The following is a 52,769-nucleotide window of genomic DNA, read 5'->3' as shown; positions in this document are numbered from 1 at the left end:
CGGCTTCCTCCACCGCTACAACTACCATCGCTGCCACACCGCACTCGGAGGCCAAACCCCCATCAGCCGAGTCAACAACGCTGCGGATCAATACAGCTAGGGCGAAGCCGCGCTCTGCAGCTCCCGAACTTTCCGATCTCGCCCGGCTCGCGGAGGGGCTGAGCAGGCTCGCCCTCACCGACACCTACCCCGCCTCCGGCGAGGCGATCACCCAGACCAGCGCCACCGGCGGCGACAACAACCAGGTCTGGACCCTGGTCCCGCACGGCAACCAGTACCTGATCAAGAACGTCGCCACCGGCCGCTTCGTCAGCATCGCCCAGGGCTTCTCCAACGACCTTGCCAAGGCCGTCTCCTGGACCGAACTCGACACCTCCGACCAGCTCTGGACGGTACGTCGCGTCGACTGACTTGCCGTGGGTGACTGCGCAGCGGGCTGTGGCGGGAACAAGGCGCGGCGGTCCAGTCCGGCTGAGCCCTACCGCGCCGGAAGGAACCCACCCCCGACCGCCACCGGGGAGTTGGCCGGGGTCCGTGCGTCGACCCGGTAGCTGTCGCCGCCTGCGTCGCGCACGCCCATGGAGTGGTTGAACTGGGCCGCGAACTCGTACTGTCCGGCCGGCACGGTCAGGCCGGGCTTGAGGACCCAGCGGTAGACCAGCGCGCCGCCGACCTCCCGCACGGTGGCGGTGAAGTCGTCGACCGGCAGGGTGCGCCAACTGCCCGTGCTCTGCACGCCGCCGGTCTGCGCGACGCGCAGCTCCAGGGTGAGCGAGGTGAGCGGTTGAGCGGTCCTCAGGACGAGGTCGCTCTGCGACCAGTAGACGGTGCTGTGCGGGTCCACCGAGCCTGCCGACCACAGCGGCCCGGCCTGAGGCCGTACGCCGGTGGGCGGAGCCGAGTGTGGGCTGCCCGTGGCGGCGGTCGGCGACGAGCCGGGGGCGGTGGCGGAATCCGACGGTGTCGGACGGGGAGTGGCCGACGGTGATGTGGTGGGCGTGGTGACGGTGGTCGACGGCGACGGGCCGCGCACGATGTCGGCGACCGCGAAGCCGCCGGTCGCCAGGAGGCCGGCCGTGGCAAGACCGGCGAGGACAGTTCTGGGGCCTGACCTCGTGAACGAGCGGGTGCGGTGACGGACGGGCGGACCGGCCAGGCCACGTTCCGCGCGGGCGAGCATCCTCGCGCGGTCGGGCTGGTAGGCCTGGGCGGACTCGCGCAGCCGCCGGGTGATCTCCTCGCTCACTGAATCCTCCTTCCTGCCACCAAGACCTCGGCGGATCGTACGCCGAGTACGCGTTCCAGCTCGGCCAGGCCCCTCGAGGTCTGGCTCTTCACCGTACCGACCGATATGCCCAGGGCCACCGCTGTGTCCTTCTCCGACAGGTCGAAGGCATGGCGCAGCACCACGCACGCCCGTCTGCGGAACGGCAGCCGGGTCAGTGCGGTGCGCACGTCCAGCACGGCGGCCACGTCGGGTCCTTCCGTCCGCTCCGGGACGCGGGACCAGAACAGCGTGATCCGGCGGCGCTCCCGGACCGTGCTCCGGAGTCGTTCGCGTGCCATGTTGGCCACCACGCCGCGCGCATAGGCACGCGGGTGCTCGGCCGCGCGGAGCCGCTCCCAGCTCTGCCAGAGCGCGACCAGGGCATCGGCGGCCAGGTCGTCGGCCGCGTCCGCCTCCCCGGTCAGGAGGTGGGCGAAGCGCGCCAGTTCGGCGTAGTGGCGTTCGAAGAAGTCGTGGAACTCTACGGACGCGTCGTCGGGGAGCATCTCCCTCGGTCGCCCTTTCTTGCCTGTGCGCGTTAACAACGCATGAGGGTAACAGCGGTCGTCAACGGGTCCAGGCGGCTGGATGGCCGCACGGTTAATGCCGGGCGAACTGGACACCGGTCGGTTGGGCGACGTTCGGCCGTAGCGCGATCCCGCCGACGGTCAGCTGCTGACCGTAGATGTCGGTGATCCTGATCGGCCCGCCGCAGCCGCTGCCGTCGCTGGAGACGAAGTAGTTGTAGTCGGTGCGCGGGAGCCGGCGCCAGCCGCCCGCCGTCCGGACCTCCAGCAGCGCGACCGGATTCCGGTGTCCGATCACCTGGATCCCGCACCACCAGCGGGTGGAGCCGGTCTGGTACCGGAGGGAGAGCGGCCCGAGGGAGGCGGGGCTCAGCAGCGTCCAGGTGATCGGAAGGCGGCCGACCGAGAGGTTGGCGAGCCGTGCGAAAGCCTGCTGACTCAGGTCGAGTTGGCCGGGCGCGCAGGGCAGGGGGCACTCGTTGACGATCCGCACCGTCAGGGAGGCGCCGTTGGCGGCGCGCACGAGCACGTAGTCGCCGCACGCCTTGGACGACTCGTAGTCGGTGTAGTTCATCGCCGCGACCATGAGGTCACTGGACGGTCCGAACAGGCACGCGCCGTTGCCGTCCGCGGCGGCGTACGCGGTCGCGACGCCGTGGTAGGTGACGGAGGGCTTGATCCGTCCGGCCAGCGGCGCCACCGCTGAGCCGGAAGGCGCCGCGCCGCCGGTCGGCGCCGACCGCGACGCGGACGCGGACGCCGTGCCGGCGCGGGACGGCCGCGCCGCCGCGCTCGCGGACCCGGCGGTGCCGGACGCGGTCACCGGTCCGGCGCCGGGCGCGGCGCCTGCCTGGGCCGCCGCGACGGCCCGCCCGGCAGCCGGGCCTGCGCCCGGCAGGAACGCGACCGCCAGGCACGCCAGCACCCCGACGGCAAGCAGCGCCGCCGGAATGCCTGTGATCAACCCGCGTCCCCGCTCGCGCCTGCGCCGTGACTGCGGCGCTGCGCGCCTCGTTCCCCTCATGCCCATCCGTTCGGTCGGTCCGGTCGAGTCGGTGTTCCACCTCTCTGTTGCCGCCGCGGGCGGAAAGGTTGCCGACCCGCGCGGACCTTTCGACGGGCGGAACGGCGGGCAGGAGGCAGCCGGTCGTCGGCCCGGGGATCAGCCCTCGACGCCTCGCTCCGGGTCGTACGTACCGGCTCACCTTCCCGGGGGGCTGGCGCCGGGAACTGAACAGCCGCATGTCCGCCGGCCCTGTGCGTCGCCGCGCACAGGGCCGGCGGTGCGTCAGGACGCGGTGCCGGTGATGGAGGTGCCCCACGCCGTCAGGTGGTAGGTGACGGCCGCGCCGCTCCAGAACCGGACCGTGAGCGTGACCTGCGAGCCCTGCTTGATCCCCTTGAAGAAGTCGGGGGTGAGGGTGAGGGTGTTGTGCGCGTAGTCGGGGACGAAGTCGGTGTCGAAGGCCTGGAACGCCGTCCAGCTGTTCGGCCCGGCGTTGCTGCCGTCGCCGTAACGGGCCTCCACCGTCGCCAGCACGTCACCGCGGAACTGCGCCGGGATGGTGAGGCCGCTCGTGCTTCCGGTCGCGCCGAACGCGAGCGGGGTCGCGGAGGAGACGACGCTGATCGGCCACGGCGCCCCCGCCGAGAACCGGGCCGACAGCGTCGCGGCGACGCCGTAGCCGTGGTGTGCCGTCAGCCGGGTGAGCAGGGCCGGGGTGAGGGTGAGGCGGTTGCCGGAGAGCGTGTAGTCCCGGCCCCGGACCAGCGCGCTGCGGCCCTGGAACAGGCCGCGGAAGGTCGTGCCGTTCGGGTTGAGGACCAGGGAGCGGGCGGTGACCGGCCCCGACGTCGGGACGAAGACCTGGTCGCTGGAGGCGGTGCCCGAGCGGGTCGTCCAGCCGGCCTTGATCTCCGCGAACAGACCCGGGTCCCGCCACCGCAGGGTGGCGCGGTCCAGGTAGGCGCCGTTGTCCCACAGGAAGCCGGTGATCCCGTTGATCCGCTCCTGGTGGCCGATCTCCTCGAAGTACTTCACCGCCTCGCCGCGCTCGACGGTGCCCGGGTGGTTGAAGTCCGGGTAGCTGAGCAGCCCGTACTCGCCGAGGATGACGGGGATGCCCTTGGCGACGAACGTGTTGTGCATGCGTCCGAAGACGGTGGTCATGTCCCGCAGGCTCGCGGTGTCGAACGTGACCACGCCGGCGTTGTCGGAGCTGAACGGCCAGTAGCCGTAGTAGTGCAGGCTGGCGATGATCCGGTTGTCGTGCAGCGACGCGATGGTGGCCGCCAGGTCGTTCATCAGCGACTGGTCCGGCGTGTCGCCGATGGTGGGCAGGACCAGGAAGCGCGTCGCGTTCGCGCCGCCCGACCCGCGCACGATCCGGTGGAAGGAGGTGTTCAGCTCGCCCAGCAGAGCGGCCTTCTGGGCGTCCGTCGCACCGGTGAAGGTGGGCTCGTTGACGCTCTCGAAGACCAGGTGGTCGGACTCGTCGCGGAACGCGTGGGCGAGCTGCGTCCAGGTGGCGTCGTAGCGGGCCAGGACCCCGTCGTGGTCGGCGGGCATGCCGGCGATCCACTGCCAGGAGTCGTGGTGGACGTTGAGCACCACGTAGAAGCCGTCCGCCAGCGCCCAGTTCACCACCTGCTTGATCCGGGCGACGTAGGCCGGGTCGATCGTGTAGCCGGGACCGGAGCCCTGGTGGCCGCTCCAGGTGACCGGGATGCGGATGCTGCGGAAGCCCTGCGCGCGTATCGCGTCCAGCTGGGCCTTGGCGACCACCGGATTGCCCCACGAGGTCTCGGCCGGGATGGCGTCGAGGCTGTTCCCCAGGTTCCAGCCGGGCTGCATGGCGGCCACCGCCGGCACGACGCTCGACGGCGCGTGGGGGACCGCCGCGGGCGCCTGGACGGGCGCGCCGCCGTTGGTCGCGCCGGACGCGGTGCCGTAGACGAGCCCGCCGGCGGCGATGAGCGCCACCGGCGTCCCCACCATGAGCCCGAGCCTGCTGCGACGGTGCCGTGCGGCCTGGCGAGTTGCCTTCATTTCTCAGTCCTTCGTGACGAACGAACCTGATCCGCTCCCTTGTTGCCGCAGGTGGACCGAAAGGTTGCCCGTGGGGAGGAAGAAATGGAGAGGCGACGATGCGCTTGACGCCCGCGCCCCGAAGGGCTGCGTCCCGGTAAAGAGGGGACGAGCGCGAGGGTGGACAGGGTGGTGGCCGCCACTGTGCGGAGCGGGCGCGTATGACGGGGCCGCATGGGTCTCCAGTGCTGCTGAGGGTCGGCTGCCGCGAGCGGCGCCGCAGATGAATGTCAGTCAGCAGCCTGCCGGAGACCGTGCGCGCGTCGGTCGATGCCCTCGGGGCCCGCCCGGGATTCACCGCATCAGGTCGCAACGGGTCCGCCGTCGGGCGCAAAAGTCTGACGAACCAGGGACTTGAAGCCCGCCCGCATGCTGCTGTCTCCGACCCGCGAGGACGGTACGCGCTGGGCCGATCGGTTCCGATTGTTCCCGTGTGGAGCAATCCAGGGATGACGCAGACCATGGTCGACGGATGAATCCCCATACCGTTGATCCGTGAGCCATGAGGCCGCCCATGGAGGAACAGGGTCATGACCGGGACCGACACCGATACCGACAGCGGCGCGGGCGTCAAGGCACCCGATTCCGCAGCGGCGGCCATCCCTGCGGCCGCCTGGATCAACCTCGCTCTCGCCACGGTCGGTATGGCTGTCAACTTCTGGGCCTGGGGACTGATCAGCCCTCTCGGGCCGACCTACAAGCAGCAGTTGGGTCTGAACTCGTTCCAGCAGTCGTTCCTGGTCGCGGTCCCGGTCCTGGTCGGGTCGCTCGGGCGGATCCCGGTGGGGGCGCTGACCGACAAGTACGGGGCCAGGCTGATGGTCCCGGCGATCAGCTTCGCCACCGTCCTGCCGGTGCTGGGCCTCAGCGTGGTCCACGGCTTCGGGCTGCTGCTCCTGGTGGGGTTCTTCCTCGGCGTTGCCGGCAGCTTCTTCGCCGCGGGCGTGCCGTACGTCAACTCCTGGTTCCCGCCCGCGCGGCGCGGCATGGCGATCGGAATCTTCGGCATCGGCACCGGCGGCACCGCCATCGCCTCCTTCTTCACCGCCCGGTTCCTGCGCTGGTACGACAACACCAACACCATGTTCTACGTGGTGGCGGTCGTCCTGGCGGTCTACGGGGTGGTGGCGCTGCTGCTCGCCCGGGACGCGCCGGGGCGGCAGATTCCCGAGCACCTGTTCGGCGCGCGCTTCAAGCAGGCGCTGAAGGATCCGTCGACGCTGCCCATGGCGCTGCTCTACGCGGTCTGCTTCGGCGCGTTCGTCGCGATGGGCGTCTACCTCCCGACGTACCTCAAGGAGGCCTATCACCTCTCCCAGGACGGCGCTTCGACCCGCGCTGCGGGCTTCACCCTGGTCGCCGTGCTGTTCCGGCCGCTCGGCGGAACCCTCTCGGACCGGATCGGACCGGCGAAGGTACTGGTGGGCTCGTTCGGAACGGTTGGCTTCACCGCTGTCTGGCAGGCCTTTCAGCCCCCGTTGAACCCCTGGTCGACCGTCGCTTTCCTGGTCATGGCCGCGAGCATCGGCCTGGCCTGCGGAGCGGTGTTCGCCCTGGTCGCGATCGTCACCCCGAAGGAGAGGGTGGGCACCGTCACCGGCCTGGTCGGTGCCGCCGGCGGCCTTGGGGGCTACTTCCCCCCGCTGGTGATGGGCGCCGTCTACGGCATCACCAGCTCCTTCGCGATCGGCCTGATGCTGTTGTCCGACGCGGCGTTCGCTGCGCTGATCTACTGCGCCGCGAAGCTGCTGGGACGCGATCGCCGGGACAGCCCCGACCGCTTCGGCAGTTGACGCTGCCCGTGGGACCCGGCTGCCCGGCCCACCGCCAGCGGTGGCCGAGCTCCTGGCCTCCCGCCGACTGGCCTGATGACCAGGCGGAGGCAGGCGGCGAGGAAGAGACCGGGGCCGTGCCTAAGGCCCCTCCGGGCCCTCAAGTCGCCGTCAGAACGCCGCGGGCTCACCTCGCGGGCGCGCCGAGATCCGTCGACGCGGTTGGTGCAGCGTCAGTCGGCGGCAGCGCCCGAGCGCGGGTGCGGTGCTCCAGGAGGCCCGAGGAGACCGCGATGGACAGCCCGGCGAGGGCGAGGCAGGTGGCGACGGCGTTGGGTGCGGTGTAGCCGAGGCCGGCGGAGAGTGCGAGGCCGCCGAGCCATGCGCCGAGGGCGTTGGCGATGTTGAACGCGGCCTGGTTGGCGCCCGAAGCGACATTCGGGGCGTTGCCGGCCTCGGCCACGATGCGGCTCTGCAGGGCCGGGACGACGGCGAAACTCGCGGCGGCGAACAGGAAGACGGTGACTGCCGCGGCCACCTTGCCATGTGCGGTGATGATGAACAGTGCGGCGGCGCCCGCCTGGAGCGCGAGCGCTCCGTAGAGGGTCGGCATGAGCGCTCTGTCGGCCAGGCGTGCGCCGAGGAGGTTGCCTGCGGTCATGCCCAGTCCGAACAGGACAAGGATCAAGGTGACGCTGGAGGGCGCGTACCCGGCCACGTTCGTCATCATCGGGGCGATGTAGCTGAAGGTGGCGAACAGGCCGCCGCCGCCGAGCATCGCCACGCCCAGCGCGAGCCAGACCTGAGTGCTGCGGAACGCGCGCAGCTCGCCGCGCAGTCGAATCGCCTCGGTCGACGCCTTCGCCTGGGCGGGAACCGCGAGCGACACGCTGATCGCGGCGAGCGCGCCGAGGCTCCCGTCGACCGCGAACACCGGGCGCCAGCCCAGGTGCTGGCCGAGCAGTGTGGCGAGCGGGACGCCCACGACGTTGGAGAGGGTCAGCCCGGTGAACATGGTGGCGATGGCCTTGGTGCGGCGGGATGGCTCGACCAGTCCGCCGGCGACGACGGCCCCGACGCCGAAGAACGCGCCGTGCGGAAGCCCGGCTATGAATCGGGCTGCCATCAGCCAGCCGTAGCCGGGGGCCAGGGCGGAGAGGATGTTGCCCACGGCGAAGGCGGCCATCAGCGCGATCAGCACGGTCTTGCGTCGCAGTCGGACGGAGAGCGCGATCAGCAGCGGCGCTCCGACGACGACCCCGAGGGCGTAGGCGGAGATCAGGTGGCCGGCCTGCGGGATGGTCACGCCGAGGTCGGTCGCGACGTTGGGCAGCAGGCCCATGATGACGAACTCGCCGGTTCCGATTGCGAAGGCGCCCAGGGCAAGGGCGAGCAGGGGTGTGGTCATGAAGGGTCCTTCATCGGGAAGCGCCGGTGGAGCGAGGCGCGTTTCTAAACCGAGAGTACAGTATTGTTTCCGAACCAAGAGTTCAGTATTGTGGAGCGGTGAGCACCCCAGGGCAGACCCCCAGCACGCCAGCAGCATCCGAAGCGGCACCGGAGGCGACGGAGCAGGCGGCGCCGCGCCGCCCCGGCAGGCCCCGCAGTGAGCGCGCGCGTCAGGCGGTGCTGCAGGCCGCTTCGGAGCTGCTGGGCGAGGTCGGTTTGCGGGCGGCGACGGCGGACCGGATCGCGGCGCGCAGCGGTGTCAGCAAGGCGACGATCTACAAGTGGTGGCCGAGCAAGTACGCGGTCGCGGTGGACGCGTTCCTGTCCGAGATGGCGGCCATGGCGCCCGCGCCGGACACCGGCTCGGCGCGCGAGGATTTCCGGCAGACGCTGCGCGGACTGATGCGTTTCTACTCCGGTGCCAGCGGACGCGTCTTCGCGCAACTGGTGGCGGAGGCGCAGAGCGATCCGGCGGTCGCCGCCGAGCTGCGTGACCACCTGGTCGCCGAGCGTCGGACCCTGGTCGCGCCGATCTGGAAGCGCGGGGTCGCCCGCGGCGAACTGCCGGCGGACGTGGATCCCGAGGTGGGCCTGGACCTGATCTTCGGCCCGGCGATGTACCGCCTGATGGCCGGACATGCCCCGCTGGCCGACGAGGCGGCGGACGCGATCGTGGACGCGGCGATGCGCGGCCTCGCTCGCTAGGTGACGGTTGACCACGGGGAGGGGACGGGCGGCGGAACGAACGCACCCGAGCATCGGCTCGGAGCTGGAGATGAGTGGAGAAGAACATGGCTGGTGAATCCGACACCGATCGGCGCCGCCACTGGCGGGACCTGCTCGCGAGCGAGCGGGACGCCGAGGCGCTGTACTCGCGGCTCGCCGCGGCCGACTCGGGCGAGCGGCGCAGGATATTCGAGGAGCTCGCCGCCATCGAGCACCGGCACGCGGCCCACTGGGAGACCAAGCTCCGCGACGCCGGGGCCGAGGTGCCGCCGCCCGGGCGGCCAAGCCTGCGCACCAGACTCCTGAGCGCGGTCGCGCGGCGGCTGTCGACGCAGACGGTCCTGCCGATGATCGAGCGCGCCGAGCGCTCCGACGCCGGTGTCTACGACCGCGACCCGGACGCCGCGCCGGGCATGGCCGCGGACGAGCGCGGGCACGCCCGCACCCTGGCCAAGCTCACGGAGGGCGGTAAACCCGATCCGCGCGAGCAGATCGCCCACCGCGAAGGCTGGCACCGCGGCGACCGCTCCGGGGCGCTGCGGGCCGGGGTGTTCGGGGTCAGCGACGGCCTGGTCTCCAACACCGCCCTGGTCATGGGCTTCGCCGGGTCCGGCGCCTCGCACGCTGCGGTCCTGCTGGCCGGCATCGCGGGACTACTCGCCGGTTCGTTCTCGATGGCGGCGGGCGAGTTCGTGTCGATGTCGAGCCAGCGCGAGATGTACGAGCGGGAGATCTCGCTCGAGGCCCGGGAGCTCGAGGAGAACCCGGAGGAGGAGCAGGCCGAACTCGTGCTGCTGTACCGGGCCAAGGGCCTCGGGCGGGCCGAGGCGGTAGGCGTCGCACAACGGGTGATGGCCGACCGGACCGTGGCGCTGGACACGCTCGCGCGGGAGGAACTCGGCCTCGACCCGGACGCGCTGGGATCACCGTGGTCGGCGGCGGGCTCCAGCCTGCTGGCGTTCGCGCTCGGCGCCTTCGTCGTGGTGCTGCCGTACCTGCTCGGCGCAGGCACCGCGGCCCTGCTGACCGCCATGGGCCTGGCCGTGCTCGCGATGTTCGCCGTGGGCGCCGGGATCGGCGCGCTCAACGGGCGTTCCGTGTGGCGCTCGGGCTTCCGGCAGGTGCTGGTCGGCGTGCTGGCCGCCGGCGTCACCTACGGGGTGGGCCGCCTGATCGGAACCTCTGTCGCCTGATCGGGTTCGGTGCCTTCCACGACATCCTCATGTCTGCGAGCCCACTGAGTCGGCCGATCACTGGTGGAGGCTCTGCTCGGTCCAGATCGTCTTGCCGGCCGGAGTGTGGCGGGTGCCCCAGCGGGTGGTGAGCTGGGCCACCAGGAGCAGGCCGCGGCCGCCCTCGTCGAACATCCGGGCGCGGCGCATGTGCGGGGAGGTGGGGTTGCCGTCCGACACCTCGCAGATGAGCGCGTGGTCGTGGATGAGCCGGAGCTGGATCGGCTCGGCGCCGTAGCGAATCGCGTTGGTGACCAGCTCGCTGACGACCAGTTCGGTCACGAAGCCGATCTCGGCCAGGCCCCAGGCGTCCAGCTGGGCGAGTGCCTGCCGACGGGCCGCCGCGACGCCTGCGAAGTCGGCGGCCAGGTCCCAGGTGCGGACGTGATCGGCGTCCAGCGCCGTGGTGCGCGCCAGTACCAGGGCGACGTCGTCCGCGGGGTGCGCCGGCAACAAGGCGGTGAGTATCTGATCGCAATGGGTCTCGAGGGAGGCCTGCGGATCGGCGAGTACGCGGCGCAGCCGGGCGTAGCCGAGGTCCGGGTCGTGATCCGTGGCCTCGACCAGACCGTCCGAGAAGAGCGCGATGAGACTGCCCTCGGGCACCTCGAGCTCGGTGGCCTCGAACGGCAGGCCTCCCACGCCCAGTACTGGTCCGGGCGTGACCTCGATGACGCTGGTGGTGCCGTCCGGCAGTACCAGGACGGGTGGCGGATGCCCGGCACTCGAGACCGTCAGCTTCCGGGACACCGGGTCGTAGACCGCGTACAAGCAGCTCGCGCTCGTCTCGCCGCTGCCGGCCTGCTCACCGTTGTCCGCGTCTGCGCCGAGCCGCAGCACGAGGTCGTCCAGGTGGGCCAGGAGTTCGTCCGGCGGCAGGTCCACGTCGGCGAGCGTCTGGACAGCGGTGCGGAGTCTGCCCATGTGGGCGGAGGCGTGAATGCCGTGGCCGACGACGTCGCCGACGACGAGGGCGACCCGGGCACCGGAGAGCGGGATGATGTCGAACCAGTCCCCGCCGATGCCGGCTTGCGAGTCCGTCGGCAGGTAGCGGCAGGCGACGTCCACCGCGGACTGCTGGGAGGGGCCGTGCGGCAGGAGGCTCTCCTGGAGCGTGAGTGCCGTGATGCGCTCGCGGCTGTACCGCCGGGCGTTGTCGACGCAGAGGGCGGCGCGGCCGGCGAGCTCCTTGGCCAGGTTGAAGTCGTCCTCGTTGAAGGGATCCGGCCGCAGACGCAGCAATATGGCGACGCCGAGCGTGGTGCCGCGGGCGATCAGCGGCACCGCGAGCAGAGAGGTCACCGTGAAACCGAGGATCTTCTCCGCCCTGGCGGGGGCGCTCGCGATCCATCGGTCGAAGTCCGGGTCGCCGCTTGCGCTGAGCACCGCCTGCCGTGAGCTCAAGGCCCGGGCGGGCGGCGAATAGGCGGGGTAGGTGTCGCTGGCACCGAGTTCGATGACGGCCTCCGGCGTTCCCCGCACGGTGGAGCAGTGCGCCATCCGGCGCAGCACGACCGGCGTGTCCGGCTGGTCGGTCGTGGGCTCCTCGCCGCGCATGACCGCCTCCAGCAGGTCGACGCTGGCGAAGTCGGCGAAACGCGGAACGACCAGATCGGCGAGCTGCTGTGCGGTACGGCCGAGGTCCAGGGTCGTGCCGATCGATACCGCCGCCTCGTCCAGAACGGCCAGCCGCTGCCTCGCCCAGTGCTGCTCACTGCTGTCGAAGGCGGCCATCCCGACCGCACGGACCTCCCCGGCCGGGCCTCGGATCGGCCACATCTCCAGATTCCACGCGTGCTCACGGATTCCGGAAGGCGCCCGGGTGTAGCTCTCGTAGTGCACCGGCTTCCCCGTCGCGGCCACGTCACGCAGCGCCTCGAGCGTGCCCGTCTGGTCGACGTCCTCGGGTACGCCTGCGGGGAAGAACCGTCCGCGCAGGACCTCCTCGCCGACTCCCATCACCCCGGAGGCCGTGTCGTTGAGCCGCACGTACCGCTGCTCGGCGTCGAAGACCGACATCGAGAACGACGCCTGGCGGAACGCCCACTCCACCAGCACGCGATCGTCCTCGCCGCCCGCGCTACCCGGGTCCATAGACCCAGCTTGGCCCGGGTGCTGCCGACCAACAACTCGGCGTCCAGGCCTTGCCGACGGCGGTCGGCTACTCAGGTAGTGGGCGGTTGTTGACGACGTGCTTCATGACCAGGGTGGAGGTCAGGCGTTGGACGCCGGGAAGGCGGGCCAGCTGCTGGTCGTAGAGCTGTTGGAAGGCTTCGAGGTCTGCGGTGGCGACGCGGAGGAGGTAGTCGGGTTCGCCGAACAGGCGCTCGGCCTGCATCACATGTGGGACCGCTGCCACGGCTTCCTCGAACTCGGCGACGGTGTCAGGGGCTTGCCAGCGCAGGGTGGCGAACACCAGGGCTTCGAAGTTCAGGCCGATGGCGGCCGGGTCGACGACGGCGCGGTAGCCGCGGATCGCGCCTGAGCGCTCCAGGTCGCGCACGCGCCGGTGGCACGGCGAGACGCTGAGCTGCACGCGGGCGGCCAGCTCGGTGACGGTGAGACGGCCGTCCTGCTGCAGCTCGGCAAGAATCTTCCGGTCCATGGCATCCATGAAGGAGATTCTCCCCCGAGCAGCCGAGATATGGGGGAAGTATGGAAGCACTTTTCGACAGAATGCGCCTAATCTTCCCTCCCATAAGCGGTGTACGGGTGTAGGGAAGAGGGTCGACTCATGGGCATGGGGACACTGGCGGCATTCCTGGCCGTGGACCTTCTGCTGGTGTTCACGCCAGGTGCGGACTGGGCCTATGCGATCGCGGCGGGGCTGCGGGGCCGGTCGGTGCTTCCCGCGGTCGTCGGGCTGGTGGCCGGGTACGCCGGATACACGGTGCTCGCCGTGGCGGGCCTGGTGGTGATCGTGGCGAGTTCGGCGAGCGTGCTCACCGCGCTGACCGCACTGGGGGCCTGCCACCTGATCTGGCTGGGCTGGACCGCCCTCGCCCGACCGGCCGCCCCCCACACCTCCACCAACCTGATCGCCGCCTCCCGCCGGCAGGTCATGCTGAAGGGCGCCGGGGTCAGCGGCCTGAACCCGAAGGCGTTGCTCCTGTACTTCTCGCTCTTCCCGCAGTTCATCCACCCGGGAGCGGGCTGGCCGGTCGCCGCGCAGACGGCGGTGTTCGGCACGCTGCACATGGCGCTCTGCGCGGCCGTCTATCTCGCGGTGGGCGTACTGGCCCGTACCTTGCTGAAAGCCCGGCCGACGGCTGCTCGCGCGGTGACCCGCGCCAGCGGGGTGATGATGATCGCCATCGGTGGGTTCCTGCTCGTGCAGCGCCTGGCCGGATGACCGGCCCACCTGCAACCAGACCGGACCCTGACAGGCCGACTCAGAACTGACGGAGGAACACGGACGACCAGACGCAGCAGGAGCAGGCGAGTCCCGAGTTGCTCAAGCGGATCCAGGCGAGCTTCGACAGCCAGGGGCTAATGCGCCACCTCGGTGCGCGCCTCGCGCACGTCGCCCCCGGACGCGTGCGCATCGAGCTTCCGCACCGGCCCGAGGTGACCCAGCAGCACGGCTACTGTTCCGCGTGAACGCGCGAGACGAACAGTCGTCGCCGTGACGAGCCGGCCGCTGCGCGCTGCGGTGTCGACGACGGCACCAGGCGCGCCGGAGTCAGGCCGAATCGCGGACGACGAGGCGGCAAGCCACCTTGTGCAGGCCGGGGGAGGGGCTGTTGTCGATGGCCTCGAGCAGGCGCAGGGCGGCGATCCGGCCGATCTCGGTCAGATCGACGTCGACGGTTGTCAGCGGGGGGCGTGCGGCCAGGGCCATGCTGTCCCAGTTGTCGTAACCGACGACGGCGACGTGGCCGGGGACGTTGACGCCGCTCTCGCGCAGGGTGTCGGTCACGCCACGGGCGATCTGGTCGTTACCGCAGAAGAACGCGTCCGTGTCCGGCGCGATCCGCAGCACCGTCTCGGCCGCCCGCCGACCCCAGGCCTCGCTCCAGTCCCCGAAATGGGCGCGACCGGCCCACAGTTCCAGGGAGTGCTCGGCCAGCACCTGCTCCGTGAACAGCGCCCGGTTCGCAGCTGCGGCGTGGTGGGCGGGGCCGGTGACGTGCGCGATCCGCCTGCGGCCGGTACCCAGCAGGTGCTCGACTGCCAGGCGGCAGCCGTGAGCCTCGTCGGAGACGACGGAGATATCGGCCGGGTCGGTGGACGGGGAGAGCACGTAGACGACGGGCACCGCGTCCTGAATGCCGGACAGTGGCGGGCGCGGGTCGGTGCGCCGGCCGGTGACGATGATCCCGTCGACGCGGCGGTCCATGAGGTTCTGCAGGTGGTGCAGCTCGCGGATGACGTCGCCGCGGGTGTCGCACAGCAGTACGGAGATCTTGCCCGCGCCGAGTGCGTCCTCCGCGCCGAGCAGGACTGGCGTGCTGAACCGGCCGATGCCGTCGGTGGTCATCAAGCCGACCGTCCAACTGCGGCCGGTGTGCAGGCTCTGCGCCTGCTGGTTCGGCCGGAAGTCGAGTTCCTGGACGGCGTCCAGGACCCTCTGCCGGGTCTCCGCGCGCATCCGTCCGGTTCCGCTCAGTGCCCTGGAGGCGGTTCCCACGCTCACTCCGGCGAGCGCGGCCACGTCCGTGAGCGTTGCCCTCGTCTTCATGATGGTGCGATCCGGGCCCGACATGCGCAATCCTTTGCTCGTTGGCGCTTGCAAGACGAATGGTGCCACCGCCGAGTGCAGTTTGCCAGTTCCTGGCTGGGCGGAATTCACCGCTGCGAAACTCTTGACCCCCAGCTGTGTTGACTCTACGTTTCCGGCAGGAAAACGATTGCGCACTTGCTCGGCAGGTCGCGCTGATGTGAACGCCGCAACGCCGCACAGGCACTGAACCGGGGAGTTCCATGTCCCGCACGTCCCCCGCCACCTCCGCGACCGGCCCGGTCCGCTTCGGCTCCCAGGCGCGAGCCGTGCTGCGCCCCTCGGTCGCACCGACGGTGACCGCGGGTTTCTGGCACGAGCGCCGTCGGATCAACGCACGCGTCGGCATCCCGCAGGGCCCGCGGCTGCTGGAGTCCGCCGGCAACCTGCACAACCTGCGACTGGCGGCAGGCTCCGTCGAAGGCGTCTTCGTCGGTGACTACCCCTTCCAGGACACCGACGTCTACAAGTGGCTCGAAGCCGCCTCGTGGCAGCTCGCCCAGGACGCCGTCGCGGCAGGTGACACCACGTCTCTGGCCGCGGAGGTGGACCGGATCATCGCCCTGGTGGCCGCCGCGCAGCAGGAGGACGGCTACCTCAACACCTGGTTCCAGTCCGGCAAGGGCGAGGGGCGCTACAGCGATCTGCGCTGGGGTCACGAGCTGTACTGCGCCGGCCACTTGATCCAGGCGGCCGTCGCCCACCACCGCGCCACCGGCGGCGAGGGCCTGCTGGACGTCGCCCGACGCTTCGCCGATCACATCGACGCGATGTTCGGCCCCGAGGGCAGCGGCAAGCCGCTCGACACCTTCGACGCCCATCCGGAGGTCGAGACCGCACTCGCCGAGCTGTATCGGGAGACCGGAGACGAGCGGTATCTCGACCTGGCCGCCTACTTCGTCGACCGCCACGGCCACGGCGCTCACGGCGGCGAGATCTACTGCCAGGACCGGGTGCCCCTGCGCGACGCCGAAACCGTCGAAGGGCACGCGGTGCGCCAGCTCTACCTGCTGGCCGGGGCCGCCGACCTGGCCACCGAGACCGGCGAGGAGGCGATCGCCCAGGCGAGCGCCCGGCTGTGGCACGCGATGGCCGCGACCAAGACCCACCTGACCGGCGGTGTCGGCGCGCACCACGACAAGGAGGATTTCGGCGATCCCTTCGAGCTGCCCAACGAGCGTGCCTACTGCGAGACCTGCGCCGCCATCGCCTCGATCCAGTTCAGCTGGCGGATGGCTCTGCTCACCGGCCAGGCCCGTTACAGCGACCTGATCGAGCGCACGCTCTTCAACGGCTTCCTCGCCGGGATGTCGCTCGACGGTGAGTCCTGGCTCTACGTCAATCCGCTCCAGGTCCGCGACGGATACCAGGACGCGGGCGGGGACCAGTCCTCCCGGCGCACCCGCTGGTTCCGGTGCGCCTGCTGCCCGCCCAACGTGATGCGACTGCTCGCCAGTCTGGAGCACTACCTCGCCTCCACCGACGGGCGCGGCCTGCAGATCCACCAGTACGCCACGGGCAGGTTCCAAGGGGAGGCCGCCGCTTCCGCCATTGATGTGAGCGTTAACACCGACTATCCGTGGAACGGCCGCATCGCCGTCACGGTCGAGCGGACCCCCGACGACGCGCCGTGGACCCTGTCCTTGCGGCTGCCGCAGTGGTGCGCCGAGTACGCACTCGCGCACGCTGACGGCACCCCCGTGTCCGAGGTCGTCGTCGACGACGGCTGGTTGCGCGTCGAGCGCGTCTGGGCGCCCGGGGACCGGATCGTCCTCGACCTGAGCCTCGCGCCGCGCCTGGTGGTCGCCGACCCGCGGGTGGACGCCGTGCGCGGCTGCGTCGCCATCGAGGGCGGCCCGCTCGTGTACTGCGTGGAGCAGGCCGACCACCCCGGCGGTCTCGACGATGTCGTGATCGACACCACCGTGCCGCTCACCGCCAAGGAGCGCCCCGACCTGCTGGGCGGCGTGACCACCGTCGTCGCTGCCGGCTACCGCCGCACTCCGCCCCAGGTCGCCTGGTGGCCTTACCAGGGGCACGCCGCACCCGACGCGGGGGCCCTGGGCGCCGCCCTGGAGCTGACCGCGGTTCCCTACTACGCCTGGGCCAACCGCACCACCGGCGGCATGCGCGTCTGGCTGCCCACCGACTGAACCCCGGCTCGCCCCTACCCTCCAGACCCTTCCAGCTCCGACAACGAGGTCACCATGAGACACCTGCGCCGCGCCCTCATCGCTGCTCTGCTCGCCACCGGCACGCTCGCTTCCGCCGCGGCCTGTTCCTCCTCCGGCGGCACCACCGCCTCCAGCGGATCCGGCACCTCCGCCCAGGGCGGTACCTACACGTTCTGGGACCCCTACCCCCAGTTCGATGCCTCCTCCGACTGGGGCAAGCGCGTCGCCGCCTGCGGCACCCAGGCCGGCGTCACCGTCAAGCGCACCGGCATGGACACCAGCGACCTGGCCAACAAGGCGCTCCTGGCCGCCCAGCAGGGCAACACCCCCGATGTCATGCTCGTCGACAATCCCGTCGTCTCCACCCTGGTTCAGGCGGGCATCCTCAACAAGACCAGCGACCTCGGTCTGGACACCTCCTCGATCCAGCAGAACATCCTCGGCGCCGGCGTGGTGGGCGGCGCGTCCTACGGCGTGCCGATCGGCGCGAACACACTTGCCCTGTACTACAACAAGAGCGTCCTCAAGGCCGCCGGGGTGGACCCGTCCTCGATCAAGGACTGGGCCACGCTGACCGCCGCCCTGGGGAAGGTCAAGGCCGCCGGGAAGAAGGGCATCACCTTCTCCGCGATCGGCACCGAGGAGGGCAGCTTCCAGTTCCTGCCCTGGTTCTGGGGTGCGGGCGGCGACCTGACCAAGCTCAACAACACCAACGGCGTGTCGGCGCTGACGCTGTGGAAGAACTGGGTCTCCCAGGGGCTGGCCCCGAACGACGTGCTGCAGAACACCCAGACCACCAGTTGGCAGGAGTTCGCGACCGGCACCTACGCATTCGCGGAGAACGGCACCTGGCAGCTCGGCAACGCCGCCAAGGCCGGCTTCCCTTACGGCATCATCAACGTCCCCGGCCAGAACGGCGGTTCCGCGCCCGCCCCCACCGGGGGCGAGTTCGTCACCGTCCCTGTGCAGAAGGACACCGCCCGCTACACGGCCACGAAGAAGATCGTGGACTGCCTGATCAGCCCCACCAGCCTGCTCGCCACGGACAACACCCTGTCCTACGTCGCGCCTACCGGCGCCGTCCAGGCCCAGCAGGCCCAGCAGAACCCGGCCCTCCAGCCGTGGGTGGCCGCCGTCGCCTCGGCGCGGGGCCGCACCAGCAACGGGCTCGGCATCAAGTACCCGGTCATCTCCCAGCAGTTGTGGACCGCCGTCCAGTCCGCGCTCTCGGGCAGCCAGAGCCCCCAGGCCGCACTCGACGCCGCCCAGCAGGGCGTCGCCAACCATCAGGGCTGACCCGCCCCGGCTGACAGGCGCCCCTCCCGACACCTGCCCCGCGGGTCGGCGCCTGACGGCCCTCCCGAAGGAGACCGGAGCTGCCGGGCCGGAGCCCGCACCGCCCAGCCCCGCAGCTCCACCACCTCAGCAACGCGTCCTGGACGCCGCCACCCGCAGCAAGGAGCCCCCGCATGACCCTCGTCCGAGCCGACCGCTCCCAGCGGTCCCCGGCCGCGTCCAGGGCGACCGCGAGCACCGCAGCGACCCGCGCGCCCACGGCCCTGCGCCGGCAGAAGCGCAAGCATCAACTGATCGCCTGGGCCTTCATCCTGCCCGTGGTCGCCTACCTCGCTGCGTTCTACCTCTACCCGCTCTACCGCAACCTCGACCTGAGCCTGCGCCACTACACCGTCCGCTCCTTCGTCGACGGCAACGCTCCGTACTCCGGCTGGGACAACTTCCGCCAGGTCCTGAACGACCCGACCTTCTGGCCGGCCCTGCGCAACACCATGGTGTTCACCTTGGGCTCCATCGCCGTCCAGTACGCCGCCGGCCTGGCTCTCGCCGTCTTCTTCAACCGGAACTTCCGGCTGTCGGGTCTGCTCCGCGCCCTGTTCCTGATCCCTTGGCTGCTGCCCCTGATCGTCTCCTCCTCGACCTGGTCGTGGATGCTCAACAGTGAGTCCGGCGTGGTCAACTACGCGCTCCACTTCGTCGGCGTCGCTCCCGTGGACTGGCTCACCTCGCCCGATTGGGCCCTCACCTCGGTGATCGTCGCCAACATCTGGATCGGCATCCCGTTCAACCTGGTCATCCTCTACAGCGGCCTGCAGAACATCCCGGGCGAGCTCTACGAGGCCGCCTCGCTCGACGGTGCCGACACCTGGCAGCAGTTCCGGCGGATCACCTTCCCGCTGCTGCGCCCGGTGTCAGCGATCACGCTGCTGCTCGGCTTCGTCTACACCCTCAAGGTCTTCGACCTGATCTGGATCATGACCAAGGGCGGGCCCGGCGACTCCTCGACCACCCTCGCCACCTGGTCCTACCGCCTCGGCTTCGGCTCCCTGCTCCCGCAGTTCGGACCGGGCGCAGCCGTGGGAAACATCCTCATCCTGATCGCCCTGGTCTTCGGGCTGCTCTACATCCGCGTCCAGAGGAAACACGTATGACCGCCGCCACCACCCGCCGTCGCAGCACCCGAACCACCGTGATCGGCGTCCTGCTCACCGCGCTGATGCTCTTCCCCGTCTACTGGATGCTCAACGTCTCGCTGACCCCCCAGCAGGACATGCGCAAGAGCCCGCCCGACCTGTTGCCGCTGCATCCCACCTTCGCCGGCTACCAGGCGGTCCTGCGCGACCAGATGCCCTACCTGCTCACCAGTCTCCTCATCGGTCTGGGCACCGTCGCGCTGACGCTGATCCTGGCCGCTCCCGCCGGCTACGCACTGGCCAAGCTGCGGCCCCGGGGTTCGGGGGCGGTCGGCGTCGCGCTGCTGATCGCGCAGATGGTCCCCGGCATCGTGATGGCCATGGGCTTCTACGGGATCTTCCTCAACGCCGGACTGATGAACACGTGGTGGGGTCTGATCGTCGCCGACTCCACCATCGCCGTCCCCTTCGGCGTGATGATCTTCACGGCGTTCATGTCCGGCATCCCCGACGAACTCACCGCCGCCGCCCGCATCGACGGTGCGGGCACGGTGCGTACCTTCCGGTCCGTCATCCTTCCTGTCAGCCGCAATGCCGTGGTCACCGTCTCGCTCTTCAGCTTCCTGTGGGCCTGGTCCGACTTCGTCTTCGCCAACACGCTCGACAGCGGCGGGGACCTGCGGCCGATCACCCTCGGCATCTACCGGTACATCGGCAACAACAACCAGGAGTGGAACGCGATCATGGCCACCGCCGTGGTCGCCTCCGTCCCTGCCGCGTTGCTGCTCGTCCTGGCGCAGCGCTACGTCGCTGCCGGAGTCACCGCCGGGGCCGTCAAGGACTGACCGGCCCGGTCACGTCGTACCACCCACCCCACCCCACCCCGTTCAGCCAGGAGGGCATTCCTTTGAGCACCACTTCGAGAATCCGGACAGCGCCGGCGGCTGCGCTGATCAGTGCGGCCGCGCTCGCCCTTGCGGCGACGCCGCTCGTCGCCGCCCCGGCGCAGGCCGCCCCCACGGCCGCGACCACCCTCGTCGTCAACGCCGACCAGACCCTGCGCAGCGTCACCCATGTCGCCTCGGGCAGCCTCTACGGCCTGGACACCGCGACGGTCCCGGCCGACAGCCTGGTCGAGGCGCTCAAGCCGGACACCTTCGTGCAGATGGCTCCCGGCGGCTCGCAGCTGCCCAACGGCGAGAGCGCGCCGGGCGGCGACGCCCTCGTGGTCGCGGCCGAGGCGGCCAAGGCCGGGGCCAAGGTCGTCGTGCGGATGCCCGACTGGTACCCCGGCTTCCCCTACAAGTGGGTCAGCTGGAGCAACTGGCTGTCCGCCGTGGACACCCAGATCGCCTCGGTGAAGTCCTCCGGCGCGACGGACATCGCCGCCTACGAGCTGTGGAACGAGCCGGACTGGACCTGGGACACCACCAACGCCGGTGCCTTCGACTCCGGTTGGGCCCGCACCTACCGGGAGGTCCGCGCCAAGGACGCGACCACGCCGATCCAGGGCCCCAGCTACTCGGCGTGGAACCAGAGCTGGTTCAGCACCTTCCTCTCCGACGCCAAGGCGAGCGGAACGCTGCCCGACATCGTCAGCTGGCACGAGCTGCAGGGCGCGCAGAACATCGCCGCCGACGTCGCCGCGTACCGCAGCCTGGAGTCGAGCTTGGGCATCAGCCCACGGCCGATTGCCATCGAGGAGTACGGCACCACCAGCGAGGTCGGCGTCCCGGGCGCGATGGTCGGCTACGTCGCGAAGTTCGAGCGGGCGGGCGTCCACGACGCCGAGATGGCCTTCTGGAACCACTACGGCACCCTCGGTGACACCCTCACCGACACCGGTGCCTCGCCCAACGGCTCCTACTGGCTCTACAAGTGGTACGGGGACATGAGCGGCACCATGGCCGTCACCACACCTCCGGCCCAGACCGGGATCGACGGCGTCGCCTCCGTCAACGGGGCGGGCAACCAGATCAGCGTCGCCTTCGGCGGAGGCAGCGGGGCGACGGCCGTCACCGTCAAGGGCCTCGGCGCGCTGGCCGCCTTCGGCAGCACGGTGAACGTCACGTTGGAGTACACCCCGTCCAAGGGCCGCACCGGCGCCGTCTCCGGTCCGCTCACCATCTCCGACTCCACCTACACCGTCTCGGGTGGCTCCATCACGGTGCCGGTGGCGATGAATCCCGCGTACGGATACCACCTGGTGGTCACCCCGGCCGGCAGCACCACGTCCCTGGCCGGCTCGTACCAGATCACGAACGTCAACAGCGGTCTGGCGCTTGACACTCAGAACTCCGGCACGGCGCAGGGCACCCTGGTCGACCAGGTCGCTCCCAGCAGTAGCACCACGCAGACCTGGAACCTCGTCGCGTCCGGCTCGGGCCTCTACAAGATCGTCAGCAAGGCGAGCGGCCTGCTCCTGGGCATCACCAACATGTCCACCGGCGACGGCGGCACCGCACTGATCTGGGGCGACAGCGGCACCGCCGACCACTTGTGGCAGTTGATCCCTGACGGCAGCGGCCACTACAAGATCGCCAACTACAACAGCGGCCTGCTGCTCGGCGTCACCAACATGAGCCCAAGCTCCGGCGCACAGGTCCTGCAGTGGGAGGACAACGGCACCGCCGACCACCTCTGGACGCTGACCGCCCGCTGAACTGGGCCTTCCTGGCCGGGCGGCAGGGGCTGTGCGGGATGATGGCGGTGAACAGTCCGGGCTGAAGACTTGAGGGGTGGCGCAGTGGCGGAAGGCGCGTCCATGGAATCGCGGTCGGCTCGGGTGAGCAAGTCGGATACCGGCGGGGTCGTGGTGCCACCCGACACGGATGCCGCCCCCAGCGCACCCGATGCCGGACCCGCCGTCACCCGGAGTTCCCTGCGCCGGCGGCTGGGCGGAGGCGTGGTCTTCCTCGTCCTCGCTCTGCTGTTCGTACTGCCCTGGTGGACGCTGTTCGGCTTCGGCGTCCACTGGCCGTTCCCGGTCTTCCTGGCGGGCACGGTGCTCTTCTCCGTCTGCCTCGTCTCCTTCCCCTTCCTGATGGTCGCGGGCCATGGGCACCGCCATGTCGACTGGGCGGCGCGCCTCGCCGACACCATGCTCGGGATCATCTGGGTGCTCTTCACCTGGTCGGTGCTGGGCGATCTCGTGCACCTCGTACTGACCACGCTGGGCGCGGGCGGCGTCGACCGGGCGCGCCTCATCGCCGCGGCCGTCGCCGTGGTCGCGACCACGCTGCTGTCCTGGGGTCACTACGAGGCCATGCGCGTGCCCCGGGTGAAGCGCCTGGAGGTCCGCATCCCGCGGCTGGGCGCGGGCTTGGACGGCACGCGGGTCGTGGTGCTGGCCGACACTCACTACGGCCCGATCGACCGGGCAGGCTGGTCGGCGCGTGTGGCCGAGGCGGTCAACGCGCTCGACGCGGACATCGTGGTGCACGCAGGGGACATCGCGGACGGCACCCCCGTTCAGCGCCGGGAGCAGTCAGCTCCGCTGGGGACGATCCGTGCCCGGCTGGCCAAGGTCTACGTCACGGGTAACCACGAGTACTTCAGCCAGGCGCAGGGCTGGCTGGACCGTATGGCGGACCTCGGCTGGGAGCCGCTGCACAACCGTCACCTGGTGCTGCGTCATGGCGGCGACCAGCTCGTCCTGGCGGGTGTCGACGACGTGACCGCGGAATCGTCCGGCCTGGCCGGACACCGAGCGAACCTGCTCGGCGCGCTGGAGGGAACCGACGGGGAGCACCCGGTCCTGCTGGTCGCCCACCAGCCCAAGTACGTCGGACAGGCTGCTGCTGCCGGCATCGACCTGCAGATCTCCGGGCACACTCACGGCGGCCAGATCTGGCCGTTCAACTACCTCGTCCGTATCGACCAGCCGGTCGTCAGCGGCTTGAGCCGGCACGGAGAGCGAACCCAGCTCTACACCAGCCGGGGCACCGGATTCTGGGGCCCGCCGTTTCGAGTCTTCGCGCCGAGCGAGATCTCACTCCTCACCCTCCGGCCGGCGTAGCAACCGCTCCAGGGCGCTCACGGCGGCCACTCCCTGGACCGTCCCGGCGCTCACGTGCTCGCGGGCGAACCTGTGACACGCCCGGTCGGCGCCGGCTGACTACCCGCCAGGTCGCGCGGCGGCCGTAGCCGCGCAACACACAGTGCGGGCAGGCGGACTCGTTCCCGCGTGGAACGGGGAGCTCTCCGCTCTTACCGGGCCCATGCTCCGGCGCGGGCACCTGCTCCTCCAGCAGTTGTCGACGGTTCTCAAAATCGCGACCAAATTTCTCATTATTCCTGGGCGTTATGGCCGGACACTTCGTGATTCTTCAACCCGGCATGGCGATTCACCCAACACTTGGCTCCGCACGGCCTCTTGCCGTGCGTCATGACAATCGGCAAGCTCTGCTCCGTCGCCCACACGGCGGCTGGCGTACAAGCATCCTGATCGTCACTCACGAAGGAGCCAGCATGCGCAAATTCCTGATACGTGCCGTCACCCTCGCGGCCGCGGCAGCCCTCGCCGCCCCCGCCGCGCCGGTCACCGCGGCGGCCGCTCAGGGACTCTCGTTCCGCCCGCTCCACTACAACATCAACGGCTACAACTGGGGCGGCTACGCCGCCACGGGAAGCGGTTTCACCTCGGTCTCGGCGAGTTGGACCGAGGCGAAGGCGACCTGCAACTCCACCAATGACCTCTACGCCCCGTGGGTGGGTATCGACGGCTACGGCAGCTCGACCGTGGAGCAGACCGGGGTGGCGACCGACTGCTCCAGCGGCAGCCCCGTGGACCAGGCCTGGTACGAGATGTACCCGGCGAACCCGGTCTATCTGAGTCTCAGTTCGTACCCGGTGTCGACCGGCGATGTCATCACCGCCTCCGTGACATACACCGGGAACCGCATGTACACCCTGAAGCTGACCAACTCCACCCGAGGCTGGACCTACAGCACGAGCAAGTCCCTGTCCGCGCGACGGGCCAGCGCCGAGGTCATCATCGAGTCGCCGACCGGGGCCTACCCCAACTTCGGCACCCTCAACTTCAGCTCGGCCACCGTCAACGGCAAGTCTCTCGGGTCCTTCGGTCCGGCCGCGCTCGACCCCAGCTCGAACGGCACCTACGAGGCGCGCACCGGCGCGCTCGGCTCCGGTGGCACTAGCTTCGCCGAAACGTTCCTGCACGAGTAGTCGCCCCGCGTTCCGGCAATGGTGAGGGGTGTTGCCCGCCGGCGGGCAACACCCCTCACCGCCGACCCCGCCCCGCCGTCCCCCTGCCCGCCGGCAAAACCGCCCCGGCGCCGTCGCATCGGGCGTTGAGCGTCACTGGCCGGGGAGGTGGTAGCCGTTGAAGTACCACAGCGCGGCGGTGTACCAGAGGGCTCCTACGCTGACGACGAGGAGCCCGCCGGCGAGGGGCAGCGCCCAGCCGGGGAGGCGGCGGCTGTGCACCAGCAGGACCTTCGCGGCGAAGGCGCCGTAGAAGAAGCATCCGGCGATCGCGTGCACCGCGACCCGAGGCGTGGTCAGTTGCACGCCGTAGGCGAGGATGCAGTGCACGGCGACGGGCACGGTGGCGGCGAACAGGAGCAGCCCGACAACGCGGTGCAGCCGCGGCACCGCGCGCGGGACCCGTCGGACCGCAGGCAGGCGCCGGTAGATCCACAGAGCCAGGACCACCTGGAGAGCGGCGAGTGCCAGGACGCCTGTGGCGAGCTGCGCCTTGAGGGCGACGGCGTCGTTGCCGGTGTTCCCGAACAGGCTCCTGGTGTAGTCGGGGGTGTGGTTGCGCCCGAAGGCGAACAGTGCGGTGAAGACCATCCCGGCCAGCACCGCCGCCGCCACGAGCCGGGTGGTGGCCCGGCGGGTGGCAGGCGGCTGGTCGGCCCGGTCGGGGCTCGGTCCTGGAGCGCGATGGGCCACGTGTTGCCTCCCTGGGGCGGGCGGAGCGATCAGCTGTTGTCGATCTTGTTCCCGTTGGGGGCGACGACGTACCAACCTGCGCCGAATGCCTTGGAGCCCTGACCGGTCGTGTCGCCGGGCTTGGCGTCGCCCGTGAAGGTGTAGAGCGGGTGGCCGTGGTAGGTCAGCTGGGTGCTGTGATCGGTGCGCGCACTGGTGCCTACGAGCGACGCGGTGACGCCGCTGCCGGGCTGCGGGGTACCGGTGGCCGTTGCGGGCGGCCAGGCCGAGGCGCACGGTCCGTAGCAGGTGGAGGCCATGGAGGTGTCCTTCTCGAACAGGTACAGGGTGCGCCCCTGCCCGTCGACGAGGATCTTGCCCAGCGGCGTGCTCCGGACGGCGATGGTCGCGCCGGCGGTGGTGCCTGAGGCGCCGGGGGAGGCGGGCGCGGTCGAGGCGGGCGGCGTCGTGGGCGCCGGGGTCGAAGATCCCCCGGTAGAGGGAGTCGAGCTGCTGCAAGCGGTCGCGGTGAACGCGACGGCGGCCAGGATGACGGCCGCGGAGGCGGCGAGCTTCATGGCGGTTGATCCCTTCGTTGCGTCCGGCCACCGTCCGGTGGCCTCAGGGTGCGGGCCCGCACCTGAGCTACGCGCCTACCTGCTCGCTGGTTCAGCCCTCCTGATCTGAGCGCAGCGCGTGGGTGCCGGCTGGGCCCTGCCCAGCTCACAGGGCCGCGTGCGATACTCCGAACGATGGACGGCTACGGGCTTCGGATCCTGCGCGCGGTGGTGTTCGCCGCGGTGTCCGTGCTGCTGTCCGCCGGTGCCCGACTGCTGGTGACCGGGCAGCCGTTGCCGCTCGACCTGGTGTTGGTCGCGTTCACGATCACGCTGGGTGCGGCGCTGATGCTCGGCGCCGCCGAGCGCAGGTACTGGGCCATCGCTGCCGTGTTGGTTCCGCTCCAGGTCGCCATGAACGCTCTGTTCAACGCCGGTCAGCAGAGCTGCCCGCCGGGCCCCGGCGTCAGCGGTGGGCTGGGTGGCTGGCCGGGTGTGCTGGCCTGTGGCGGGGGATCGGTGCGGCCCGGCTTGCTGGGCATGGCGTCCGAGACGCCTCGAGCGCTGGTGTCGTTGACCGGTGGGCAGCTCGGGCTGCTGCTGGCGGTGCACCTGGTGCTCGCGCTGGTCGCCGCGTGGTGGCTGCGTCGTGGTGAAGCCGCGGTCTTCGCTGTGCTGCGCGCCATCGCCGTGACGACCTGGCCCGGCATCGCCGCGCTGCTGGTCTGGCTCTGCGCCCCCTTCGCCCTGCCCGAGGCCCCCCGCTGGCCGATTCCGCCGGCCGACGTTCCTCCTTTCGGCTCGCAGGACGCGCTGCTCAGCGCCGTCTCCCGGCGCGGCCCGCCGGCTCTCGCCCTGGCCTGAGCCCCTTCTTCCTCCTCCCCGCGTGCCACGCGCGGACAGGCTGTTTCTCTGTGCTGCTCAGGCCCCGCCTCATCCCCCTTTCTTTGCATTTCTTCCTGCCTGAGGACAGTCATGAGCGAGAACCACGACGTACCCACCCAGCGGGCGCGGGCCTCGGCCCGAGAGCGCCTGGCACAGGAGCGCGCAGCGCAGCAGCAGAAGCAGGCCAAGCTCCGCCGGATCGGCATCGGCGCCGCGGTCGCGGCCGTCGTGGTAGCGGGCGCGGTCATAGCGGTCGTCGTCACCAACGGCGGCAGCAGCCCCGGCGCGAGCCAGTCGCTGGTGGTCCCGGTGAACGCCACCGGCCAGAACGGCACGGTGATCGTCTACGGGAACCCGAACGCGAAGCACACCCTCGACATCTGGGAGGACTTCCGCTGCCCGATCTGCGACAAGCTGGAGAAGGCCGAAGGCACCACGATCGCGCAGCTCGCCGACAACGGCACCTACAAGATCCAGTACCACATGGCCACGTTCCTGGACGACAACCTCGGTGGCACCGGCTCGATGGACGCCCTCCAGGTCGCCGGGGCCGCGTTGAACGAGAGCACGGCGAAGTTCAAGGCCTTCCACGACGTCCTGTACGCCAATCAGCCCGACGAGCAGACCGACGGCTTCGGCAACCTCAACAGGCTGCTGAACCTGGCGGGCAAGGTCCCCGGCCTGGTGACGCCGCAGTTCACCAAGGCCGTGCAGAACCGCGTCTACGCGCCGTGGGCGGCGAAGGTATCGGCCGCGTTCAACAGCAGCGGCATCCAGGGCACCCCCACCCTCAAGCTCGACGGGAAGCAGCTCAACGTCTTCGACAGCCAGGGCAATCCGATCACTCCCGCCCAGTACTCCGCGCTGGTCCGGCAGACCACCGGTGCCAAGTAGTCCACCGGACTGGACGGGAGAGTTCATGATGAGCGCTTCGACGACACCGGTTCCGGCTCAGCAGGCCGGCCCGGACGAGGGTTCCCCTCGTCCCGCCGGGATCCCCGCGGGCCGGGCCTTGGCCTGGTTCGTTGCGACGGCGACTCTGCCACGGAGACGTGAACGGACGCTACCGGCCCCGGATGCCGCTGCCGCGCGGGAGTCTCAGCAGTTGCGCAGCTCCGGGCTCTGGCGGAGCAGTTGGGAGCGCAGTGAGGTGAACTCCAGGTAGGCGGCGTCCTGCTCGGTTCCGGGTCGGAAAGCGGCGACGCGGTGGCAGTTCATGAACGCGAGGGTCACGCCGAAGTGGCGCTCGAGGCTGCCGCGGATCGAGTTGCTGGCCAGCGCGCGCAGCAGTTGGCCGCGCTCGGCGTCGGTGGGCGGGGTGTTGTCGTCGACGAAGGGCGCGTCGGTGAGCGGGAGCCGTCCGGCCAGCCCTTCGACGGTCTTGTAGGCGTAGGGGAGCGAATCGCGGACCGTGGCGACGAATTCGGCCTCGTTCACCGGACCGCGTTCGGCCTGGGCGAGCAGTTCGGGGGAGACGTCGAGAGACATGCAGTGCTCCTGGAATGAATGAGGGCAGCCTGGAGATCCAGACGAACATGAAAACCGTTACGCATAGAGACTCTCCGTCTACGCAGCGTGTCGTCAAGTCCCCCGAGCGGATGGGGCGGGCGCCGCAAGTCAAGATTTGGCAATGGTTTTCATCTCGCCCCCGTTCGAGCTAGTGATGAAAACCGTTTCCATCTAGCGTGGTGAATGTCAGCGGATCACCCACGTCCTTTGGAGCTCCTGCCATGCGCGCGCCCGCCTCGCCCCATACGCTCAACCGCCGCCCCGCCAGACTGGTCCTCCGTGCGGCCGCGGTCGCGCTGGTCGCGACCGTCAGTGCCTGCTCGACCTCTTCCTCGTCCGGCTCGACGTCCGGCGCGACCGCCTCGGGTGCCGCAGCGGGGGGCAAGGTGATCCAGGTAGCGGCAGCGGAGAACTTCTGGGGCAGCATCGCGACCCAGCTCGGCGGCGACCACGTCCACGTGACCAGCATCATCACCAACCCGAACACCGACCCGCACTCCTACGAGCCAGCCGCCGCTGACGCGCGCACGGTGACCACCGCGCAGTACGTGATCGTCAACGGCATCGGCTACGACGCCTGGGCGGACAAGCTGCTGGCGACCAACCCGGGCAGCGGCCGCACCGAGCTGAAGGTCGGTGACCTGGTCGGCATACAGCCCGGCGGGAACCCGCACCGCTGGTACTCGCCCGCCAACGTGCACCAGATGATCGAGCGGATCACCGCCGACTACAAGAAGATCGACCCGGCCGACGCCGCCTTCTTCGACCAGCAGAAGCAGACCTTCGAGACGCAGACGCTCGCTCAGTACAACCAGCTCATCAGCGACATCAAGGCGAAGTACGCCGGGACCCCGATCGGTGCCTCGGAGTCGATCGTGACCCCGCTCGCCGACGGTCTGGGGCTGAAGATGCTGACCCCGGGGACGTTCCTCACGGCGATGAGTGAGGGCACCGACCCGACCGCCGCCGACAAGTCCCTGATCGACCAGCAGATCAAGGGCAAGCAGATCAAGGTCTACGTCTACAACAGCCAGAACTCCACCCCCGACGTCGTTGCCCAGGTGAAGCTGGCCAAGTCCGAGGGCATTCCGGTGGCCACCGTCACCGAGACCCTCACCCCGGCGAGCGCCACCTTCGAGCAGTGGCAGACCACCGAGCTGCAGGGCATCGAGCAGGCCCTCCATCAGGCCACCGGGAAGTGATGGCATGAACCCGATCGCACAGGCAGGGCAGCCGCGCAAGGCCGCAGCCGACACCGCCGTCGAGGCCACACCGGGCAGAGCGCCGAGCACGGCGCGCCCCGGGGCCGAGCCGGTGCTGTGCCTGTGCGGCGCGGCGGCGCAGGTCGGCGGGCGGACGCTGTGGTCCGGCGTGGACCTGGAGGTCCAGGCCGGGGATTTCGTCGCCGTGCTGGGGCAGAACGGGGTCGGCAAGTCGACGCTGGTGAGGGTGTTGCTCGGGGTGGTCCCCGCTGCGGCGGGCGAGATAAGGGTGCTCGGACAGCGTCCCGGCGAGGCGTGCAGCCGCGTCGGCTACCTGTCGCAGCGACGCAGCTTCGACGCGGGGCTCGTGAGGATGCCGTGACCACCACCGAACACGCACCCGCCGCACCCGCTGGTTCCGACGGGGAACTGGCCTCGCTCGGTCGGCCCACCCAGCAGCGCACCACCGTCCTGCGGGCGTTGATCGCCACCGAAGGCTTCGTCAGCGCCCAGGTCCTGCACGCCCACCTGATAACCGCCGGAACCCGGGTCGGCCTGAGCACCATCTACCGCACCCTGACCGGCCTCGCCGACGCGGGCCGTGCGGATGTCATGCGCGACCCGGAGGGCGAGCGGATCTTCCGCTACCGCCCCGGCGCCGACCACCGGCACTTCCTGCTCTGCCGGGCTTGCGGGAAGAGCATCCCCGTCGACTCGGCCCTGGTCGAGCGCTGGGCCGACACCATCGGCTCCCGCAGCGGCTTCACGCACGTCGCGCACAACCGTCGAACTGACCGGGCTGTGCGCCGACTGCAGCGTGGTGGCCGACGCGAGCTGACGCAGCTTCGGCACCAGCACCACCTCCCTCCTTCTCCTCGCCTGCCCATCGCGAAGGGACAGCCCTGTCATGCCCACACCCGCCCTGCCCGGACGGGCCTCACCACAGACCACAGCCCGGCTGACTGCCATGAAGGCACAGGCTCGCCGGCAGCTCGGCCTCGACGAGCAGGACATCGTCGTCATCCGGCAACTCGACTGCAGCGAACCGGGATGCCCGCCGGTCGAGACCGTCGTCGCGGTTCTCGCCGTGGACAGCACATCCCGCCGCTGGGCCCTGCACCACCCCGTCGCGGACATCACGCCGGACCTGCTCGCCGAGGCGCTCGCCGCGCCCCCGACCATCTGAGGACAGAGAGATGACCACCGAAACGACCGTCCACGAGACCGCCCTCGCCGACCCGGAGGACACCCGGGTCCCGGTCACCGTGCTGACCGGCTTCCTCGGCTCCGGCAAGACCACGCTGCTCAACCGCATCCTCACCGAGCAGCACGGCCTGCGGATCGCCGTCATCGAGAACGAGTTCGGCGAAGTCGGCGTCGACGACGCCCTCGTCCTGGACGCCCAGGAAGAGATCTTCGAGATGAATAACGGCTGCATCTGCTGCACCGTGCGCGGCGATCTGATCCGCATCCTTGGCGCGCTGATGCGGCGCCGCGAGCGCTTCGACCGCATCGTCATCGAGACCACGGGACTTGCCGATCCGGCCCCGGTCGCGCAGACCTTCTTCATGGACGACGAGATCGCCTCCCAGCTGCGTCTGGACGCCATCGTCACGCTCGTCGACGCAGCCCACATCCTCACCCACCTCGACGAGGTCAAGCCCGAGGGCGTGGAGAACGAGGCCCTCGAGCAGATCGCGTTCGCCGACAAGATCGTGCTCAACAAGACCGATCTGGTCGACCATCAGGCCCTGGCCGAGGTGATCGCCCGGATCCGCGCGGTCAACGCGCTTGCCGAGATCCTGCCCGCCCAGCAGGCCGAGGTCGACCTGCCCAAGGTGCTGGACGTGCACGCCTTCGACCTCGACCGCGTGCTGGAGACGGACCCGCAGTTCCTCACCGACACCGAACACCAGCACGACACCACTGTCACCTCGGTCGGCATCGACCTCGAAGGCGAAGTCGACGAGGACCGCCTCAACACCTGGCTCGGCACCCTGCTGCGCACCAAGGGCGCGGACATCTTCCGCTCCAAGGGCATCCTCGCCGTCGCCGGGTCAGAGCGGCAGTACGTCTTCCAGGGCGTCCACATGCTCCTCGAAGGCGAGAACGGCCGCCAGTGGGAGCTCGGCGAACCGCGCCGCAACCGGCTGGTCTTCATCGGCCGCAACCTGGACCGCGACGCCCTCAACCAGGGCTTCGCCGCCTGCCTCGCCGCCACCGTGGCGGTGACGGCATGACCGCGACGGCTCACGCCCTGGAGATCGACACCCTGTGGGAGACGGCGGTCGACGACGCGCCCATCGCCGTCCACGCCGCTGCCGGACTCGTCGCCGTCGCGGGCGCGGACGGCACCTGCTGGGTCCTCGACACGACGACCGGCGATCTGGTCGCCACGGTCACCCTGCCCGGCGGCCTGCTCGCGGCCCAACTCTCCCCGAGCGGAACGCACCTGGCCCTCGCCGGACCGTTCGGGCACGCGATCTGGCGCCGTGCGGACAACTCCACGCACATCATCAAGACCGAGGCGTGGTCCAGCGCCGTGTGCTGGGCCGGCCCCGACAAGGTCGCCGTCGCCTCCGGCCGCCGCGTCCTGGTCCTGGACCCCGACTGCCGAGAGCTGTGGGCCACCGAGCCCGCGCCCAGCACCGTCACCGACCTGGCCTGGCACCGCGAAGGCCGCCGCCTGGCCACCACCGCCTACAACGGCGTCCGCTGCTACGAACGGCACTCCGCCAGGCCCGTCGCCGAGTACCCCTACCTCGGCTCCCACCTGGCGCTGGCCATCGCCCCGACCGGGCGGTGGATCTGCAGCGGCAACCAGGACGCCTCCATCCACATCTGGCGCACCCGCGACGGCGGCGACCTGACCATGCACGGCTACCCCGAGAAGATCGCCCGCCTCGCCTTCGACGGCACCGGCTACTGGCTCGCCTCCGACGGGGCCCCCGACATCACCGTCTGGGACTTCTCCGGCAAGGGACCGGAAGGCACCCGCCCCCGCACCCTGTGCGCCCACGAGACCATCACCGCTCTCGCCTGGCGCCCCGGCGGCTCCGGCATCCTCGCGAGCGCCGGAGCCGAAGGTACCCTCGCCCTCTGGCGCGCCACCACCGGCCGCCCCGGCGCGCAGCTGAAGCCCGCGCACGAGCGGGAGTTGGACCAACCCGTCACGGCCCTGGCCTGGGCCGGCCCGGAGTTGCTCATCCACGCCGACTGGGAAGGCCGCGTCCAGGCATGCCGCCTCCCGATCACCCTGCCCCGATGAGCGGCGCCGCCACCGGCCCGGTGACCGTCCGCAGTCCGGGACTGCCGTGCACGCTGATCGTCTGCCGGGGCTGCTGCTGCGGAACCCTGGGCAAACAGCGGCCTGGAACGGACGCGCCGGGCCAACTCGACCGGCTGCGCGCCGCAGCCGCCGCCTCCGGCGGCCGCCTCGCAGTGCGGACCAGCGAGTGTCTGGGACCTTGCCGTCAGGCCGATGTGATCGTGGTCCAGCCCTCCAGTCGCGGACGCGCCCGGGGCGGACGTCCGGCCTGGGTCGGCTGGGCCGCGAGCGCCGACTGCACCGACGACCTCCTCGCCTGGACCGCCGTCGGCGGCCCCGGCCTCGCGCCGCCTCCGCCCGCACTGGAACTCCAGTTGATCCACGCGCCCTACCGCGCCCGCAGGCGGGCCGCCCGCATGGCCGCCGGTGCACGTCAGTAGGCGCGACGAGGCAGCATGTCACTCGGTAGCGGTGGCCTGCGGCTCGTTCGCGTGCTTGATCGCGTCCAGCACGATGTGAGCGATGTGCTCGTCGCACAGGGCGTAGACGACCTCGCGGGCCTGGCGATGGGCGGTGACGATGCCCGAAGCGCGCAGCAGGCGCAGGTGTTGGGAGACCAGCGGCTGGCTCACGCCGAGCGCGTCGACAAGCTCGCCGACGCGGCGGTTGCCCGTGGCGAGCTCGCGGACGATTCCCAGCCTGACCGGGGCCGCCAGGGAACGCAGCAGCTCGCTGGCGGCCTGCAGATCCGGATGCGGGTCAGGGGGAAGGGGCCGGGTTGCCATATGCATACCTTAGGACATGGGAATGGAACCCATTCCCGCCCGGCCGGCCTGCCCCGATCCGGCACCTGGGTCTCAGCACCTGTGTGTCAGTGGTCGTCCCAGTGGCCCTCGTGGCCGGCGTGGCGGTGGCCGTCGTGCACGTAGTCGACGTGGTCCTCGTGGGGGACGGCCACGTGGCCGCAGCCCTCGCCGTGCTGGTGGGCGTGGTCCGCGTGGGCGACGTGCCCCGACGCGGCGCACTCGTCGACGTGGCCCTCGTGGGCGCGGTGCAGGTGGTTGTCGTGCGCGTAATCGACGTGGTCGCCGTGCGGGACCGCAACGTGGCCGCACCCCTCGCCGTGGACGTGCGGGTGGTCGGTGTGGGTGGCGTGGAGCGTCGGTGCAGACATCTGGATCCCTCTCGGACGGAACGGCGTCGTTCGACCTGGTGTGCCCACGGGCGCGCGTACGCGTCCGGCCGGAAAGCCCCGGGCGGCGCGTATCATGACGTCATCATATAGCGATGTCTGCATGTATCAAGCGACGCCCGGGAGGCGCACCGCGCAGCGCTCAGCGCTTCGGTGCGCCTCCCGATCCGGATGGCGTCAGCGGTTGCCCGTCGGGTGATTGCCGTAGCGCTGACGGAAGCGCTCGACGCGGCCGGCCGTGTCCATGACGCGGGCGTTGCCGGTATAGAAGGGGTGGCTGGCGGAGGAGATCTCCACGTCGATGACGGGGTAGGTGTTGCCGTCCTCCCATTCGACGGTCTTGTCGCTGGTGGCGGTGGACCGGGTCAGGAAGGCGGTGTCGCCGACCTTGTCGCGGAAGACGACGGGTCGGTAGGTGGGGTGGATGCCGGGCTTCATGCCTGGATTCTCCTTGCGGTTCGGAGGGTGGATCGGGTGCTCAGCGCGCTTCGCGAAGGTCGGCCGTCCGGCTCGTGGGCTGAGTGGCCATCATAGTGAAATGGAAGTCGTTTTCATCCAGTGTACTGTCAGGAACGCCCGCCGGAGACGTGGCATTCCCGCCTGCCCGCCCCCGCCCGGCCTTCTTGGCGGTGTCCGCCCAGACTTCTCGCCCGCGTGTCCGAGGGGCAAGCCGCGCGGCCAGGTCGCGGTGGTGTCGGAGACGGCCTGCTGGAGCAGGGGGCGGTGCCGTTCGAAGAAGTCGGGGGCTGAGGACACGCTCTGAAGCGTGCTTCATCCCTTGACAGGCAGCTCGGATGCTTGATTAGTTGGCGGTGCTGCAACTAACCGAATGTTCGGTCGGTACTCAGGGCAGGTTCCCGAATGGAAGACAAACACCAGGTCAGCGGGCATGAGCCGAGTCCGACAGAGCGTATGTTCGCCGCCGACAAGGCCTCGCAGAGCCTCGGCATCGAGCTCTTGGACGCAGGCGACGGCACCGCACGGCTGCGCATGACGATCACCCCCGCCATGGTCAACGGCCACGGCATCGCCCACGGGGGCTACCTCTTCCTGCTCGCGGACACCGCCTTCGCCTGTGCCTGCAACTCCTCCGGCCCCGTCACCGTGGCGGCCGGAGCGGACATCAGCTTCGTCGCCTCCGCACACGAGGGCGACGTGCTCATCGCCACCGCCCACGAGCGCACCCGCTACGGCCGCAGCGGCATCTACGACGTGACCGTGCAGCGCGGCAGTGACGTCATCGCGGAATTCCGCGGTCGCAGCCGCGCCCTCAGAGGCATCAAGGAGAGACCATGAGCGTCGAGCCGACCACCCCGGCCCTCGCACCCCACCTGGGAGAACCGCTGCCCGCCGACCTGCTCGACGGCGGAGAGCTTCTCGACCGCGACGAGCTGCGCGAGCTCCAACTCACACGTCTGCAGTGGACGCTGCGTCACGCGTACGACAACGTCGAGCTGTACCGCCGCAAGTTCGACGCGGCCGGGGTCACTCCTGACGACTGCCGCAGCCTGGACGACCTGGCCCGATACCCGTTCACCACCAAGGCCGATCTGCGTGACACCTATCCGTTCGGCATGTTCGCCGTGCCGATGGACCAGGTGCGGCGCATCCACGCGTCCAGCGGGACGACGGGGAAGCCCACCGTCGTCGGCTACACCGAGGACGACCTGAGCATGTGGGCCGACGTCGTCGCCCGCTCGATCCGGGCGGCGGGCGGACGGCCGGGGCACAAGGTGCACATCTCCTACGGGTACGGCCTCTTCACCGGCGGGCTCGGCGCGCACTACGGCGCGGAGCGCGCGGGCTGCACGGTGATCCCGGCGTCCGGCGGGATGACGGCGCGCCAGGTGCAGATCATTCAGGACTTCCGGCCCGAGATCATCATGGTGACGCCGTCCTACATGCTGACGCTCCTGGACGAGTTCGAGCGCCAGGGCATCGACCCGCGCAGCACCTCCCTCCGGGTCGGCATCTTCGGGGCGGAGCCGTGGACGGAGGCGATGCGCAGCGAGATCGAGGAACGCCTCGACATCCACGCCGTCGACATCTACGGCCTCTCCGAGGTGATCGGCCCCGGCGTGGCCCAGGAGTGCGTGGAGACCAAGGACGGGCTGCACATCTGGGAGGACCACTTCTACCCCGAGGTCATCGACCCGGTCACCGACGAGCTCCTGCCCCAGGGCGAGAGCGGCGAGCTGGTCTTCACCTCGCTGACCAAGCAGGCGCTGCCGATCATCCGCTACCGCACCCGCGACCTGACCCGACTGCTTCCCGGCACCGCACGCCCCGCCTTCCGCCGCATGGAGAAGGTGACCGGACGCAGCGACGACATGATCATCCTGCGCGGCGTCAACGTCTTCCCGACCCAGATCGAGGAGATCGTGCTGCGCACCCCCGGCGTGGCACCGCACTTCCAGGTCCAGATCACCCAGCGCGGCCGGATGGACCACATGTCCGTCGCGGTCGAAGCCCGCCCGGGAGCCGCCCCCGAGCAGCGCGCCGCCGCGGCCGCCGCGATCGCCAAGGGCGTCAAGGACGGCGTCGGCGTCTCGGTGGAGGTGACGGTGGTGGAACCGGACACCATCGAGCGCTCGGTCGGCAAGATCCGCCGCGTCCGCGACCTGCGCGCGACCTGAGCGGGCCGGCGCGCCCCGGGCCGGCGAAGGCCCGGGTTGCGCGAGGTCATGCTGGGCACCGGACGCGGCCCCGAGCGGCAGGCGCAGATGTACCAGCGTGTCAGGCAGGCCAGGCGCGATCCAGGCAGGCCCGCAAGGGCTGATCCACCCTTGAAAGCCGACTGACACAGGCTCGTCAGTGCGACACGATGTCCGTTTGTCGTACTGGCGAGTGAAAGGCAGTCAGCATGCCGCACCCTGCACCGCGACCGATTCCCGAGTCGACCGACCTGCTCACCGCGGAACTGGTGGTGGACATGGCCGCCCCCGTGGCGTCGGCCATCTCGCCGGACGGTCGCCTGGTTGCCTACGCTGTGGTCGCGAACAGTGGAAGGGACGGACGTCCGCACAGCTCTGTCTGGGTCGCCGCCGCCGATGGCAGCGCAGCCCCGCGCAGGCTGACCGACGGCACGGCCCGCGACGCCGCCCCGAAGTGGGCGCCGGACTCGGCTTTTCTGCTTTTCACCTCCGATCGCGAGGAGCGGGGCGCCGCTCAACTCCAGCGGATCCTTCTGGACGGCAGCGAGGACATCGCCAAGGCAGAGTCCCTGACCAGGTGGCGCGGGGGCATCTGCGACTACTACCCGCTCGCCGACGGCCGCACCGTCGCGCTGCTCGCCGAGGACGAGCCCACCGCGGAGGACGAACGCCGGGAGGCCGACGGTGACGACGCGAAGGTCTGGGGCCGGCACCTCCCGGTCACCCGGCTGCGTCTGCTTGACCTGGCGACCGGCGTGGTCCGCACCGTGGGCGGCCTTGGAGACCGCCATGTGGTGGAGCTGACCCAGCGTCCGGACGGCGGCCCGCTGGCCGTGCTGAGCTGGGCCACCCCCGAGCTCGACCCCGGCGTCACGACGGCAGGACTGCATCTGGTCGCCCCGGAGACGGGAGCCGTCCAGGACCTGGGCCCAGTCGGATTCGAGGCCCAGTCCCCGGCCTGGTGGAATCACGGCGGTGAATGGCATCTGGCCCACCTGGCGGTGACCCCAGGGCACTTGGTAGGCGCGCTCGCCGTGATCGACACCGTCCCGCCGGCGACCGGCCCGGCCGTCGAACAGTGCAATCTCACGGTCGGCATGTCCGCCTGCCCCACCGAGCTGGTGCCGGTCGCCGACGGGCCGCCGCTGGCGCTGTTCGCCGACGGGCTGGATACCGCGCTGTACCGGCTCGATCCGCAGTCGCTGCGGTTCCACCGATTGTCCTGCGCGCCCGGCACGCTCGCCGGGCTGACTGCGAGTCACTCCGGGGAGACCCTCGCTGTGCTGATGAGCACCGCGCGCGAGCCCAGGAACGTCCACGCGGGACCCACGGGCGGGCCACTGCTCCGGCTCAGCGACACCAGTCCCGAACTGCGCAGGATCCGCTGGGGTGTCCAGGAACGGCTCAGTTACCAGGCCTCCGACGGACTCCAGCTGGACGGCCTGCTGATCCTGCCTGTCGGCCGGACTCGGGACGAGGGTCCGTTCCCGCTCGTCACCATGGTCCACGGCGGCCCTTACTTCCGCCATGCCGACGAGTTCACGCTCACTGTGGTCGACTGCGGCCAGTGGCTGGCGACCGCCGGATACGCGGTCTTCCTGGCCAATCCCCGGGGCGGGTCGGGCCACGGCCATGAATTCGCCGCCGTGGTGGCGGGCGCGGTGGGCGGCGACGAGTGGACCGACATCCTCGCCGGGATCGACCTGCTGGTCGCCGAGGGAGTCGCCGATCCCGAACGCTTGGGCATCTCCGGCTGGAGCCACGGCGGTTTCATGGCGGCCTGGGCCATCGGCCAAACCGAGCGGTTCAAGGCCGCCATGATGGGCGCCGGCATCAGCGACTGGGGCATGCAGGCCGGGACCGGCGAGTGGGGAATCATGGACGCGGCGCTCGGCGGCAGCACCGGCTGGAACGGGCCGGGACCGCACATCCACGACCGGAACAGCCCGATTTCCTACGTGTCCCGCGTCCGCACCCCCGTCCTGATCCTGCACGGCGAGGAGGACACCAACGTCCCACTCGGCCAGGCGGTCCACTTTCATCGCGCACTGCGCCACTTCGGCGTCGAGCACGAGTTCGTCGTCTACCCCCGAGAGGGCCACGGGCTTCACGAGCGCGCCCATCAACTCGACGCCCTTCGGCGTGTCCGCGCCTGGTATGACCGCTGGCTGTAGGCCCGTACAGGGTGGGCATTGAGTCGTTGCAGAGGTCGTCCGGGAACTGGTGCGACTCGTACCTACTTGTCGCCTCCGTTTCGTTCTCGATCGGGCCGCCGCCCTTCCGGGGAGCCGGTCATCGGCTCGACCGGCTTTGGCTCGGCGCGCCGGCCGGGGCTGGGGTCGGGTTGGTCTCGGGCGAGCGTTGGCGGGCGAGAGCGAGGCTGGTCATAGCCGTGATCGCCATCGCGGTGACGCCGACCAGCGCTGCCGTGGTGTAGGCGCCGTCGTTCGGGAAGAGATGGCCGGTGTCGGTGCCGACGGCCAGGACCAGGCCGCCTATGGCGCTGCCCAGGGAGTACCCGACGCTACGGACGACGTAGTTGAAGCTCATGGCGCTCGACGTCTCGCTCTTGGGGGTGACGGCCAGAATGACGCCGGGCATGGCGGCCGAGAAGCTGCCGACACCGAAGCCCAGCACGCCTATTGCTACGAACAGTTCGGCCAGGTTCGACCGGGCCGCCGCAAAGAGGACGAACCCACCCCCGACGACGACGGCGCTGCCGGCCAAGAGCAAGGGGGCGTCGATCCGTTCGCGAACCCGAGGCGTCAGCTTGCCGGCGACGAACCCCAGCACAGAGAACGGGACAAGGACCAGCCCGGCCACGAAGGTGGTCAGCCCGAAGCCGTAGCCGGCGCTGTGCGGCGTCTGCGCGTACCTGGTGATGAGCGTGAGTAGGAGGTACATGCCGATCCCGCCGACGAACATGGCGATATTCGCCCCGGCGACCGCCGGGTGCCGTACCGCCCGGACATCGACGAGGGGCGTCTTACTGCGCAGCTCGGAGGCGGTCCAGGCGCAGAGCAGGAGCACGGCAACGATGGCAAGGACCACCGCCACGGCAAGGTGACGGCTCCATAGACTCGTCTCGCTTGCGAGGAACAGGACGAGGAACAGTCCACCCGCCAGGACGAGCGCGCCCGCCAGGTTCACCTGAGCGGAGCGGCCTTCGGGAGCTACGGGCACGGAGCGCCACGCGGCCAGGAAGGCGATAGCGGTGACGAACAGACCGAGGCCGTAGGCGGCCCGCACCCCGCCGAACTCGGTGAGCAGCCCGGCGAGCGGGTAGCCGACGCCGGCCCCGATGATCGAGACCACCGAGATCAGGGCGATCGTGGCCGCGCTGCGCCCCTCGGGAAGATGGTCACGCGCCACGCCCATCATCAGCGCCGTCAGACCGAGCCCGACGCCTTGGGCCGCCCTACCGACAAGGAGCCACGCGAACGGCAGCGGTAGCACGGTGAGCGCACTGCCGGCGACGACGATCGCCAGCGTGGCGAGAATCGCGGCTCGTCGGTGTGGGCCGGCTCCGAGCCGGCCGAGGACGGGCGTAGCGACGGCGCCGCTCAGCAGCGCGATGGTCAGCGTCCACTGCGCGCTGTCGAGTGAGACGTGGAACGTGGTCGCCACGCTGGTGATGAGCGGCGTCCCGAGGCTGCCGACTGCCGCCACGACCAGGGCGATGAACATCAGGGAGGGGACCAGCAGCCGCGCCTCGGAGCGCTCCTGGGTAGTGCTCATCGGTTGGTCCCGGTCGTGATGTGGCCGGACAGAAGCGTCCACCCGAAGCCTCCGTCGGAGTTTGCGGTGGCCTCGCCGAGTGACCTTACTGTCACTGCTTCGGCCCTCCTCGATCTTGGATTTCGAGCGCTGCCAGATGTTGCAGCGCCGGAAGGGCCGCCACCAAGGCCTCGACCTCGTCGTCAGTGAGTTCGTCGATCAACCGCTCAAACGCATGGACGCCCGCCTGGCGCCGCGCCCGGACGTAAGACGCGCCGGCCTCGGTCAGACACACCAGCGTGACCCGCTTGTCGGACGTGTCGCCTCTCCGCTCGACCATCCCGGATTCCTCCATCACCCGAACCAGGACGGTCATCGCGGGCTGGGTGACACCTTCAACCGCGGCCAAGTCGGTGATCCGTCGTGGGCCGGTCCTGTCGAGGGTGGCCAGGGTTGCCGCGGACGTGAGGCTCAGGTCACGTGGAAGACGCCTCACCGCCCTGGTAGCCAGTCCGTACAGGGCTGACCCGATAGCAGTGGAAGCGCCCCGAGTGGCGTCTTGACGGCTCATGCGTGAAGCATACCACTTTTATATACATGCTTTATGTATCTCTCAGCCTGGACTCTCGGCAGCGTCTGGGACGGCACCGACCTGGCCGCCGACTTCACCACTCGGCTTCTTCCGCGTCGAGGACGGGCTGATCGTCGAGCACTGGGAATCGGTCGACTGGGTGAGGGCGTATCAGGCATTCGGGTTGCTTCCCGATGACCTCAGGGACATCTGAGGAATCACTGACGAGAGACAACCGATCCCCCGTCAATCCACGTCATTCCACGTCAACGGAGAGGAAGGCCGGAGATGACCACCGCAATCGTAGGCGTCGGCAATATCGGGGGCGCCGTCGCCAGGCACCTGGTCGCCGGCGGCGAGAACGTCGTCCTGGCAGGCAAGAGCACGCCCCGCGCGAAGGAGCTCGCGGACGAACTCGGACCGCTCGCACAGGCCGCCTCCGCGCAGGACGCGATCGCCCAGGCCGACACCGTCGTACTCGCCATCTGGCTCGACGCGATGCGGGAGCTGATCCCGCAGGTCGCGCCGCTCCTCGCGGGCAAGGTCGTGATCGATCCGTCGAACCCGATCGCGTTCGACGCCCAGGGCCAGGTCGTGCGGTCGTTGCCGGACGGACAGTCGGCCGGGTCGGTCGCCGCCGCCCTGCTGCCCGCGGACGCCCACTACGTCAAGGCGTTCGGCACCCTGGCTGCGGAGGCGCTCGCCGCGAACGCGAACCGCACGCCGCAACCGGCAGCGCTGTTCTACGCCACCGACGACGAGCGCGCCGCAGCGACGGCGGAACGGCTGATCCGCGCGGCGGGCTTCGACCCCGTGAAGGCCGGTGGCCTGGCCGACGCCGGGCGCATCGAGGCCCCGGGCGGCGACCTGCACCAGTTCGGGTTCAACGGCGAAGTCGTCACGGCTGACCAGGCACGGGCAGCCATCGACGCCCACCAGTGACGATCCCCTCGTCCTGGGCACTTGCGCTCGCATCGCATCGCTTCGCCGGGCCGCGGACGCGATGCGAGCGGCCCCCGGTTGTCAGTACCGGGTTCCGGCACCAACAGTGCCAGCAGGTTCACCGTCGCCGGCACGCAGAAGTAGACGAGCAGGAAGCACGAGGCGACGCTGGGGAGCTTGGCGTCCACGGCGGGTTGCTTGCGAGCGGGGCCATCGTCGACACGTGGCGCGAGGTGTCGGAGATCTGGGAGTTCGCCCACGCCGCCACGACACAGTCGAACGCATCCGGTGGTGCGGTGGCCGAGACGAGGACGCCTCGCTCGCGGACGGTGAGTCACCTGTCGTCACGCTGGGCCTCCCTGGCCGCTGAGTGGGGCCGGCGCTCCTGAGCCGGCGAAGCCTGCCCCGGGACGTCGCGTGACCTGGGCAGCGCGAACAGGTGACCGTCCACCGTGATCAACCGGCTCGGCCGGTCGGGGTGCGTTCTCCGACGAGGGGCGTTCTCATGGTGATATGGAGCCGCATCCGGCTGTCGCCTACACCAACGAACTCCTGGCCATGACGAACGACCTGGATCAGGCCACGGCCTCGGATTTCGTCCTGCGCGTCTTCGACGGCGGCGCCTACGAGGGCAGACGGACCGCCCTCCTCGCCGCCGCGGCCGACGAGAACGAGAAGGACGCCCAGATCCGCAGACTCGCCGAGCGCCTGCAGGCCCTGGGTGAGGATCCCGCTGCCATCGCGAGGACCATGCGCGGGACCGATTGATCGGTCGAAGGAACCCAGACCCGCGAGGCAAGGTCCAAGCGGCCTTCCAGGGCCACCAGGCCGAACTGATCACCACCAACCTGTCCACCGAGGACGAGGCCCGACTCCGCGAAGCACTCTCCGAAGACTGATCCGGCACCGGCACCGACGCATCGGAGCACCTGATGGACCGCTACCCGCCCATTGCCGACCACGGCCTGGTGGGGGACCTGCAAACGGTCGCCCTGATCTCCTCCCAGGGTGTGCTCGACTGGTTCGCCGCCCCCCGATTCGACTCGCCCAGCATCTTCGCAGCCCTGCTCGACCACGACCGGGGCGGGTACTTCCTGCTGGCGCCCGAAGGCCCCGAGGCGACCTGTCGGCAGCTGTACTACCCGGACACCGCTGTCCTGGTCACACGCTTCATGTCGCCCGATGGGGTCGGCGAGGTCATCGACTGGATGCCCCCGGACCACTCCGGCCAGGCCACCGACCGACACACCCTCGTCCGCGCGGTGCGGGCGGTGCGCGGGACCGTCCGCTTCGCGCTGGACTGCCGTCCTCGCTTCGACTACGGGCGCGCCGAGCACGAGCTGCACCTGAACGCCGAGGGCGCTGACTTCCGTGCGCCGGGAATCTCGATGCACCTGCAGGCCACCTTCCCTCTCGAGCGGGCGGACAAGGACGTCCGTGGCACGGTGACCCTGAACGCGGGGGAGACCGCAGGAGTGGTGCTGACCGTCTGCGGCGTCGACGGCGCGGCGGCCCCGACGCCCACCGTGGAGAGCCTCACCGAGCAGCTCTGGGACACGATCAACTACTGGCAGCGCTGGGTGCGGACCTCGACCTACAGCGGCCGCTGGCCGGACATGGTGCACCGCTCCGCCATCACCATCAAACTCCTCACCTACGCGCCCACCGGCGCCCCGATCGCCGCCGCGACGATGGGCCTGCCCGAGCAGGTCGGCGGCGAACGCAACTGGGACTACCGCTACACCTGGGTCCGTGACGCCTCGCTGTCGGTCCGCGCCCTGCTGGACCTGGGATTCGTCGACGAGGTCACCGACTTCACGCACTGGCTCGGCGATCGCCTCGGGGAGCGGCTCGACCTCCCCGGCGAGCGGCTCCAGATCATGTACCGGGTCGACGGCGACCCGCAGCTGACCGAAGAGATCCTCGAGCACTGGGAGGGCTACCGAGGCTCCCGCCCCGTGCGGGCCGGCAACGCCGCAATGGACCAGCTCCAGCTCGACATCTACGGGGAGGCCCTCTACGCGCTGGCCGAAGGCCGCGAGGTCGGGGTCCAGGCCGGCTACAAGGGCTGGAAGGCGGCGGCCAAGACCCTCGACTGGCTCGCCGACAACTGGGACCGGCCCGACGAGGGCATCTGGGAAACCCGAGGCGGCCGCAAGGACTTCACCTACAGCCGGGTGATGACCTGGGTCGCCTTCGACCGCGGCATCAAACTGGCGCAGGAGTTCAGCCGGCCCGGCGATATCGTTCACTGGCGGGACACCCGTGACGCCATCCTCGAGCAGATCATGACCCGCGGGTGGAGCGACTCAGAGAAGGCCCTGGTCCAGCACTACGAGGGCGAGGACGTGCTCGACGCGTCGCTGCTTCTGATCCCCCGCGTCGGCATGCTGGCCCCGAGGGACCCGGCATGGCTGTCCACGCTGGACGCGATGGACCGCAAGCTGGTCTCCGACAGCCTCGTCTACCGCTACGACCCCGCTGCTTCCCCCGACGGCCTGCGCGGCTCCGAGGGCACGTTCAGCCTGTGCTCGTTCCTGTACGTCGACGCCCTCGCCCGTGCCGGACGCCTCTCGCCGGCCCGGTACGCCTTCGAGAAGATGCTCACCTACGCCAACCACGTGGGGCTCTTCGCTGAGGAGATCGGTCCGTCCGGGGAGCAGTTGGGCAACTTCCCGCAGGCCTTCACCCACCTGTCCCTGATCATGGCCGCCACCACGCTCGACGAGGCGCTGGACAAGCAGCTGCGGCGATGACGCCTCCGCGACCCGCGAAACGGAACCGACGATGAGCGCGGCCGAGCTCCGTGCCATGTCCGACGGGTGCGGCGGACGGCCTCCCTCCTCGCCTCCCGCCGAATGCCGAGCCCTGATGCCCGGAAGCCTGCGGTCGCCGACCATCCCGTATCGCTATAGCTTGCGAAGTGGCTTGTCCTGTCGGGAATCGACATCCGGAGCTCGTCCTTGACGGCGATCGCCAACGCCCTGCGCGTGGGCGACCACCTCCCCGACCGCCTCCGCCGACGGCCGGCGACAGCGACTACCCCAACCTCGCGGCGCAGCCACCGGGTCCCGCCGCATCCGAGCAGGAGGGTCAGAGATGGCGACCCAACAAGTAGACGCGCTGGTGATCTTCGGCGCGACCGGCGACCTGGCCAAGCTGGAAACCTTTCCGGCTCTGGTAGGACTGGTCGACCGCGGTGTGCTCGACGTGCCTGTCGTCGGGGTCGCCAAGAGCGGCTGGGGTCTGGACCAGTTCCGGGCGTACGCCGAGGCCTCGCTCACCCTCAACGGCATGGACCCGAAGTCCCCCGCTGCGACCAAGATGCTGGGGTTGTTGCGCTACGTCGACGGTGACCTCGACGACGACGCCACCTACGAGCAGATGTCCGAAGCCATGGGCAGCGGCAAGCGTGCCCTGTACTACCTCGAGGTCCCGCCCCCGCTGTTCGCCCGGATCGCCAAGGGTATCTCCACCGGGGGCCGGGCCGGGAGCGCCCGCGTGATGGTCGAGAAGCCCTTCGGCGCCGACCTGGAGAGTGCACGGCAACTCAATGCGACCATGCACGAGTATTTCGCCGAGGACGCGATCTACCGCGTCGACCACTGGCTCGGACTCGACCCCGTGCAGAACGTCCTTTTCGCGCGCTTCGCCAACGCGGTGATCGAGCCCCTGCTGAACCGGACGCATGTCGAAAGCATCCAGATCACGATGGCCGAAGCCTTCGACGTGTCGGACCGCGGCAGGTTCTACGACCGGACCGGCGCCATCCGCGATGTCGTGCAGAACCACATGCTGCAGGTTCTCGCCACCGTGCTGGCCGACCCGCCGTCCGGCAAGGGCCTCGAGTCCTGGGGTGACTCGAAGGCTCGCGTGGTCTCCTCGCTCCGCCCTCTGACCGCTGAGCACACCGTGCGCGGCCAGTACGAGGGCTACCGGGAGGTCGCGGGCGTCGACCCCGCCTCGACCGTCGAGACCTTCACCGCCATCCGGCTCGCCGCCGACTCGTGGCGCTGGTCCGACGTGCCGATCGTCATCCGCGCCGGAAAGTGCCTCCCGGTGACCGCCACCGAGATTCACATCAAATTCCGCAGAGCACCTTTCGACGTGTTCGGTCTGCACCCGATACCCGCCACCAACTCCCTGCGGTTCCGGATCTGGCCGGAGACCCAGGTCGGACTGACGCTCGCCAGGAAGATGCCCGGTGGCGGCTGGCGGGCCGCGCACGACGAGCTCGCCTTCAGCGAGGAGCCAGGCCTCGACATGCGCCCGTACGACCGTCTCATCGGCGCGGCGCTCGATGGGGACCGCTGGCTCTTCGCCCGGCAGGACACGGTGGAGGCCGCCTGGCGCATCGTCGACCCGATCCTGGGCGACGTGGTTCCGGCCCATCCCTACGCCCGGGGCTCCTGGGGGCCCAAGGAAGCGGACGCGCTACTCCCGCACGGGGACACCTGGCACGACCCCGCCTGAGGTCGGCCGCGGTCCGCGAGTTCCCGCGACCGGATCGCGGACCGCGTCACGAGAGAGGAAGGACCGGAACCATGAAGTTCGTGCTCAACATCATCTGGCTCGTCCTGTGCGGCTTCTGGATGGCTATCGCCTACGTTGTCGCCGGCATCATCTGCTGCGTTCTGATCATCACCATTCCCTTCGGACTGGCCTCGTTCCGCATCGCCGCGTACGCGCTCTGGCCTTTCGGGCGCCAAGCGGTCAGGAGCGAGCGCGCCGGAGTCGGTTCGGCGATCGGGAACGTGATCTGGTTCGTCTTCGCAGGCTGGTGGCTGGCGCTGCTCCACCTCGTCACCAGCATCCCGCTCTTCATCACGATCATCGGTATCCCGCTGGCCATCGCCAACCTCAAGATGATCCCGATCTCGCTGCTGCCCCTGGGGCGCGAAATCGTCTCCACGTAGGGCTCCGGTGTCGTCACGGAGATGAAGACACTCGGCGGGCATGTACCGCGACGAGGCGTCACCGCGCAGCGCCTCGGCATGCTGAAGACGTCCGGTTCCCGGATAATTGCGAGGAAGACGTCATCGCTGAATCCCTCACGTCGCAGCGGGTCAGCAGCCGGCATCCAGCGGAGGAGCCGCCATGAGCGACGATCTTGAAGACATCGGACCCGTCGACTATCTCGTCGTCGAGTTCCCGGGTGAAGGTATGGGCGGAGAAGGTCTCCCCCTCCTGGTCGACCTGGTGGACCGAGGCATCATCCGCATTCTCGACCTCCTCTTCGTCCGGAAGGAGCAGAACGGGACGCTCAGCGGCATCGACGCCACCGCGCTCGGCAAGGACGGCGGCCTGGATCTCACGGTGTTCGCAGGAGCCTCGTCCGGGCTGCTCAGCGAGGACGACATGAACGAGGTGGCGGCGGTCCTCGCCCCGGGCAGCTCTGCGGGCATCCTCGTCTACGAGAACCTGTGGGCCGCGCCCTTCGTCAGCGCTCTTCGACGCCACGGCGCCCAGCTGGTCGCCAGTGGACGTATTCCGCTCCAGGACCTCCTGGAGGCTCTCGACACCGCAGAGGCGGGCGCGTAGGCCCCGCGTGGGCCGCCGCAGAAAGGTGATCGACATGCCCGGTCTCCTCAGAGGCATGGCCCGTACCGCCGTCGTCGCTGGGACCGCGACAGCGGTCTCCAATCGGGTCTCGCGACGACAGGCAGGACGGTGGGCACAGCAGGACGTCTACCAATCAGCTACCCCGACGGAGCCGCCGGCTCCCGTCGCGCCGGTAGCTCCGACATCCTCGGTGAGCGACAAGATCGAGCAGCTCAAGGAGCTCGGCGCGCTCCGGGACCAGGGCATTCTCACCGACTCCGAGTTCGCGGCCCAGAAGGAGCGCCTCCTGAACTCCTGAGGGCCAGGGGCCGGAGCTGCTGCCTCTCCATTGATGTCGGCAGCCGGAAGCGTCCGCTCGCTGTGCGGACACGCGGAGCGCGGCACACTGCACAGCTCCGGCGACGTGCTGCTCTAGGCTGCGAACCGTGTTCCAGTCGGTCAGCCCTCATGAAGGCCACGCGTGACGGGGTCGGCGTACGACGGCCTCTCCAAGCGACAGCGGGGCAAGCTCGTGGCCCGCGCGGTGCTGCGTCCCGCGCTCACCTCGAGCCTCCTGGTCGCGCTGTACTTCACACTGCCGATCGGGGGTCGCTCCACCTTCAGGACCGTGCTCTTTCTCACCCTCGGCCTGCTGGCGGTGGGTGTTCTGATCGCCTATCAAGCGCGTGCCATCGCGCGATCACGCTTCCCCCGGCTCAAGGCGATCGAGGCGTTCGCCCTGTCCGTGCCGTGGTTCCTGGTGATCTTCTCTGCGGCGTACTTCCTGATGGCACGATCCCGGCCGGGCGCGTTCTCCGAGCATCTGACGCGACTCGACGCACTGTATTTCACCGTCACCGTGTTCAGTTCGGTCGGTTTCGGCGACATCGCTCCCCGATCCGAGCCGGCCCGCATCGTCACCGTGATCCAGATGCTCGGCGACCTGCTGCTGGTCGGAGTGGCGGTGCGGATCCTTCTCGGCGCCGTCCAGGTCGGCCTGCGGCGACGAACGGAAGGCGACACACAGGGCCATTGACCGGCCGACGGCGCACACGCGTCCGAGGTGATCACCCCGGAGGCACCCGAAGCGTTCGACGCCCACGGAGCAGTTCACCGCAGACGAAAGCCACCACCGAGGCCACCACGAGCAGCGGCATCTGAGACACCGCGTCACGTCCCAGGAGCAACGTCGCCAGGACGGCCGCCGAGACAGGCAGACGCAGGACCGCAGAGCCGGCCGCGGCCAGCCCCACAGCCAGCCCGGCCGTCACGCCGAAGCCCGGCAGCGGCGAGCAGAGCACGGCCGCCACCGCACCGAGGAACAGCGCCGGGAAGGCCGGTCCACCGCGCAGCGCTGCCATGGAAACGGACCAGGCCAGCCCCTTGAACACCAACAGCAGGAGCAGCGCCGACACCGGCCAGGCGTGCGGCTCGGCGGCCAATGCGGCCAGCGTGGCCTGGCCGGACAGCGCCGCCTCCTCCGGCGCCCGGCCGGTACTGAGCCCGTACATCGCCGCGAAGGCGCCGACGGCGACGGCGCAGGCCACGGTCCGCAATGCCGGTCGTTGTCCGGTCCATTCGGCAATCTTGGTGCCGAGCGTCATCGCCGCCACGCAACCGCAGGCGATCGCCGCCGCGAGGGGAATGCCCCAGAGAAAGTCACCCGTGCCCAGCGTCTGGCTGGGCGGCAGCACCGGCAGCGCGAGCGCCCCCGTGGCCAGGCCGGTCCAGTTCCCGAAACCGGTGAACACAATCGCACCGACGCCGCTGGCGAGCATGCAGGGCAGGATCACGGCGAAGAGCTGGGGCCCGCCGACCCCGACCGCCTCGATCAGCAGCACCGCGGCGACCAGCGGGCTTCCGAAGACAGTCGAGACAGCGGCGGCGGCCCCGGCCGTCGCCAGTACGACGGTCAACTGAGGCGCCTCCGAGCGGCGGGCCGCGCGAACGGTCAGCAGCGCCAGCCCGCTGCCGAGCGCGATCAGGGGCGCTTCAGGGCCGAGCACCGCGCCGAGCGACAGACTCGCCAGGGCGGCCAGGACCACCCCGGGGACCACGGATGGAAGAACCGGGCCTCCGCCCAGTCCGTCGACGGGCAGGTGACCCCCGTGCCCCGGAAGGGTGGAGACCACCCAGGCCACGACGAGACCGGCGGCGCTCAGCAGGGGGAGCGGCCACCACCAGGGTGTTGCCGCGTAGCCGAGGCCATGGGGCAGTGATTCCCAGAGCCAGTGCTGCGTGGAGTGCTCCAGCACGAGGAACCCGAAGGCGGCCAGTGAGACGGGGATACCGAGCAAGGCGCACAGCACCAGCAGTTTCAGGTAGCCCGGATCGCTCAGGATTTTGTGGAGTTCGCGGGTCTCCAGCGGTTCCGCCGCGCGTTCCGCCGACACATCGCCTCCTCCGGTGCTCCGGGGGGACGCCTGCCCCGCACCGTCCTGGCCAGGCTGTGCCACTCGGCGCGGCTGCGCACCCGTAGGACGCTCCGGAGCACCCGAACGGGTGCGCACACGAGTCCCACGGGAGGCAGGCCCGCGGGGCGGCGTCGGGCACCACCCCATGACCAGGACTAAAATACGTGGAACGGATACATGGTCGGCCGGGTCCGGCTCCAGCCCGCCGGAACGGCCCCTCACCCGGCCGGGTGAACAAGCCTCGCACGACCGCGGGCGGCGGCTGAGACCGCGACGGCGGAGCCAGCGGGGTTCTGCCGTCGAACGGAAGCGGTCATGTCCAACTATCCGATGCTGAATCTCTTCTGGACCATGCTGGTCTTCTTCATGTGGGTCCTTTGGCTTTTCCTGCTGTTCCGCATCCTCGGCGACATCTTCCGCAGCCAGGACATGGGCGGCTTCGCGAAGGCGATGTGGATCCTGTTCGTGATCCTGCTGCCGTTCCTCGGCGTGCTGGTCTACGTCATCGTGCGCGGCCACTCCATGGGCCAACGCGACGTGGAGCAGGCCCAGAAACAGGAGCAGGCGCTCCGCGCCTACGTCCGCGACGCGGCCGCCACCGATCAGCAGAACGCCGGCGGCGGCTCGAGCGTCGACGAGCTGGCGCGGCTCGCGGAGCTACGTGACAAGGGTGCGTTGAGCGAGGAGGAGTTCCAGCAGGCCAAGACCAAACTGCTCGCTGCGTGAGAGCGGTGTTGCCAACCGGATCGCCGGCTGTTCTCCCTTCGGGAGCTCAATGATGCTCATCGACCTCTTCGTCATCGGCGCCGGAATCACGCTGGGTCCTCTTCACAACACCGCGTTCATTCTGATCCTCACCGCACATCGCGGGGTACGGAGGGGCCTGGCGTTCGTCTTGGCTTGGCTGGCCTGCCTGGTCCTGGTGGTTGCGGTTGTCCTGTTGTGCACAGGCGGTACGCCTTTGAAGCCACAGACAGCGCCGTCGATCGGAGCCGAGGCCGTGAAACTGGCAATCGGCGTCGCGCTGATCGGCTTCGGTGAGCACAAGCGACGTACGGCGGCCGACCGGCCGCGCAAGCCGGCGACCTGGCTGGCGCGGCTGCATGACGTTTCCGCTTGGACCGCGGCCGGATTCGGGGTGCTCCTGCAGCCGTGGGGGCTCGTTGCCGCTGGTGCCGCCACCGTGGTGACGGCCAAAGTCTCCAGTGTCGGTGAGTATCTGGCCCTGGTGGGGTTCTGCCTGCTGGCCACGGCGAGCATTCTTGCGATGGAGCTGTATACCGCTTTCGCGCCAGAGGCCGCAGGCCGGAAGCTCGACCGGCTGCGCACGTGGCTGAACGACCACACCGACCAGGGGGTGGTGGCGATCTCGATCCTGGTGGGCCTCTGGCTGGTGAGCAAGAGCATCTACGAACTCGTCACCTGAGCCGTCAATCGGACGAGGCGCGTCTATGCGACCGCGCGCTGTGGCCGCCGGGCGATCAGTGCGCAGGGGCGGCGGCAGTACTCGCGCGTGCCGTCCAGGTGGGGGTGAGGAGCTGTCGGGCAGGAATGGCCTGGCCCTCGATGACGCCGGCGAGGCTGTTCACGGCGAGGCGGGCGAGTTCGTCGGCGGGAAGCGACAGTGACGTCAGCGCGGGAGTGGTCTGCTGGGCTTCCTCGTCGGGACACAGGGCGATCACCGACAAGTCCTCGGGAACGCTTCGCCCCAGAGAAGCCAGCCGGTCCATGGCCGGCCTGAGCGCTCTCTCGTTGTAGACGATCAGGCCGCTGAGGTCGGGCAGCTCGTCCAACAATCTCGACAGGGAATCCCTCACCCCCTGTGGCGAGCCATCGCAGGTCACCCAGGCTGAGCGCTGTCCACGCTTGGCCAGCGCCGCCGTCACGGCATCGCGGGCGTGCAAGGCGTAGGCGGCCCGGCGCTCGAAGACCTCGGGGGCCTGGCCCAGGTATCCCACGGCCTCGTGCCCCAGCTCCAGCAGGTGATCTGCGAGCTCATGCGCCATGGCGGTGAAGTCGAAGTCGACGCACGGAAGCCCGTGTGCCCGGTCGGGGCTTCCCACGATGACAGCGGGGACTCCGAGCTCGGCCAGCAGGACTACCCTCGGATCCTGCTCCTGCACTTCCATGAGCATGACCCCGTCGACCAGCGACGTGGCCGCGACATCTCGGATCGCCGCGCCGTCGTCGTCAGCGGTGAGCATCAACAGCTTCAGGCCGGCGTCCTGCGCGGCGCTCATTGCCGCCCAGACGTAGGGCATCTGCACCTGGTTGTGGGGACCGTGCACCATCGGCAGGGCCATCGCGATGACTCCGGTGCGCCGTGTCCGGATCGACCGTGCGCCGGCATGGGGGGTGAAGCTCAGTTCCTTGATGGCGCGCTCGACGCGCTCACATGTCCGAGGCGAGATGGGTCGGTTTCCACTGAGGACGTACGACACCGTGCTGCGGGAGACTCCCGCATGTCGTGCGACGTCCGCGATGGTGACCGCCATGCCCTACCTTCGGATCGAAATGATTCGACTACCCTAGCATCGGCCCCTACCTGCCTCAAGAGGACTCACGCCGGGCCCGGAGTCGCACGGGTTCTCGCGGCTCCGGGCCTGCGGACGCTGCTTACGGAGTGACGTCGGCGCGGTCGATGGCGATGTTGATGCCGGTGCTGGCGCTGTTGTGGTTGCCGGTGTTGACGATGGTGAGGGTGTGGGAGCCGGCCGCGAGGACGGGGCTTGTCCAGATGGTTCCGGAGGCGTTGCGGGTGGCGGCGTAGTTGTCGATGGTCTGGGGTGTGCCGCCGTCGATGGCGACGGTCATGATGCCCTGGTCGACGTCGCGGACGGCGTGGAGGGCGATCCGGGTCCCAGTGAACGCGAACGTCGCAGTGGCGCCCGCCGAGACGCTGTGGTTGGCGGTACCCGCCTACATGTCCGGAACGCCGGGTGTTCGCTACTGCCGTGGGCGCTGCGGTGAGCGCGGCGCCCAGGGCGAGGGCAGCAGCCAGCACCACACCCGTCAGGGAGCGGCGCTTGCGGGGG

General features: G+C 70.0%; 51 protein-coding genes and 2 pseudogenes. 34 read left to right on the top strand and 19 right to left on the bottom strand.

What is annotated here, in order from left to right; genetic code table 11:
- The first annotated feature begins 80 nt into the window (after nucleotides 1-80).
- The gene (locus tag ABIA32_RS32185; protein ID WP_370103181.1) at nucleotides 81-410 is read left to right on the top strand and encodes an RICIN domain-containing protein; all 330 of its coding nucleotides are present in this window, start codon (nucleotides 81-83) and stop codon (nucleotides 408-410) included.
- 68 nt (nucleotides 411-478) lie between these two features.
- Here ABIA32_RS32185 and ABIA32_RS32180 read toward each other — a convergent pair whose 3' ends face one another.
- The 4 genes from ABIA32_RS32180 to ABIA32_RS32165 all read right to left on the bottom strand — a co-directional run bounded on the left by ABIA32_RS32180 (nucleotide 479) and on the right by ABIA32_RS32165 (nucleotide 4,843).
- On the bottom strand, nucleotides 479-1,246 hold the full coding sequence (locus ABIA32_RS32180) for a hypothetical protein (protein ID WP_370103178.1): 768 nt from the start codon (nucleotides 1,244-1,246) through the stop codon (nucleotides 479-481).
- Nucleotides 1,243-1,773 carry a SigE family RNA polymerase sigma factor gene (locus ABIA32_RS32175; RefSeq protein WP_370103176.1) on the bottom strand — a complete coding sequence of 177 codons (531 nt, stop codon included), beginning with the start codon at nucleotides 1,771-1,773 and terminating at the stop codon, nucleotides 1,243-1,245. Before ABIA32_RS32175 ends, ABIA32_RS32180 begins: the two co-directional genes overlap by 4 nt.
- Nucleotides 1,774-1,867: 94 nt before the next feature.
- On the bottom strand, nucleotides 1,868-2,758 hold the full coding sequence (locus tag ABIA32_RS32170) for an expansin EXLX1 family cellulose-binding protein (RefSeq protein WP_370103174.1): 891 nt from the start codon (nucleotides 2,756-2,758) through the stop codon (nucleotides 1,868-1,870).
- A 324-nt stretch (nucleotides 2,759-3,082) separates the two neighbouring features.
- A complete protein-coding gene (locus ABIA32_RS32165) occupies nucleotides 3,083-4,843 on the bottom strand; it encodes a cellulase family glycosylhydrolase (RefSeq protein ID WP_370103172.1) in 1,761 nt (586 codons plus the stop codon).
- 569 nt (nucleotides 4,844-5,412) lie between these two features.
- On the opposite strand from ABIA32_RS32165, the gene ABIA32_RS32160 reads away from it, so the two are divergent.
- Nucleotides 5,413-6,675 carry a nitrate/nitrite transporter gene (locus ABIA32_RS32160; RefSeq protein ID WP_370103170.1) on the top strand — a complete coding sequence of 421 codons (1,263 nt, stop codon included), beginning with the start codon at nucleotides 5,413-5,415 and terminating at the stop codon, nucleotides 6,673-6,675.
- A gap of 166 nt (nucleotides 6,676-6,841) precedes the next feature.
- On the opposite strand, the gene ABIA32_RS32155 is transcribed toward ABIA32_RS32160, so the two are convergent.
- A complete protein-coding gene (locus tag ABIA32_RS32155; protein WP_370103168.1) occupies nucleotides 6,842-8,062 on the bottom strand; it encodes an MFS transporter in 1,221 nt (406 codons plus the stop codon).
- A 98-nt stretch (nucleotides 8,063-8,160) separates the two neighbouring features.
- Here ABIA32_RS32155 and ABIA32_RS32150 point away from each other — a divergent pair, with 98 nt between their 5' ends.
- The gene (locus ABIA32_RS32150) at nucleotides 8,161-8,808 is read left to right on the top strand and encodes a TetR/AcrR family transcriptional regulator (protein ID WP_370103166.1); all 648 of its coding nucleotides are present in this window, start codon (nucleotides 8,161-8,163) and stop codon (nucleotides 8,806-8,808) included.
- A gap of 86 nt (nucleotides 8,809-8,894) precedes the next feature.
- Nucleotides 8,895-10,022 carry a VIT1/CCC1 transporter family protein gene (locus tag ABIA32_RS32145; RefSeq protein ID WP_370103164.1) on the top strand — a complete coding sequence of 376 codons (1,128 nt, stop codon included), beginning with the start codon at nucleotides 8,895-8,897 and terminating at the stop codon, nucleotides 10,020-10,022.
- Between the two features lie 57 nt (nucleotides 10,023-10,079).
- On the opposite strand, the gene ABIA32_RS32140 is transcribed toward ABIA32_RS32145, so the two are convergent.
- Both ABIA32_RS32140 and ABIA32_RS32135 read right to left on the bottom strand, forming a co-directional pair.
- Complete coding sequence (locus ABIA32_RS32140) at nucleotides 10,080-12,155, bottom strand: SpoIIE family protein phosphatase (protein ID WP_370103162.1); 2,076 nt, start codon at nucleotides 12,153-12,155, stop codon at nucleotides 10,080-10,082.
- 67 nt (nucleotides 12,156-12,222) lie between these two features.
- Nucleotides 12,223-12,675, bottom strand: coding sequence for an Lrp/AsnC family transcriptional regulator (locus ABIA32_RS32135; RefSeq protein WP_370103160.1), 453 nt, complete (start codon nucleotides 12,673-12,675; stop codon nucleotides 12,223-12,225).
- Nucleotides 12,676-12,795: 120 nt separating this feature from the next.
- Between ABIA32_RS32135 and ABIA32_RS32130 the strand changes: the two genes are divergently transcribed.
- Nucleotides 12,796-13,413 (top strand): LysE family translocator, encoded by a 618-nt coding sequence (locus ABIA32_RS32130; protein WP_370103158.1) that lies wholly within the window; start codon nucleotides 12,796-12,798, stop codon nucleotides 13,411-13,413.
- A gap of 330 nt (nucleotides 13,414-13,743) precedes the next feature.
- On the opposite strand, the gene ABIA32_RS32125 is transcribed toward ABIA32_RS32130, so the two are convergent.
- Nucleotides 13,744-14,766: a LacI family DNA-binding transcriptional regulator gene (locus tag ABIA32_RS32125; RefSeq protein WP_370103156.1), complete on the bottom strand. Its 1,023-nt coding sequence runs from the start codon at nucleotides 14,764-14,766 to the stop codon at nucleotides 13,744-13,746.
- Nucleotides 14,767-14,984: 218 nt separating this feature from the next.
- On the opposite strand from ABIA32_RS32125, the gene ABIA32_RS32120 reads away from it, so the two are divergent.
- From ABIA32_RS32120 to ABIA32_RS32090, 7 genes are all read left to right on the top strand, one after another.
- On the top strand, nucleotides 14,985-16,934 hold the full coding sequence (locus ABIA32_RS32120) for a glycoside hydrolase family 127 protein (protein ID WP_370103154.1): 1,950 nt from the start codon (nucleotides 14,985-14,987) through the stop codon (nucleotides 16,932-16,934).
- Between the two features lie 54 nt (nucleotides 16,935-16,988).
- Nucleotides 16,989-18,251 (top strand): extracellular solute-binding protein, encoded by a 1,263-nt coding sequence (locus ABIA32_RS32115; protein ID WP_370103152.1) that lies wholly within the window; start codon nucleotides 16,989-16,991, stop codon nucleotides 18,249-18,251.
- 173 nt (nucleotides 18,252-18,424) lie between these two features.
- Nucleotides 18,425-19,402: a carbohydrate ABC transporter permease gene (locus ABIA32_RS32110; RefSeq protein ID WP_370103150.1), complete on the top strand. Its 978-nt coding sequence runs from the start codon at nucleotides 18,425-18,427 to the stop codon at nucleotides 19,400-19,402.
- Nucleotides 19,399-20,229 (top strand): carbohydrate ABC transporter permease, encoded by an 831-nt coding sequence (locus ABIA32_RS32105; protein WP_370103148.1) that lies wholly within the window; start codon nucleotides 19,399-19,401, stop codon nucleotides 20,227-20,229. The genes ABIA32_RS32110 and ABIA32_RS32105 overlap by 4 nt, the downstream gene beginning before the upstream one ends.
- Before the next feature lie 62 nt (nucleotides 20,230-20,291).
- Nucleotides 20,292-22,046, top strand: coding sequence for an RICIN domain-containing protein (locus tag ABIA32_RS32100; RefSeq protein WP_370103146.1), 1,755 nt, complete (start codon nucleotides 20,292-20,294; stop codon nucleotides 22,044-22,046).
- Nucleotides 22,047-22,148: 102 nt separating this feature from the next.
- Nucleotides 22,149-23,402 (top strand): metallophosphoesterase, encoded by a 1,254-nt coding sequence (locus ABIA32_RS32095; RefSeq protein ID WP_370103144.1) that lies wholly within the window; start codon nucleotides 22,149-22,151, stop codon nucleotides 23,400-23,402.
- A gap of 452 nt (nucleotides 23,403-23,854) precedes the next feature.
- Nucleotides 23,855-24,571 (top strand): G1 family glutamic endopeptidase, encoded by a 717-nt coding sequence (locus ABIA32_RS32090; RefSeq protein WP_370103142.1) that lies wholly within the window; start codon nucleotides 23,855-23,857, stop codon nucleotides 24,569-24,571.
- Nucleotides 24,572-24,703: 132 nt separating this feature from the next.
- On the opposite strand, the gene ABIA32_RS32085 is transcribed toward ABIA32_RS32090, so the two are convergent.
- The gene (locus tag ABIA32_RS32085; RefSeq protein ID WP_370103140.1) at nucleotides 24,704-25,303 is read right to left on the bottom strand and encodes a DUF6529 family protein; all 600 of its coding nucleotides are present in this window, start codon (nucleotides 25,301-25,303) and stop codon (nucleotides 24,704-24,706) included.
- A 29-nt stretch (nucleotides 25,304-25,332) separates the two neighbouring features.
- Complete coding sequence (locus tag ABIA32_RS32080; RefSeq protein ID WP_370103138.1) at nucleotides 25,333-25,860, bottom strand: hypothetical protein; 528 nt, start codon at nucleotides 25,858-25,860, stop codon at nucleotides 25,333-25,335.
- 174 nt (nucleotides 25,861-26,034) lie between these two features.
- Between ABIA32_RS32080 and ABIA32_RS32075 the strand changes: the two genes are divergently transcribed.
- A complete protein-coding gene (locus tag ABIA32_RS32075; protein ID WP_370103136.1) occupies nucleotides 26,035-26,703 on the top strand; it encodes a hypothetical protein in 669 nt (222 codons plus the stop codon).
- A 111-nt stretch (nucleotides 26,704-26,814) separates the two neighbouring features.
- On the top strand, nucleotides 26,815-27,618 hold the full coding sequence (locus ABIA32_RS32070) for a thioredoxin domain-containing protein (protein WP_370103134.1): 804 nt from the start codon (nucleotides 26,815-26,817) through the stop codon (nucleotides 27,616-27,618).
- Between the two features lie 204 nt (nucleotides 27,619-27,822).
- Here ABIA32_RS32070 and ABIA32_RS32065 read toward each other — a convergent pair whose 3' ends face one another.
- Nucleotides 27,823-28,212, bottom strand: coding sequence for an SCO5389 family protein (locus tag ABIA32_RS32065; RefSeq protein WP_370103132.1), 390 nt, complete (start codon nucleotides 28,210-28,212; stop codon nucleotides 27,823-27,825).
- Nucleotides 28,213-28,454: 242 nt separating this feature from the next.
- On the opposite strand from ABIA32_RS32065, the gene ABIA32_RS32060 reads away from it, so the two are divergent.
- The 7 genes and pseudogenes from ABIA32_RS32060 (at nucleotide 28,455) to ABIA32_RS32030 (ending at nucleotide 33,143) form a co-directional block, all read left to right on the top strand.
- Entirely contained in the window at nucleotides 28,455-29,435 is a 981-nt protein-coding gene (locus ABIA32_RS32060; protein WP_370103130.1) for a metal ABC transporter solute-binding protein, Zn/Mn family, read from the top strand.
- Nucleotides 29,436-29,439: 4 nt separating this feature from the next.
- Complete coding sequence (locus ABIA32_RS32055) at nucleotides 29,440-29,817, top strand: ATP-binding cassette domain-containing protein (protein ID WP_370103128.1); 378 nt, start codon at nucleotides 29,440-29,442, stop codon at nucleotides 29,815-29,817.
- Nucleotides 29,751-30,158 (top strand): annotated as a pseudogene (locus ABIA32_RS32050) (Fur family transcriptional regulator); the annotation flags it as partial. The gene ABIA32_RS32055 and the pseudogene ABIA32_RS32050, both read left to right, overlap by 67 nt.
- Before the next feature lie 244 nt (nucleotides 30,159-30,402).
- The gene (locus ABIA32_RS32045) at nucleotides 30,403-30,621 is read left to right on the top strand and encodes a hypothetical protein (protein ID WP_370103126.1); all 219 of its coding nucleotides are present in this window, start codon (nucleotides 30,403-30,405) and stop codon (nucleotides 30,619-30,621) included.
- A 10-nt stretch (nucleotides 30,622-30,631) separates the two neighbouring features.
- Nucleotides 30,632-31,675: a GTP-binding protein gene (locus ABIA32_RS32040; RefSeq protein WP_370103124.1), complete on the top strand. Its 1,044-nt coding sequence runs from the start codon at nucleotides 30,632-30,634 to the stop codon at nucleotides 31,673-31,675.
- Nucleotides 31,672-32,703, top strand: coding sequence for a WD40 repeat domain-containing protein (locus tag ABIA32_RS32035; RefSeq protein WP_370103122.1), 1,032 nt, complete (start codon nucleotides 31,672-31,674; stop codon nucleotides 32,701-32,703). Before ABIA32_RS32040 ends, ABIA32_RS32035 begins: the two co-directional genes overlap by 4 nt.
- Nucleotides 32,700-33,143 carry a (2Fe-2S) ferredoxin domain-containing protein gene (locus ABIA32_RS32030; RefSeq protein WP_370103120.1) on the top strand — a complete coding sequence of 148 codons (444 nt, stop codon included), beginning with the start codon at nucleotides 32,700-32,702 and terminating at the stop codon, nucleotides 33,141-33,143. The genes ABIA32_RS32035 and ABIA32_RS32030 overlap by 4 nt, the downstream gene beginning before the upstream one ends.
- Before the next feature lie 18 nt (nucleotides 33,144-33,161).
- On the opposite strand, the gene ABIA32_RS32025 is transcribed toward ABIA32_RS32030, so the two are convergent.
- From ABIA32_RS32025 to ABIA32_RS32015, 3 genes are all read right to left on the bottom strand, one after another.
- Nucleotides 33,162-33,488, bottom strand: coding sequence for an ArsR/SmtB family transcription factor (locus ABIA32_RS32025; RefSeq protein WP_370103118.1), 327 nt, complete (start codon nucleotides 33,486-33,488; stop codon nucleotides 33,162-33,164).
- An 86-nt stretch (nucleotides 33,489-33,574) separates the two neighbouring features.
- The gene (locus ABIA32_RS32020; protein WP_370103116.1) at nucleotides 33,575-33,877 is read right to left on the bottom strand and encodes a hypothetical protein; all 303 of its coding nucleotides are present in this window, start codon (nucleotides 33,875-33,877) and stop codon (nucleotides 33,575-33,577) included.
- A 195-nt stretch (nucleotides 33,878-34,072) separates the two neighbouring features.
- The gene (locus ABIA32_RS32015; protein WP_370103114.1) at nucleotides 34,073-34,333 is read right to left on the bottom strand and encodes a type B 50S ribosomal protein L31; all 261 of its coding nucleotides are present in this window, start codon (nucleotides 34,331-34,333) and stop codon (nucleotides 34,073-34,075) included.
- Between the two features lie 474 nt (nucleotides 34,334-34,807).
- On the opposite strand from ABIA32_RS32015, the gene paaI reads away from it, so the two are divergent.
- From paaI to ABIA32_RS32000, 3 genes are all read left to right on the top strand, one after another.
- The gene (paaI, locus tag ABIA32_RS32010; protein ID WP_370103112.1) at nucleotides 34,808-35,191 is read left to right on the top strand and encodes a hydroxyphenylacetyl-CoA thioesterase PaaI; all 384 of its coding nucleotides are present in this window, start codon (nucleotides 34,808-34,810) and stop codon (nucleotides 35,189-35,191) included.
- Nucleotides 35,188-36,531 carry a phenylacetate--CoA ligase PaaK gene (paaK, locus tag ABIA32_RS32005; RefSeq protein ID WP_370103110.1) on the top strand — a complete coding sequence of 448 codons (1,344 nt, stop codon included), beginning with the start codon at nucleotides 35,188-35,190 and terminating at the stop codon, nucleotides 36,529-36,531. Before paaI ends, paaK begins: the two co-directional genes overlap by 4 nt.
- A gap of 227 nt (nucleotides 36,532-36,758) precedes the next feature.
- Complete coding sequence (locus tag ABIA32_RS32000; RefSeq protein ID WP_370103108.1) at nucleotides 36,759-38,723, top strand: prolyl oligopeptidase family serine peptidase; 1,965 nt, start codon at nucleotides 36,759-36,761, stop codon at nucleotides 38,721-38,723.
- 118 nt (nucleotides 38,724-38,841) lie between these two features.
- On the opposite strand, the gene ABIA32_RS31995 is transcribed toward ABIA32_RS32000, so the two are convergent.
- Both ABIA32_RS31995 and ABIA32_RS31990 read right to left on the bottom strand, forming a co-directional pair.
- The gene (locus ABIA32_RS31995) at nucleotides 38,842-40,287 is read right to left on the bottom strand and encodes an MFS transporter (RefSeq protein WP_370103106.1); all 1,446 of its coding nucleotides are present in this window, start codon (nucleotides 40,285-40,287) and stop codon (nucleotides 38,842-38,844) included.
- A 91-nt stretch (nucleotides 40,288-40,378) separates the two neighbouring features.
- Nucleotides 40,379-40,762 carry a MarR family winged helix-turn-helix transcriptional regulator gene (locus ABIA32_RS31990; protein ID WP_370103179.1) on the bottom strand — a complete coding sequence of 128 codons (384 nt, stop codon included), beginning with the start codon at nucleotides 40,760-40,762 and terminating at the stop codon, nucleotides 40,379-40,381.
- 363 nt (nucleotides 40,763-41,125) lie between these two features.
- Here ABIA32_RS31990 and ABIA32_RS31985 point away from each other — a divergent pair, with 363 nt between their 5' ends.
- From ABIA32_RS31985 to ABIA32_RS31950, 8 genes are all read left to right on the top strand, one after another.
- A complete protein-coding gene (locus ABIA32_RS31985) occupies nucleotides 41,126-41,779 on the top strand; it encodes an NADPH-dependent F420 reductase (RefSeq protein ID WP_370103104.1) in 654 nt (217 codons plus the stop codon).
- 513 nt (nucleotides 41,780-42,292) lie between these two features.
- Nucleotides 42,293-42,547, top strand: coding sequence for a hypothetical protein (locus ABIA32_RS31980; protein WP_370103102.1), 255 nt, complete (start codon nucleotides 42,293-42,295; stop codon nucleotides 42,545-42,547).
- 164 nt (nucleotides 42,548-42,711) lie between these two features.
- Complete coding sequence (locus ABIA32_RS31975) at nucleotides 42,712-44,535, top strand: glycoside hydrolase family 15 protein (RefSeq protein WP_370103100.1); 1,824 nt, start codon at nucleotides 42,712-42,714, stop codon at nucleotides 44,533-44,535.
- Between the two features lie 343 nt (nucleotides 44,536-44,878).
- Nucleotides 44,879-46,252, top strand: coding sequence for a glucose-6-phosphate dehydrogenase (gene zwf / locus ABIA32_RS31970; protein WP_370103098.1), 1,374 nt, complete (start codon nucleotides 44,879-44,881; stop codon nucleotides 46,250-46,252).
- Nucleotides 46,253-46,323: 71 nt separating this feature from the next.
- On the top strand, nucleotides 46,324-46,695 hold the full coding sequence (locus ABIA32_RS31965; RefSeq protein WP_370103097.1) for a YccF domain-containing protein: 372 nt from the start codon (nucleotides 46,324-46,326) through the stop codon (nucleotides 46,693-46,695).
- Nucleotides 46,696-46,876: 181 nt separating this feature from the next.
- Complete coding sequence (locus tag ABIA32_RS31960; protein ID WP_370103095.1) at nucleotides 46,877-47,320, top strand: DUF6325 family protein; 444 nt, start codon at nucleotides 46,877-46,879, stop codon at nucleotides 47,318-47,320.
- Between the two features lie 34 nt (nucleotides 47,321-47,354).
- A complete protein-coding gene (locus ABIA32_RS31955) occupies nucleotides 47,355-47,639 on the top strand; it encodes an SHOCT domain-containing protein (protein ID WP_370103093.1) in 285 nt (94 codons plus the stop codon).
- A gap of 213 nt (nucleotides 47,640-47,852) precedes the next feature.
- On the top strand, nucleotides 47,853-48,356 hold the full coding sequence (locus tag ABIA32_RS31950) for a potassium channel family protein (protein WP_370103091.1): 504 nt from the start codon (nucleotides 47,853-47,855) through the stop codon (nucleotides 48,354-48,356).
- Nucleotides 48,357-48,387: 31 nt separating this feature from the next.
- Here ABIA32_RS31950 and ABIA32_RS31945 read toward each other — a convergent pair whose 3' ends face one another.
- Nucleotides 48,388-49,713: a chloride channel protein gene (locus ABIA32_RS31945; protein ID WP_370103089.1), complete on the bottom strand. Its 1,326-nt coding sequence runs from the start codon at nucleotides 49,711-49,713 to the stop codon at nucleotides 48,388-48,390.
- Between the two features lie 336 nt (nucleotides 49,714-50,049).
- Here ABIA32_RS31945 and ABIA32_RS31940 point away from each other — a divergent pair, with 336 nt between their 5' ends.
- A complete protein-coding gene (locus ABIA32_RS31940; protein ID WP_370103087.1) occupies nucleotides 50,050-50,460 on the top strand; it encodes an SHOCT domain-containing protein in 411 nt (136 codons plus the stop codon).
- A gap of 49 nt (nucleotides 50,461-50,509) precedes the next feature.
- Nucleotides 50,510-51,160 carry a GAP family protein gene (locus ABIA32_RS31935; protein WP_370103085.1) on the top strand — a complete coding sequence of 217 codons (651 nt, stop codon included), beginning with the start codon at nucleotides 50,510-50,512 and terminating at the stop codon, nucleotides 51,158-51,160.
- 55 nt (nucleotides 51,161-51,215) lie between these two features.
- Here ABIA32_RS31935 and ABIA32_RS31930 read toward each other — a convergent pair whose 3' ends face one another.
- Together ABIA32_RS31930 and ABIA32_RS31925 are read right to left on the bottom strand one after the other, a co-directional pair.
- Nucleotides 51,216-52,229 carry a LacI family DNA-binding transcriptional regulator gene (locus ABIA32_RS31930; protein WP_370103083.1) on the bottom strand — a complete coding sequence of 338 codons (1,014 nt, stop codon included), beginning with the start codon at nucleotides 52,227-52,229 and terminating at the stop codon, nucleotides 51,216-51,218.
- A 121-nt stretch (nucleotides 52,230-52,350) separates the two neighbouring features.
- Nucleotides 52,351-52,617, bottom strand: a pseudogene (locus tag ABIA32_RS31925) (hydrolase); the annotation flags it as partial.
- Nucleotides 52,618-52,769 lie beyond the last annotated feature (152 nt).

Origin of the sequence: Streptacidiphilus sp. MAP12-20 (genome assembly GCF_041262525.1) — a bacterium.
GTDB lineage: Bacteria > Actinomycetota > Actinomycetes > Streptomycetales > Streptomycetaceae > Streptacidiphilus.
This window is presented reverse-complemented; position numbering and strand designations above follow the sequence as displayed.

What these genes read in the sequence shown, in the direction of transcription:
- ABIA32_RS32175 (WP_370103176.1), bottom strand. Translation starts at nt 1,773, where the DNA reads ATGCTCCCCGACGACGCGTCCGTAGAGTTCCACGACTTCTTCGAACGC.
- ABIA32_RS32165 (WP_370103172.1), bottom strand. Translation starts at nt 4,843, where the DNA reads ATGAAGGCAACTCGCCAGGCCGCACGGCACCGTCGCAGCAGGCTCGGG.
- ABIA32_RS32160 (WP_370103170.1), top strand. Translation starts at nt 5,413, where the DNA reads ATGACCGGGACCGACACCGATACCGACAGCGGCGCGGGCGTCAAGGCA.
- ABIA32_RS32155 (WP_370103168.1), bottom strand. Translation starts at nt 8,062, where the DNA reads ATGACCACACCCCTGCTCGCCCTTGCCCTGGGCGCCTTCGCAATCGGA.
- ABIA32_RS32145 (WP_370103164.1), top strand. Translation starts at nt 8,895, where the DNA reads ATGGCTGGTGAATCCGACACCGATCGGCGCCGCCACTGGCGGGACCTG.
- ABIA32_RS32140 (WP_370103162.1), bottom strand. Translation starts at nt 12,155, where the DNA reads ATGGACCCGGGTAGCGCGGGCGGCGAGGACGATCGCGTGCTGGTGGAG.
- ABIA32_RS32135 (WP_370103160.1), bottom strand. Translation starts at nt 12,675, where the DNA reads ATGGATGCCATGGACCGGAAGATTCTTGCCGAGCTGCAGCAGGACGGC.
- ABIA32_RS32130 (WP_370103158.1), top strand. Translation starts at nt 12,796, where the DNA reads ATGGGCATGGGGACACTGGCGGCATTCCTGGCCGTGGACCTTCTGCTG.
- ABIA32_RS32125 (WP_370103156.1), bottom strand. Translation starts at nt 14,766, where the DNA reads ATGTCGGGCCCGGATCGCACCATCATGAAGACGAGGGCAACGCTCACG.
- ABIA32_RS32120 (WP_370103154.1), top strand. Translation starts at nt 14,985, where the DNA reads ATGTCCCGCACGTCCCCCGCCACCTCCGCGACCGGCCCGGTCCGCTTC.
- ABIA32_RS32115 (WP_370103152.1), top strand. Translation starts at nt 16,989, where the DNA reads ATGAGACACCTGCGCCGCGCCCTCATCGCTGCTCTGCTCGCCACCGGC.
- ABIA32_RS32110 (WP_370103150.1), top strand. Translation starts at nt 18,425, where the DNA reads ATGACCCTCGTCCGAGCCGACCGCTCCCAGCGGTCCCCGGCCGCGTCC.
- ABIA32_RS32105 (WP_370103148.1), top strand. Translation starts at nt 19,399, where the DNA reads ATGACCGCCGCCACCACCCGCCGTCGCAGCACCCGAACCACCGTGATC.
- ABIA32_RS32095 (WP_370103144.1), top strand. Translation starts at nt 22,149, where the DNA reads ATGGAATCGCGGTCGGCTCGGGTGAGCAAGTCGGATACCGGCGGGGTC.
- ABIA32_RS32090 (WP_370103142.1), top strand. Translation starts at nt 23,855, where the DNA reads ATGCGCAAATTCCTGATACGTGCCGTCACCCTCGCGGCCGCGGCAGCC.
- ABIA32_RS32080 (WP_370103138.1), bottom strand. Translation starts at nt 25,860, where the DNA reads ATGAAGCTCGCCGCCTCCGCGGCCGTCATCCTGGCCGCCGTCGCGTTC.
- ABIA32_RS32075 (WP_370103136.1), top strand. Translation starts at nt 26,035, where the DNA reads ATGGACGGCTACGGGCTTCGGATCCTGCGCGCGGTGGTGTTCGCCGCG.
- ABIA32_RS32070 (WP_370103134.1), top strand. Translation starts at nt 26,815, where the DNA reads ATGAGCGAGAACCACGACGTACCCACCCAGCGGGCGCGGGCCTCGGCC.
- ABIA32_RS32065 (WP_370103132.1), bottom strand. Translation starts at nt 28,212, where the DNA reads ATGTCTCTCGACGTCTCCCCCGAACTGCTCGCCCAGGCCGAACGCGGT.
- ABIA32_RS32060 (WP_370103130.1), top strand. Translation starts at nt 28,455, where the DNA reads ATGCGCGCGCCCGCCTCGCCCCATACGCTCAACCGCCGCCCCGCCAGA.
- ABIA32_RS32055 (WP_370103128.1), top strand. Translation starts at nt 29,440, where the DNA reads ATGAACCCGATCGCACAGGCAGGGCAGCCGCGCAAGGCCGCAGCCGAC.
- ABIA32_RS32045 (WP_370103126.1), top strand. Translation starts at nt 30,403, where the DNA reads ATGAAGGCACAGGCTCGCCGGCAGCTCGGCCTCGACGAGCAGGACATC.
- ABIA32_RS32040 (WP_370103124.1), top strand. Translation starts at nt 30,632, where the DNA reads ATGACCACCGAAACGACCGTCCACGAGACCGCCCTCGCCGACCCGGAG.
- ABIA32_RS32035 (WP_370103122.1), top strand. Translation starts at nt 31,672, where the DNA reads ATGACCGCGACGGCTCACGCCCTGGAGATCGACACCCTGTGGGAGACG.
- ABIA32_RS32030 (WP_370103120.1), top strand. Translation starts at nt 32,700, where the DNA reads ATGAGCGGCGCCGCCACCGGCCCGGTGACCGTCCGCAGTCCGGGACTG.
- ABIA32_RS32025 (WP_370103118.1), bottom strand. Translation starts at nt 33,488, where the DNA reads ATGGCAACCCGGCCCCTTCCCCCTGACCCGCATCCGGATCTGCAGGCC.
- ABIA32_RS32020 (WP_370103116.1), bottom strand. Translation starts at nt 33,877, where the DNA reads ATGTCTGCACCGACGCTCCACGCCACCCACACCGACCACCCGCACGTC.
- ABIA32_RS32015 (WP_370103114.1), bottom strand. Translation starts at nt 34,333, where the DNA reads ATGAAGCCCGGCATCCACCCCACCTACCGACCCGTCGTCTTCCGCGAC.
- paaI (WP_370103112.1), top strand. Translation starts at nt 34,808, where the DNA reads ATGTTCGCCGCCGACAAGGCCTCGCAGAGCCTCGGCATCGAGCTCTTG.
- paaK (WP_370103110.1), top strand. Translation starts at nt 35,188, where the DNA reads ATGAGCGTCGAGCCGACCACCCCGGCCCTCGCACCCCACCTGGGAGAA.
- ABIA32_RS32000 (WP_370103108.1), top strand. Translation starts at nt 36,759, where the DNA reads ATGCCGCACCCTGCACCGCGACCGATTCCCGAGTCGACCGACCTGCTC.
- ABIA32_RS31995 (WP_370103106.1), bottom strand. Translation starts at nt 40,287, where the DNA reads ATGAGCACTACCCAGGAGCGCTCCGAGGCGCGGCTGCTGGTCCCCTCC.
- ABIA32_RS31985 (WP_370103104.1), top strand. Translation starts at nt 41,126, where the DNA reads ATGACCACCGCAATCGTAGGCGTCGGCAATATCGGGGGCGCCGTCGCC.
- ABIA32_RS31980 (WP_370103102.1), top strand. Translation starts at nt 42,293, where the DNA reads ATGGAGCCGCATCCGGCTGTCGCCTACACCAACGAACTCCTGGCCATG.
- ABIA32_RS31975 (WP_370103100.1), top strand. Translation starts at nt 42,712, where the DNA reads ATGGACCGCTACCCGCCCATTGCCGACCACGGCCTGGTGGGGGACCTG.
- zwf (WP_370103098.1), top strand. Translation starts at nt 44,879, where the DNA reads ATGGCGACCCAACAAGTAGACGCGCTGGTGATCTTCGGCGCGACCGGC.
- ABIA32_RS31965 (WP_370103097.1), top strand. Translation starts at nt 46,324, where the DNA reads ATGAAGTTCGTGCTCAACATCATCTGGCTCGTCCTGTGCGGCTTCTGG.
- ABIA32_RS31960 (WP_370103095.1), top strand. Translation starts at nt 46,877, where the DNA reads ATGAGCGACGATCTTGAAGACATCGGACCCGTCGACTATCTCGTCGTC.
- ABIA32_RS31955 (WP_370103093.1), top strand. Translation starts at nt 47,355, where the DNA reads ATGCCCGGTCTCCTCAGAGGCATGGCCCGTACCGCCGTCGTCGCTGGG.
- ABIA32_RS31940 (WP_370103087.1), top strand. Translation starts at nt 50,050, where the DNA reads ATGTCCAACTATCCGATGCTGAATCTCTTCTGGACCATGCTGGTCTTC.
- ABIA32_RS31935 (WP_370103085.1), top strand. Translation starts at nt 50,510, where the DNA reads ATGATGCTCATCGACCTCTTCGTCATCGGCGCCGGAATCACGCTGGGT.
- ABIA32_RS31930 (WP_370103083.1), bottom strand. Translation starts at nt 52,229, where the DNA reads ATGGCGGTCACCATCGCGGACGTCGCACGACATGCGGGAGTCTCCCGC.